Source organism: Jatrophihabitans lederbergiae (assembly GCF_031845305.1).
Lineage (GTDB): Bacteria > Actinomycetota > Actinomycetes > Mycobacteriales > Jatrophihabitantaceae > Jatrophihabitans_A > Jatrophihabitans_A lederbergiae.
On the sequence record NZ_JAVREH010000027.1, the window covers coordinates 1 to 48,301 of the forward strand.

The window sequence follows — 48,301 nt, forward strand, 5'->3', positions numbered from 1 at the left end:
TCCGCGGACGAGGCATCGACAGCCTCCCCAGCATCCGCACCACCACCGACCAAACCGAGACCTAGACTGCCCACAACCGCTCACTTTTCAAGCGCCGGAACCGACCAGCTTTGGAGCGCCGTCGACAGTGAGAGTCGTGCCGAGCGATCAAGCTCGCGACGGAGGTTCTGCGGTCGTGCCAGGCCAGCTAGGTGTGATGTCCCGTTCAGGCAAATCGTCGCCGCGGACCGCGCCGTCCCCCGATGAACCGCTCTGTCGAGGCCCCTACTTGGTCGAATTTCTAGCTCGGAAGTTGTAATTCAGTGATGGCAGGAGCTCTGCTCGGTAGAGGGGCTTGGGGTCACGAGAACATGCTGCTCGGCGCGCATCGATGAACTGGGACGAGCCGGAAACTGACGGACAAGCCGGGTCACCTGCGCCCGCAGTGCCCAATGCGTAGGACGTGCAACGGACTAGCCGGACTTGCTGGCAAGCAGGTAGGCCTGTGGCGTCTTTTCCCGTTCGCCGGGTTGTCGGACCAGGCGTGCCTGCACCGAGAAGCCGGCATCGTCAAGAAGGGACTCGATGCGCTCGGGCGCCAACCGGTAGGCGTGGAGTCGGACGTCGTGCCCGTACCCATGCTCGATGAGGACGCGCTCGTCGCCGACCTGGAACGCCAGCAGCAGATGCCCGCCGACCGACAGCACGCGGTGGAACTCGGTGAAGGCTGTGGGCAGCAGCGCGGGTGGCGTGTGAATGATCGAGTACCAGGCCACCACCCCGCCGAGACTGGCGTCCTCGGCATCGATCGCGTCCAGGGTGCCCTGTTCGAACCGGAGCCGCGGATGATCACGGCGGGCCACCGCGATCATGGCGGGGGACAGGTCGATGCCGAAGACATCGAGGCCGAGGCAAGTGAGGTAGGCGCTGATCCTGCCGGGGCCACAGCCGGCGTCCACCACCGTCGCGGGACTGGTGTCGCGCACCAGGTCGGCGAAGGCGCCAAGCATCGCCCGGTCGTAGGGCTTGTTCGTGAGCTCGTTGCGAAGCAGGTCGGCATAGGACTCGGCGACGGTGTCGTAAGCGGTGCGTGTGGAAGCCAGAAACTCCGGTGGGTAGCTCACGACGGGGACGCTAGTTGCCGGCACCGACAGATGGCACCACCTAGGAGATCGCCCCGCCGACTCGGTCGAGCAATGTGGCTGTAGCGTCGGAACGCCATCAGTCAGTCTGGAGCTTCTGCGGAGCGAGCATTGAACAGTCACGCCGGTACGCCACAGGACACCCTCGACTACTTCCAGAACTGGTTGTCCTACCGGCGATGGTTCCTGCGGATTCCTGGTGTACAGGCCGTGGCGGGTGAGCAGCGGATCTCGGCGGCGTTCGGGAAGGCCGACGCCAGCACTGGTGAGCTGTTGGGGACGCAGCATCTGTTCCGGATCGCCTCGCATTCCAAGACGTTCACCGCGGTGGCGGTGCTACAACTGCTCGAGCAGGGCAGGGTTCGCCTCGACGACACGGTCGCGACGCACCTGGCGGAACTGGCCGGCGGTCGGATCGGTGAGGTCACTGTGCGTGAGTTGCTGAGCCACGGTGGTGGTGTGATCCGGGACAGCGAGGACGGCGACTTCTGGCAGTTGCACCGCGACTTTCCGGACCGGGCCGAGCTGATTCGCGTTGCCGCCGCGCCGAGTGCGGCTGTGCTCGCGCGCAACGACCGGTTCAAGTACTCCAACATCGCCTACGGCTTGCTCGGCCTGATCATCGAAGCGGTGACCGGCAGCAGCTACGCCGACTCGGTCAATGAGACGATCGTGGACCGCCTGGGATTACGCGACACCGGCCCGGACCTGCCTGAGCAGCGGCGTGCCGATCTCGCCGCCGGGCACAGCTCGCTCTCCTACGCCCGGGACCGCACGGTGATCGACCACGTCCGCACGGGTGCGTTGGCCTCGGCTACCGGCTTCTACGCCACCGCGGCGGACCTGGTGGCGTTCTTCACCGCGTTGCTGCCAGGTGAGAACCGGCTGCTGACTGAGGACTCCCTACGCCAACTGCGCCACCGCGCCTGGCAGGTCAAGGACGCCGAGGTCGGCTATGGGCTGGGGGTGTTCCTCAACCGCATCGGGGACCGCGACCTTCTCGGTCACGGCGGTGGTTATCCCGGGCACATCACCCGAACGCTGGCCTGCCTTGAGAGCAGGGTGGTCGCGGCCGTGCTGACCAACGCCATCGACGGGGCGGCCGAGCCGTTGGCGACAGCGTTGTTCCGGTTGCTGGATCTGGGTGCGGGCGCCACGCACGAGCCGGCAGAGGACGCGGGTCGTTTCACCGGTCGGTTCTCGTGGCTGTGGGGCGTGCAAGATGTGGCGCTGATCGACGGTCACCTCTTCGCGGTGAACCCGACCGCACTCAATCCCGCCGATGACGCCGCTCCACTGGAGGTGGTCGACGGCTCGACGCTCAAAATTGTGGGGGGCCCGGGCGGTGGCGCGGTGGGCGAGCTGATGCACTACGACTTCGCCCCCGACGGCTCCATCCGTACCGTCCGGGGCGGCAGCGGCATGACCATGACCCCCTTCACCCACTCCGACCAGCGCACCGACTAGCAGGGCCGTGCGGGTAGGCCGCGATGACCTTGCCGTGGTTGTCGTAAAAGGTGACCGGGCTCTTGCTCGGCACGAAGCTCGAGGTCCAGACGCCGACGATCCGCAGGCTTGAGCCGGGGACGGCATAAAACTTCAGGGCCGTCTCAGGTGAGCCCGCGGTGGCCTGCGTGGTTACCTTCGCGACTTCGGGAGTCGCCCACCCGCCGAGGAACGTCTGCCCACCCAGGCTGCCCAGACCCAGCACCTCGTCGGCCAGACAGTCCTTCGGCCCTGGCGAGGCGATTCCACCGAACCCCCAAGGTTCGCCGGGGGCCGTGCGCGCCTCGAACTCCAGGCTCAGGTGCGAGCTTCCGTTGGACGGGCCTTTGACGGCGATGCGGTACTGGCCACCGGCACGGTTGCCGGCCAGGATCGTCCGCGCCCGAGGGTTGGGGTAGCTGGAGGACCGGACGCGGTAGACCAGGACATGACCGTCGGGATTCGTCAGGGTCAGGACGCGGTCGGTGATCGCCCAGGACACCGAACGCATCAAAGTCGCCTCGACCTGCCGGTCGAGCTGACCGGGTTCACCGCCGCAGCCCATGGCGGTCGAGGTCCTTCTCGAGAAGGAGATGCGGTCGCTGGTTATGGTCACGGCACCTCCGAAGAAGTTGCATGCGTGCGCACTGAAGTTGCCCTTGGCGCTGAAGTCTGCTGTCGAGTCCGTCGTCACGGTGACTCGCTGCGCGCTGCCTGGGTTGCCGTACGACGCGAGCTGCCAGTCGGTACCAACCAGAGGTGGCTCGGACGCACTGGCCGGTGACCCCGACGGGCGAGTCGACCGGTTGAGCGCGCCGGGCGCGGCCGACGCGCAACCAGCGGTAGTCAGCAGCACACCGACGGCTACGGCGAGGCTGAGTCGAATGCTCATGACAAGTGTGACGCGATGGCCAGTACAAATCATTGCACTCATCAAAAAAATGAGGCCCAGGAAGATTCCCCTGGGGCCCAGTCGGTGCGCAAGGGGGGAGTTGAACCCCCACGTCCTTACGGACACACGGACCTGAACCGTGCGCGTCTGCCATTCCGCCACTTGCGCGTGGGTCTCATGAAGAGACGGCCTAGATTAACACGACCGCTGGGCGTCTCATGCGGGGCTCATAGCCGGCCGCAGATACCATCATCGTCACGCCCCAGGACAACCTGAGGGTCGCCCGCGACACCGAAAGCAAGATCAACCGCCATGCCAGCGCGGCACGACTGCCGCCAGCACCGCCAGAGGAGGGACCGACGTTGAGCCTCGCCCAGCGCTTCGAACGACGCCTGGAGGGCATGGTCGGTTCCGCCTTCGCTCGGGTCTTCAAGGGCCAGGTCGAGCCGGTCGAGATCGGCAACGCCCTACAACGCGAGGCCATGGACAAGAAGGCCGTCATGGGCAACGGCCAGGTGCTGGCGCCCAACCGCTACCGGGTCACCCTCGGCCTGTCGGACTACGAGCGCCTCGCCCCTTGGGAACTCCAGCTCACCAACTCCCTCGCCGAACTGGTGCAGGAGTACCTCGACGACAACCAGCTGGCCACGATCGGTGACATCGAGGTCTACCTGGCCAAGGACGAGGCCCTGCACACCGGCGTCTTCGGTATCGCGTCCCGGATGGAGCCCCAAGCCCCACCGCGGCGCCGTCCGATGGACTCCATGTCAATGCCCGTCGTCGCCGGAAACCCCGACGAGTACGTCCAGCCGTACGGGTCCCAACCGTCCGCCCCGGTCCAGAGCCCGCCGCCTGCCGTGCGGCAGCCCCGTACCCAGGAGCAGCCGCCGCCCTTCCTCGGCGCTCCAGCCAAGCCCCGGTACCGCGCCAGCCTCTCCGTGGACGGCACGCCGCGAACCGTGGAGCTCAAGAACGGCAGCAATGTGATCGGACGGGGCAGCGCCACCGATCTGCAGTTGCTCGACCAGGGCGTCTCACGCCGGCACGCCGACGTCCATGTCGCCGACGGCCGCGCCGCGGTCTATGACCTCGGCTCGACGAACGGCACCTCGGTCAACGGGCACGGCGTGCAGACCCAGGAACTTCAGCACGGCGACGTCATCCGGGTGGGCCACACCCGACTGGTCTTCCACGAGGACAACTCTTGACCTCACCCCTGACGATCCAGCTTATGAGATTCGCGTTCCTGGCGCTGCTCTGGCTGTTCATCTACGGCATGGTGCGGGTCATCCGCCTCGAGCTTCGGACGTCCGGCGCGCCCCGCGTACCAGTTCCGGCGAAGCCGAAGAAGTCCAAGCGCGTCGCGACCGCCGAGCCACGTCCGAGCCGCGGCGGGCTGTCGCAGCTTCTCGTGACCGAGGGCAGCCTCGCCGGAACCCGCATCGCCCTCACCGGCAAGCCGATCCTGATCGGGCGCGCCAACGACTCGACCCTGGTCCTCACCGACGACTATGCCTCCACCCGGCACGCGCGCATCAGCGAGACCAACGGCGTCTGGTACCTGGAAGATCTCGGCTCCACCAACGGAACCTACGTCGGCCAGTCCAAGGTGGAAGGCCCCGTACCGCTGGAAGCGGGGGTAGCCATCCGGATCGGCAAGACCGTCCTGGAGCTCCGATGAGTTGGGCCGAGCGATGGCGCTGACGCTCAAGTACGCCGTCCGCTCCGACCGCGGCCTGGTCCGGGGAAACAACGAGGATTCCGTCTACGCCGGCCCCCGCCTGCTCGCCATCGCCGACGGCATGGGCGGCCACGCGGCCGGTGAGGAAGCGTCCAAGATCGTCATCGGCACCATCGAGGAGCTGGACGACGACCGTCCGATCGCCGACCTGATCGGCGCTCTGCGCAAGACCGTCTCCGACGCGACGGAGACGCTGGCCCATGCCGTCCGCGAGAACCCCGACCTCGAGGGCATGGGTACCACCCTCACGGCGATCCGTTTCGCTGGCAGTCGGATCGCCCTGGTGCACGTCGGTGACTCGCGTGCCTACCTCATGCGCGGCGGCCAGCTGACCCAGATCACGCACGACGACACCTACGTCCAGTCGCTGGTGGACTCCGGCAAGCTGACCGCCGAAGAGGCCGCGCATCACCCCCGCAAGTCGCTCATCCTGCGCGCTCTGAACGGCAACGACGTCGACCCGGACATCTCGATCCGCGAGGCTCGCAAGGGCGACCGCTACCTGCTGTGCAGTGACGGGCTCAGCGACGTCGTCACCGCCACCACGCTGCTCGAAGCGCTGTCCTCGGGCACCCCGCAGGGCTGCGCCGACCGCCTGATCGAGCTGGCGCTGCGTGGCGGCGGCCCGGACAACGTCACCTGCATCGTGGCCGACGTGGTCGACCTGAAGAACGGTGACGACGTACCGATCGTGGGCGGTGCGGTGACCGACCGGATCGACCGCCCCGAGTACAGCGACGACTCGCCGGCGTCGAGAGCGGCGCGGATGTCCCGTCCGGAGCAGGTAGAGCCGCCACCGTTGAAAGGTCATCGGACATACCGCCGGGCATTCGTCGGCACACTGGTGACCCTGCTTGTTCTCGCGGCCGCGATAAGTGGCTACCTGTGGACCCAGAAGCAGTACTTCGTCGGCAAGGACGGCGGTGAGGTGGCCGTGTTCCGGGGCGTCAACGCGCACTTCGGCCCGTTCAGCCTGTACTCCATCATCGAGAACGGCGAGATCCACGTCGATGACCTCACCCAGTCCGCGGCCGGCCAGGTCACCAACGGCATCACCGCGAGCAGCCGCAAGGACGCCGACGCGATTCTGGCCAGGCTCGCCGATGAGCTGAAACCGCCATGCCCGGTGGCCGCGAGCCAGGCGCCGGCACCCACCCGAACTACAGCGACGCCCACCAAGACGGCACCTCGAACCACAGCACCCCGAACCACGGCACCCCGAACCACGCCACCCAGAATCACCGCACCGAAGACAACCGCGCCCAGAACCACCGCACCGAAGACAACAGCGCCGAGGGTTTCGGCGACCTCCACCCCGAGCGCGCCGCTCAGCGCGTCGTCGTCCAACTCCCCCGTGCCGGGGGTGGACTGCCGATGAGCGCTCCCTACCGCACTCCCACCCGGCGCGGCATCGAGCTCGCGATGATCCTCGCCACCGCGGTGGTCGTCGCCTGCGCCGAGGCCGTCGTCGAGATCACCCGCAACAACAAGCTCTCCAGCCACGTCCTGACGTACGCGGTGGTGGTGCTCGTCATCGGCGGCGCCTGCCACCTGGCCATCCGCCGTACCGCCCGGTACGCCGACCCGATCCTGCTGCCCTGCGCGATGCTGCTGGTCGGCCTGGGGCTGGTGATGATCCACCGCCTCGACCTGGGTCTGGCGCAACAGGCCGCCGAGAACGGCACCACGTACACCGGTGTCGCCGCGGCCAGCCAGGTCGTGTGGGCGTTCCTGGGGCTGTTCGTCTTCCTGGTCGTCCTGTTCGTGGTTCGGGACCACCGGTTGCTCACCCGCTACGCCTACACCCTCGCGCTCATCGGGCTGTTCCTGTTGCTGCTGCCCGCGGTGCTGCCGGCCCAGTACAGCGAGGTCAACGGCGCCCGGATCTGGATCCGGATCGCGGGCTTCTCCATCCAGCCGGGTGAGATCGCCAAGATCGCGCTGACCATCTTCGCGGCGGCCTACCTGGTCGACAAGCGCGATGTGCTGTCACTCGCCGGGCGCCGGGTGATCGGCATCGACCTGCCCCGCGGCCGCGACCTCGGACCCGTCCTGGTGGCGTGGCTGGTGAGCATCGGGGTCCTCGTCCGTGATCACGACCTGGGCACGTCCCTGATGTTCTTCGGCCTGTTCGTCGTGCTGCTGTACGTGGCCACCGAGCGGGTCAGCTGGGTCATCATCGGCGTGCTGCTCTTCGCGGGCGGCTGCTTCGTGTCCTACGAGCTGTTCGGCACGGTCAAGCAGCGGGTGGACGTCTGGCTGCATGTGTTCAGCTACTTGCAAGATCAGGGTTACCAGATGAGCCAGTCACTGTTCGGTCTCGGCACCGGCGGGCTCTTCGGCGCGGGCCTCGGTGGCGGTCGTCCCGAGCTGGTCCCGGTCGCCAAGTCCGACTTCATCCTGTCCTCGTTCGGGGAGGAGCTCGGGCTGTTCGGCTTGGTCGCCATCCTGGCCGTGTATGTCGTGTTCATCTCGCGCGGTTTCGCGACCGCCCTGGCCGTGCGCGACTCGTTCGGCAAGCTGCTCGTCACCGGCCTGTCCTTCTCGTTCGGGCTCCAGCTGTTCGTGGTCGCAGGCGGCATTTCCCGGCTGCTGCCCGAGACCGGCCTCACCACGCCGTTCCTCTCGTACGGCGGGTCGTCCCTGATCGCCAACTTCGGGCTGCTCGCGCTGCTGCTGCGGGTCTCCGACGCCGCGCGCCGGCCCCCGACCACGCCCCCCTCGGCCGTCACCACCGACAGCGGGCCGATCCCGACGGCCGCGAAGGGGCGCCGATGAACCGCCCGATCCGCCGCGTCAGCATCTTCGTAGGCATTCTGCTGCTGGCCGTCGTCCTGAACCTGAACTGGGTGCAGGTCATCAAGGCCGACCAGTACAAGGACAACGCAGCGAACCGGCGGATGGTGCTGGACCAGTACAAGCGCCAGCGCGGGTCCATCGTGCTGCGCGGCTCCGGCACGCCGGTTGCCGAGTCGGTGCCGACGAAGGACGCGCTGATGTACCTGCGCAAGTACGCCAACGGCCCGCTGTACGCCCCGGTCACCGGCTTCAACTCCCTGTACTACGGAGACACCGAGATCGAGGACGCCGAGAGCAGCGTGTTGTCCGGCACTGACAACCGGCTGTTCGTGCAGCGGCTGACGAACCTGCTCACCGGACGGGACACCCGCGGCGGCAACGTCCTGCTCACCCTCAACAAGCAGGCTCAGACGGCCGCGTACCAGGCGATGGGCAACCGGCGGGGCGCGGTGGTGGCGCTCGATCCGGCCACCGGCGCCGTCCTCGCCGCGGTGAGCACGCCGTCCTATGACCCGAACGCGCTGAGCTCGCACTCCGCCGACGGCATTCAGGGGGCCTACAGCAAGTACAGCGCGGACAAGTCCCAGCCGCTGATGAACCGGGCCTTCGACGTCACCTATCCACCCGGATCGGTGTTCAAGGTCGTCGTGGCGGCGGCGGCCCTGAAGAACGGGCGTACCCCGCAGAGTGTGATCCCGGCCGTGAACTCGCTGACCCTGCCGCAGACGAACACCCAGCTGCGCAACTTCGCCGGCGAGCAGTGCGCGAACGGCAGGACCGACACGCTCGATCACGCGCTGGCGATCTCGTGCAACACCGCGTTCGCGCAGCTGGGGATGGACCTGGGCGTGGACACCATCAAGCAACAGGCGGCGCTGTTCGGGATCGACGCCAACGACAGCTCCATCCCGGTCGGGGTGGCGGGATCCTCGGTCGGCCGGATCGAGGACAAGGCGGCGCTGGCGCAGTCGAGCATCGGTCAGCGCGACGTCCGGGTCACGCCGCTGCAGGCCGCGATGATCTCCGCCGCGGTCGCCAACCACGGCACCCTGATGAAGCCGTTCCTGGTGTCCGAGGAGCAGGCCCCCAACTTCGCGACCCTGAACCGTCCCAATCCGCAGGTGCTCAACCAGGTGATGGACTCCACCCAGGCCGGCCAGCTGACCCAGATGATGGTGGACGTCGTCAACAAGGGCACCGGCACGGCGGCCCAGCTCCCGGGCATCCAGGTCGCCGGCAAGACCGGCACCGCCGACAACGGTCCGCAGCGCTCCGACGGCAGCTACGTCAACCCTCCGCACGCCTGGTTCTCGGGCTTCGCACCCGCCGACAACCCCAAGATCGCGGTCGCGGTGATCGTCGAGAACGGGGGCGTCAACGGCAGCGAGACCACCGGTGGCCTGGCCGCCGCGCCGGTCGCGCAGGCCGTGATCAAGGCCTATCTCGGCGCGATCGGGGTTAAATGATGAGCTTTGCACCGCAGCGGAACAGTGAGGACGCTCGATGACCGCACCACGCCTTGTCGGCGGACGCTACGAGATCGGGCCCCTTCTCGGCTACGGCGGCATGGCCGAGGTCCACAAGGGCAAGGACGTGCGGCTGGGACGCGACGTCGCCGTGAAAATCCTGCGCTCGGACCTGGCACGGGACCCGTCGTTCCAGCACCGGTTCCGGCGCGAGGCCCAGGCCGCAGCCGGCCTGAACCACCCGTCCATTGTCGCCGTTTACGACACCGGCGAGGACGGGTCAGCCGATGGCCAAGACGGCGTCACCCCCTACATCGTGATGGAGTTCGTCGAGGGCCAGACCCTGCGCGAGGTGCTCAAGACCGAGGGACGGCTGCCGGCCAAGCGTGCCATGGAAGTCACCGCGGAGGTCTGCGCGGCGCTGGACTTCTCACACCGCTCGGGCATCGTGCACCGCGACGTCAAGCCCGGAAACGTGATGATCACCAGTGCCGGCGCGGTCAAGGTGATGGACTTCGGCATCGCCCGGGCGCTGGCCGACAACGCCGCGACCATGACGGCGACCTCGGCCGTGATCGGCACCGCGCAGTACCTCTCGCCGGAACAGGCCCGCGGCGAGTCGGTGGACGCGCGCTCGGACGTGTACTCGACCGGCTGCCTGCTGTACGAACTGCTCACCGGCAACCCGCCGTTCATCGGGGACTCGCCGGTCGCGGTGGCCTACCAGCACGTCCGCGAGATCCCGCAGGTGCCATCCTCGGTGAACCCGGTCCTCCCACCGGCGCTGGACTCCATCGTGATGAAGGCGCTCGCGAAGAACCCGCTCAACCGCTATCAGACGGCCGCCGACATGCGCGCGGACCTGCTGCGGGCACTGAGCGGTCAGCCCGTCGAGGCCGAATCGGTGATGACCGACTCCGAACGTACCCAGTTCCTGTCGACCGCCACGGCGAAGCCGACCACCCGGGCGGCCGTGCTGACCCCGGCGTACGGCGACGAGGACGACACCGCCAACCATCGCGGCGCCCTGATCTGGACGTCGGTGGTGCTGGCGCTGCTGCTGGTGATCGGTGCGTCGGCCTACTACCTGCTGCGCAACAACGGCAAGCCGGCGCCGATCGCGACGTACCAGGTGCCGTCCCTGGTCGGGCTGTCACCGGGTGCGGCGAACGAGGCGATCCGCAACGTGCACCTGACCCCGGCGACCGCCAAACCGGACGGCAGCAACGGCCCGTGCACCTCGGGCGGCCCGAGCGCGGTGACAGTGAAGAGCCCGACGAAGGGCCGGGTCTGCACCCAGACCCCTGCCGCTGGGACGGAACAGAGCGAGAGCACCACGGTGTCCTACACGGTGTACTCCGGGCCGGCCAACGTCCTGGTGACCTCGGTGACCGGCAACTCCTACGACCAGGCGGCGACACTGTTGCGGGCGCAGGGGCTGGTGCCGAGCCGCGTCAACATCGACAGCTCGCAGGCAGCCGGTCAGGTCGTCAGCCAGGACCCGCCGCCGAACGCGTCCGTGCAGCCCGGCACGACCGTGAAGCTGAGCGTGGCCAACGGCAAGGTGAAGCTGCCCGACGTGACCAAGCTCAGCGAGCAGCAGGCGAAGATGAAGCTCAACCAGCTCGGATTCACCCAGTTCAACCAGGACGTCCAGGCTCCGGTGCAGCCGGGCTTCGAGGTGGGGCAGGTGATGGCGGTGGACCCGACACCGAACATCTTCTACGATCCGGCCACCACCACGATCACCCTGACGATGGCCGTGAAGCCGACGTGCACCACACCGCCGCCACCGTCCCCGTCGGTGACGCCGTCGGACAGTGGCTCGCCGTCCGGCAGCGGTTCAGCGTCTGGTTCGGCATCCGGTTCGGATTCGGGTTCGGTATCAGTCACGCCGACTCCCACCCCGACTCCCACGCCGACTCCCACCCCGACGCCGACGACCGATCCGAACTGCACCCCGGGCTGATCCGTGAAGGGTCAATAGGACTTCGGCACTTTGCTGAGCCGGCCTTCGGCGTCTGGTCTCCAGCGGGGCATTGCAGCTGAGCGTAGCTGATGACACCGGGTGCCGTGCGGGTGCTAACGTGATGACACCAGATGACATCCCATTCCAACTGGAGCTCTTCATGCGCGTACTTGTCACCGGCGCGTCCGGCCACATCGCCTCCGCCGTCATCCCCGAACTTGTCAACAACGCACATCAGGTCGTCGGTCTGGCCCGCTCTGACGCCTCGGCCGAGGCCGTCGCCGCCCTGGGTTCCGAGGTTCGCCGCGGCGATCTCGACGACCTCGACGGTCTCAAGGCCGCGGCCGCCGAGGCCGACGGCGTGATCCACCTCGCCTTCAAGCACGAGGCGATGCGCACCGGCGACTTCATGGGCGCAGTCGACTCAGACCTGGCTGCCATCCAGGCGATCGGTGAGACGCTGATCGGCACCGACAAGCCCTTCGTCACGACCGGCGGCACCCTGATGCTCGCCATGGCCGGGATCACCGGGCGCCCCGGCAACGAGGACGACCAGTCCGCCGGCGGTCCCCGCGTCGATGCGGCGAACTACACGATCGGACTGGCTCGCCACGGCGTGCGCTCGTCCGTCGTTCGGCTCGCGCCGATGGTCCACAGCGACCTCGACCATCACGGCTTCACCCATGCCCTGATCGGCTTCGCTCGGCAGAACGGGGTGGCGGCATACATCGGTAACGGCTCCAACCGCTGGCCGGCGGCCAACACCTACGACATCGGCGTGCTCTACCGCCTAGCGCTGGAGAAGGCCCCCGCCGGCTCGACGCTGCACGGCGTCGGTGACACAGGAATCCCGCGCAAGGTGATCGCCGAGACGATCGCCGGCAAGCTCGGGATCGAGACCAAGAGCATCACCGACGAGCAGGCGCCGCAGTATCTCGGCTTCCTCGCTGCCTTCGCCGGACTCGACAACCCGACGTCCAACGACAAGACCCGCCGACTGCTGGAATGGGAACCCACCCACCCCGGCTGGGTCGAGGACGTGCAGACGGGCCACTACTTCGCCTAACCCGGCTCAAGTCATGCGCCCGTGGCCCGGGGTGTGTCGGCCACGTCGTCGTCGCCTTCGCTATGTGCGCACACGAAGCATCAACCCGACCTACACGCACTTCGAAGGCAAGGCTTCGCGGACCGGCCGCCTTCGCCTGGTCGGCGACTGGCGGGACGGGTGCCCACAGGCCAGGTGCTCATGCCGCCTGTGCCCGCAAGCCGATCGGCAGCCGGTCACCAGGACGGCTGGGCGTGACTGGTGCGTTCTTCGGTGATGCTCATGGTCTTGGCTACCAGGGGACGGTGCCGTCGCGGCCGGTGAACGTACCTGTTGGGCCTTCCCGGCCGATCATGGCCATCGCCACCATGGCGTCCGTGCCCTCGGTGACGGTCTGCGTTCCGGAGTTTCCGTTCAGGTCGGTGGCGGTGTAGCCGGGGTCGACCACGTTGATGCGCAGCGCCGGCAGGGCCCTGGCGTACTGGGTCGTCAGCATCACCAGGGCGCTCTTGCTCGAGCAGTAGGCCGGGGCCAGGACGCTGGACTCGACGCGGTCGGGGTCGTGGGTCACCGCCTGCGAACCGAGACCGCTGGCCACGTTCACCACGACCCCGTTGTCGGACGCGAGCAGCAGCGGCAGGAAGGCGTGCAGAACCCGCACGGGCCCGAAGACGTTCGTCTCATAGACGTGGCGCAGGTCATCGGCGGTGACGTCGGGCACGTCCTTGTGGCTCCCGGCGATGCCGGCGTTGTTGACGAGCACGTCGAGGTGGCCGACGGTCGCGACGGCCGCGACGACGGAGGCGTCATCGGTCACGTCGAGCTGGACGAAGGAGGCTCCGAGGTCGGCGGCGGCCTTCGCCCCGGCTTCGGCGTCGCGAGCGGCGACCCAGACGTCGTGGCCCTCGGCGACCAGACGGCGGGCGGCCTCGAACCCGAGGCCCTTATTGGATCCGGTGATCAGCGTGGTGGTCATGGCTCCACCCTGACGCGCCGGCGCCATGCGCAACCAGGTACCCGCAGGGCCAGGCTGCCGGGGCGACAGCGGCGCACACTGACGGTCATGGATGGACTTGGGGGCGCCCTGCGCGCATGGCGTGAGCGGCTGACAACTGCCGATGTCGGCCTGCCCTCGTTCGGTCGCCGCCGGGCACCGGGCCTGCGGCGCGAGGAGGTGGCGGCCCTGGCCGGGGTGTCGGTTGACTACCTCGTGCGGCTCGAGCAGGGCCGCGCCCGTCACCCGTCCGCGCAGGTCGCCGAGGCGCTCGCCCGGGCACTGCGGCTCCACGACACCGAACGCGACCACCTGCTCCACCTCGCCGGTCTGGCCGACCCGCAGCCCGGGCTCGTACCCACGCGCATCACGCCGGGGGTGCAGCGGCTCCTCGACCGCTTCGGCGACGCACCGGTCTCGGTCCTGGACGCAGCCTGGAACCTGCTGGCGTGGAATCCCCTGTGGGCGGCGCTGATAGGCGACCCGTCCAACTGGCACGGGCGGGACCGGAACCTCGTGTGGCGCGCGTTCACCGACCGTCCGAGCCGTGTCGTGCTCACCGACGCCGAGCACGAGCAGTGGCGCTCCGGACTGGTCGCGGACCTGCGCCTCGTCCTAGCTCGCTACCCCGACGACCCGTCCCTCGCAGCGCTGGTCGGCGAGCTCAACCGCACGAGCGAGGCCTTCGCAGCCCTGTGGGCCACCGGCGGCGTCGGGGTGCAGGCCGCAGCACGCAAGACCTTCCTGCACCCGGACGTCGGCCACCTGACCCTCGACTGCGACGTTCTCGTCGTCCAGGGAACGGACCTCCGCGTCGTCGCATACACCGCCGTTCCGAGCAGCGCAGACGCCGAGGCCCTCGCCCTGATCGGGGTACTGGGACTGCAGACCGTCAGCTGAGCCCGCACCAACTCACAGAACCCCGATGGTCACAGCCGCTCAGCCGCTGACACCGCGCCTCAGACACCATCCCTCACCGGTCCTGTTTGGGGTAGGCCAGGGTGGGCGCCCAGCCCGCGTCGCCTATGACCAACGCCATCGATCAGACGAAGGCGCTGGGCATCAGCGCGAGGCACTGCCCGGCGAGGTCGGCGGTGATCAGCTCGTCGACGCGGGGCCAGTACGGAGCGATCAGCAGGTCCCAGGCGGTGCGCAGTTCGGCGAGGATCCGAGTTCGACCGGCCGCCGGGTCGGGCGATCAGCGGTGTCAGCACGGCGGGGTGTCGGGCGGGAGTCGAGCTGCGCTGCAAGTCGGAGGTCACCAGGACCGCAGGTGCTCAGCGCATCGCTGCGGAACTTCCCGCTGACGTGGTGGACGAGGTGTCGCGTCGTCTTCGCGTGCTCGGACACCCCCACACGCATCGCACTGGTCCTCAAGGTGCTGTTGATGGTGGCGCGGGCCGTGCACGCGGATGCGGCGCGCATGACGGCCGCGCTACGCGGTCGCGTCCTGACGACGCCAAGAGTCGTCCAGGCGAGGAGAGCCGCCGTGAGAAGCCACGGGGGTGGCCACGTCTGAGAGGAGCCTCAGGCCTGCGTCGTCTGCAGTCGAACCTCTACCATCAGGCCCGGCTCGTTGTCCCGAAGCACCACCCTGCCGCCGTGCGCCGTCACGATCTCGCGGACGATCGGCAGCCCCAGCCCGGTGCCGCCCTGGTCACGGGAGCGCGCGGTGTCGAGCCGGTAGAACCGGTCGAACACCCGCTCCCGCTTGTTCGCCGGCACTCCCGGTCCGTCGTCACAGACCCGGAGCAGCACCCCGTCCCGGTGGACGCGCACCGACACCGTCACCTCGCTGCGCGCGTACCGGACGGCGTTGTCGAGCAGGTTGACCAGCACCCGGTGCAGGCCGTCGCGGTCCCCGGCAACCGTCATCGGCTCCGGGACGTCGGTACGTACCTCCACCCGGGCGTCACGGTAGCCGGCCGCGACGGCACGGATCAGCTCGTCCAGCCGCACCGGGACGCGTGTTCGTACCAGCCCGCGCTCGTCCGAGCGCGCCAGGGTCAGCAGGTCATCGATCAGGTTCGACAGCCGGTTGACGTCGATCAGGGCATCCTCGGTGAGTTCCCGGACGCCGCCCGCGTTCCCGAGTCGGTGCGCCACCTCGAGTTGCAGCCGCAGCGAGGCGATCGGTGACCGCAGCTCGTGCGCGGCGTCGCCGATGAACTGCCGCTGCTTGGTGGTCGCGGTGTCCAGGCGGTCGAGCATGTTGTTCAGGGTGGTGGCCAGCTCGTGGATCTCGTCCTCGGCGTCCGGAACGGGCAGCCGCGATCGGGCCAATCCGCTCGCGCTGAGGGCTGCCGCGCCCCGCTGCAGGGCCGCTACCGGCCGCAGCGTCAGACCGACGAACCACCAGGTCAGCGCCGCCATCGCCGCCACGATGAGCGGGCCGCCGAACATCAGGCCGCGCTGCAACAACCGGGCGGAGTCGAGCACCCGGCCGAGGTCGGTCGCCACCAGCACGGTCCGCTGCCCCGTCCGCAGATCGGCCTGCACCCCGACTATCCGCAGCGGCTCGTCGCTGGAGGCACGCTCACCCGACACGGTGATCGGCCGTCCCTGTCGTACCCGGGCCAGCTCGTCGGCGGTCACCAGTGACACCGCGCTGTCAGCGCCGGGGGAGGCCGCGACCACCCGGTTGTTCGCGTCCACGACCTGGACGAGCGAGACTCCGCCGCTACCCGCGAGCACCTGCGCCGGCAACCGTCCGGACTGCACCAGCGCCCCCACCTCGGCACCGGAGCGCTCAGCCGAGGAGTCCAGGGTGTTCAGCAGCGACTTGCCCACCGTGAACACCAGGATCAAGCCCGCCAGCATCAACGCGACGGTGAACAGCGCGGTGGCCAGCAAAGTGATCCGGGCGCGCAGCGAACGGCGGCGCCACCACCGCAGCGGCAGCGGGCGACGGTTCGGACCGGCCGCTTCAGCCACCGTCGGTGGCCAGCCGGTACCCCGCCCCGCGCACCGTCTGCACCGCGTGGCGGCCGAAGGGAATGTCGATCTTGCGGCGCAGGTAGCCGACGTACACCTCGATGACATTGGCGTCGCCCTCGTAGTGGGCATCCCACACGTGGTGCAAAATGTCGGCCTTGCTCACGGCGTCACCGGCCCGGCGCATCAGGTACTCCAGCAACGAGAACTCCCGCGGCGTCAACTCGATCTCGGCGTCACCGCGCCGGACCGCGCGGGCGGCCGGGTCCAGCGTCAGGTCACCACACGCCAGGATCGCCGGACGGGGCCGTACACCGCGGCGCAGCACGGCCCGCAGCCGGGCGAGCAGCACCACGAACGAGAACGGCTTGATCAGGTAGTCGTCCGCGCCCAGGTCCAGGGCGTCGGCCTCGTCGTACTCGCCATCCTTGGCCGACAGGACGAGCACCGGCACCCAGTTCTGCTCGGCGCGCAAGGCTTCGATGATCCGGTAGCCGGACAGGCCCGGCAGCATGATGTCGCACACGATGGCGTCGTAGGTGTTCTCGCGCGCCAGATGCAGGCCGTCCGGCCCGTTCAGGGCTACCTCGACGGTGAACCCCTCCGCGACCAGACCTCGCTGCAGCGCGGTGGCCATTCGCGACTCGTCCTCGATGATCAGCAGGCGCATAACAATTCCGGTTCGCAGGCGGACATGACGGTAAGCATGCCGTGATCCTGAACGTTTGGCTCAGCGCCGGCTCAGGCCCCCTCAGGGTCCGCACAGCGCCCCAGCGGAATCCTATGGGTATGGAGCAGAATCCCGCAGCAGATCCCACCCACGCCACCTCCTCGACCGTACCCGCGCAACCTGCTCGCTCCGGGAGCCGTCGCGCGCTTCGCTGGCTGGTTCCGGTCGGCGCGGTCGGAGTCGTCGCGCTGCTGGCCAGCGGTGCGCTGTCCGCCGACGCGAAGGGCAACCTGCCGGCCCGGTCCGCGGCGCAACTGCTCGCCGAGGTGGGCAACTCCAAGGTCGCGGGCTTCTCCGGAACTGTGGTCGAGAAGGCCTCGCTCGGCTTGCCGGAGCTGCCCGATCTCAGCGGCGACTCGGCCAACACCGGACCGCTCGGCCTGCTGACCGGCTCGCACACCGCCCGGGTCTGGTACGCCGGCGAGACCAAGCAGCGGGTAGCGCTGCTGGATTCCCTCGGTGAGCAGGACATGTTCCGCGACGGCCGCCAGCTGTGGCAGTGGAACTCCGACACCCGCACCGCGACCCACACCACGCTGCCGGACGCCGCGGCCGCAAGCGCCACACCGGCACCGGCGCTCACCCCGGACGAGGCCGCCCACCGCGCCCTCGCCCTGATCGGGCCGTCGACGTCGGTCACCACGGACCCGGCCGGCACCGTGGCCGGCCGGGCGGCCTACGTCCTGGTGCTCACGCCCAAGGACGCTTCCTCCCGCGTCGGCTCCGTCCGGATCTCGGTGGACGGTAAGACCAAGGTTCCGCTGGCCGTCCAGGTCTATGCCCGCGGCTCGCAGAAGGCCGCTATCGACATCTCGTTCACCCGGTTCACCGAGGCGGTCCCGAGCAACGACAACTTCAACTGGACGCCGCCGGCCGGTGTGACGATCACCGAGCCCACCCCGCCCCGGCACCCGTCCGGATATCAGGCCCCCATCACCCGGGTGCCGGCCATGACCCGGACCGGCGAGGGGTGGACCACCGTGGCACAGGTGAAGAACGTCCCGTCACTGTCGGCGCTGGGCAAGCAGAGCAAAGAGGCAGGCGTGCTGCTCGGGTCGCTGCCACAGGTGCACGGCACGTGGGGCAGCGGCCGGTTGTTCCAGTCCACGCTGGTGACCGCGCTGTTCACCACCGACGGACGGGTGTTCGTCGGCGCGGTGGACCCGGAACTGCTGTACCAAGCCGCCGCTCGGTGACCGATACCGCGATCCAGACGGCCGGGCTGACCAAGGCGTTCCGGGGCGGCCAGGTCGCGGTGAACGGCATCGACCTCGCCGTTCCGGCTGGGGCCGTCTACGGATTCCTCGGCCCGAACGGCTCCGGCAAGACGACCACGATCCGGATGCTGCTGGGGCTGATCTTTCCCACCGGCGGCACCATGTCGGTGCTGGGCGCGCGGATTCCGGAGCAGGCCGGACGGGTGTTGCCCGACGTCGGCGCGCTGGTCGAGGGGCCGGCGTTCCACCTCTACCTGTCCGGCCGGGCGAACCTCGCCCGACTGGACGCCGCTGACCTGACCAACACCCGCAGGGGCTCAGCCGCCCGGATCGACAGTGCGCTGGAGCGGGTCGGGCTCTCGGCCGCGGCGGGCAAGCGCTATCGCAACTACTCCCTCGGCATGCGGCAGCGCCTCGGCATCGCGGCGGCGCTGCTGCGGCCCCGGCAGCTGCTCATCCTGGACGAGCCGACGAATGGCCTGGACCCGCAGGGCACCCGCGAGGTCAGGCACCTGATCGCCGACCTCGCCGCTGACGGGATCACCGTCTTCGTGTCCTCGCACCTGCTCAGCGAGGTGGAGCAGATCTGCACCGACGTCGGTTTCATGCGCACCGGCTCGCTGGTGTGGCAGGGATCGATGGCTCAGCTGAGCGCTCAGCAACGGGCGCGGGTGACCGTACAGACCCAGGATTCGTTGGCCGCGAAGGGCGTGCTGGCCGATTTGGGACTGGCCGAGATCACCGAGCAGGACGGTTCGGCCTCGGCGGTGCTGGCAGACCGGCCGCCGGAGCAGGTCGTCGCCGCGCTCGTGGCCGCCGGGGTCGGCGTGCGCGGGTTCACCGTTGCCAAGCCCAATCTCGAGGACGTGTTCGTCCAGCTCACCGGGGAGGGCTTCGATGTCAGCGGCTGAGCCCCGGACGGCGTCGGCGCTTCAGCCGGGACGGCGCTCGGAATTCGGTTCCGAGCGGCCGTCAACAGTCGGGGCACGGCGGTCCGCGTCGGGTGGCCGGCTGCTGCTCAGCGAGATCGGCATGCTGCTGCGCAGGCGCCGCAACCAGTTCATCCTGCTGGCCCTGATCGCCATCCCGATCATCATCGCGGTGGCGGTCAAGCTGACCACCAATTCGTCCTCCTCCAGCTCCGGATTGATCGGCGGCATCACCAACAACGGCATCTTCGTCTCGTTCACCGCCCTGGTGGTGGTGATCCCGATCTTCCTGCCGATGGCCGTCGCTGTGGTCGTGGGCGAGTCGGTGGCGGGTGAGGCCGGTTCCGGAACGCTGCGGTACCTGCTGACCGTGCCGGTGAGCCGAACCCGGTTGCTGGCGGTGAAGTTCGCGGCCCTCGCGGTGTGGTGCCTGATCATTGCCGGAATCGTGGCACTCGCCGGGCTGCTGATCGGGTTCGCGCTGTTCCCGGCGGGCCACGTGACGCTGCTGTCCGGCACCCAGACCAGTCTCGTCGGCGGGCTCGGCAGGCTCACCGTGGTGGTCGGTTACGCGGCGCTGATGATGCTCGCGATCGCCGCTATCGGGCTGTTCATCTCGACGCTCACCGAGGTGCCCATCGCCGCCATGGCAGCGACCCTGGCGGTGGCGATCATCATGCAGGTGCTGGTCGCCGTCCCGCAGCTGCACTCCATCCGTCCGCTGCTGCTCAGCAACTCACTGCTCGACTTCGCCGACGTGCTGCGCGACCCGCTGACGTTCGGCGGACTGCGGCACGGCGTCCTGCTCGCGCTCGGGTACATCGTGATCTTCTGGCCGCTGGCCTGGGCCCGGTTCACCACGAAGGACATCTCGAGCTGACGTCCCTTACCGCTCAGCTGAAACGCCGTTGGGTACGGTCGTGCGCGTGAGCGAACCACGATGAGCGAGTACGTCCGATTGGCCGTCGGCCTGGCAGTGCTGCTGGTCATCGCCGTCACGGTTTCCTATGTCGCCGGGCTGAACCGGCACCGGGACGTGCTCATCGCCTCAGCCCGGGCCGTCGTCCAACTGGCGATCGTCGCGGCGGCGTTGCGGGGAGTCTTCGCCGCACCTCTCGCCTCGATCGCGGTGGTGGCGGTGATGTTCTCGGTGGCGACCTGGACGGCGTCGCGGCGGTTGCGGGGCGCCGAGGGTGCACTGACCGCGGTCGTGCTGTCGTGCGGGGCAGGCGCGGCGGTGGTGATCGCCATCATCGTGGGGCTGCCCACCCTGGACCGCAACGTCCGCAACTTCGTGGCGGTTTCGGGCATCGTGCTGGGCGGCACCATGACCGCCGCGACGCTGGCCGGGCGGCACCTGAACGAGGGCCTGCGGCGGCGCCGGGACGAGGTGGAGGCGTGGCTGTCGCTGGGCGCGACGTCACGCCAGGCCGTCCGCGATGTGGCCAAGTCGGCGGCGTCGGAGTCACTCGTTCCGGCACTGGACCAGACCCGGACGGTCGGCCTGGTCACCCTTCCCGGTGCGTTCATCGGAGCGCTGCTCGGGGGTGCCAGCGCGACCGGCGCGGCCCGGTTCCAGATCGTCGTCCTGGTGGGGCTGCTGGCCGCCGAGACCATCACCGTGGCGCTGCTGACCTACCTGCTGGGCGCTCCGCGAACCCTGCCGGAGCTCTAGCCTTCGGGCCTCTGGTCCTGGGTGCCGAACTCCTCCGAGGCACGGCGCTGGCGCAGCAGGTCCCAGCACCGGTCGAGCTGGTGCTCCAGGGCCTCGAGCCGGGCACGCTCGGCGGAGTTCAACCCGACGCCCGTGTGGGTGGAGCGCAGGTGGTGCTCCTCGGCGACCAGGTCATGGATCTGGGTCAGAATCGGCTGCTCAGTGTCGTGCGACATCGCTGACGTCCTCCAAGGCTTGCCGGCTGTTCGGCACCGTCAACGTTACGACCACCGAACCCAGAATGAGAATGCCCACGCAGACCGCCGCGGCGATCCGGTAGCCGTGGGTCATGTCCGCTGGAATCCGATACCGGTCGCCGGTGAGCCCAGCCAGCGGCGGCAGCACCGCGATCGCGAGCAGGCCGGCCAGTCGGGACACCGCATTGTTGACACCCGAAGCGACCCCGACATCGTCCGGCGGGGCGGCGTTCATCACCGTGCTGGTCAGCGGAGCCACCAGGCAGGCCACGCCGAGTCCGAAGACCGCCATGCCGGGCAGCACGTCGAGCAGGTAGCCGTGGTGGCGTTCGTCGATGCGCGTGGTGAGCGTGACGCCGGCCGCCGCGATGAGCGGGCCGACCGCCATCGGCAGCCGCGGACCCAGCCGGGCGGCGAGCGCACCGGCCCGGGGCGAGACGAGCAGCAGGAGCACCGTGATCGGCAGGGTGGCCAACCCGGCGGCCAGCGCCCCGTAGTGGGCCGACACCTGCAGGTTCAGCACGAACAGGAAGAGAACCGCCGACATCGCCGCGTACGTCGTGAGCGTCATCAGGTTCGCGCCGGCGAACGTCCGGTCGGCGAACAGCCGAAGCGGCAGCAGGGGGTGGCGCAGCCGGGACTCCACCAGGACGAACAGCGCCAGCAGCACCACCCCGGCAGCGGTGACCCCGAGGCTGAGCGCTGCCCAGCCGCGGTCCCCCGCCACCGTCGTCCCGTACGTCAGGGCGCCCAGGCTGAGCGCGATCAGGCAGGTTCCGGCGAAGTCCGGCCGGCGCCCGGCCGCGGCGTTGCGTGACTCCGGCAGGTGCCGCAGCCCGAGCAGTATGGCCGCGACCGCGAACGGGACGTTGATGCCGAACGCCAGCCGCCAGCTCACGTGCTGCACCAGGTAGCCGCCGAGCAGCGGTCCGGCCGCGGTGGCGACTCCGGCCATACCCGACCAGATGCCGACCGCGCGACCCCGATCGGCGGGACGGAACGTCGACTGGATCAGGGCCAGCGATCCGGGCGTGAGCAGTGCCCCGCCGACGCCCTGCAGCACCCGGGCGGTGATGAGCAGGCCGGCACTCGGCGCGAAGGCGCAGCCCAGCGAGGCGATCGCGAACCAGGCGATGCCGATGAGGTAGACGCGGCGCCGGCCGAAGTGGTCCCCGAGCGAACCGCCGAGCAGCAGCAGGCTGGCCAGCGCCAGGGTGTAGCCGTTGAGCACCCACTGCAGGGTCGCGAAGCTGGACGAGAAATCGACACCGATCTGGCGGGCCGCGACGTTGGCGATGGTGCCGTCGAGAAACACCATGCCGCTGGCCAGCACGGTGGTCGCGAGGATGCCGCGTCCCTGGGTGCTGTCGACGGGAATCTCGCCGGGTGAATCGATGGCGTGCACCGGTTCAGCTTGCACCCTGCCGGATTAACGTTGCCTGGGACTCTTCCTGCCGCCGTTCGGAGCGATCAGGACGGTGCAATCAGCCTCTCGCTGGCGCGGGTCCTGCGTAGATGACGTAGGGCTCATCGTTGTTCGGGTCGGGATGCCAGAGGATTAGCCAGTCGGCGCCCGAGCCGTGGACCGGCACCGCCCACCGGGTGGGACTGAAGGTGCGATGACGTCGCGAGCGAGCATCCTTTCCACCGGCGTCGAGCAGGTCCAGGATTTCGTCTACTCGGTCAGCCAAGGTCGCTCTGCTTGGATCGTCGAACAAGGCCTGGATCGAACTCCAGGCCTCGTCGGCGTATTGGGTCATTCAGTTGGCCGCGTCGGTCGATCCCGCCGGCCTCCGGTGTATCCGGCAGCTTCGGCACGATTGACCGCGGCCATGATCTCGGAATTGGCGAGGATGCTCGCCTCCAACTTGCTCATGACCACTGCCGGCACCAGCGTGATTGTTCCATCCGGTTCGGCGTGGGCCAGATAACGACCAGGTTTGGCCATCGGCAGACTGACGCGTTTGCGGGCGTCCAGCTCAATGAGGGTGTCGTTGGGTTGATCATCAAGGACAGTCATATCGGTTCCTTCAGGGGTAAGTGTTTCGCTGAAGACCACAATACCATTCGCCCACCTACCCACTTCGGGATGACAGGCAGGCCACTCCCAGGAGCCGTGCCGTCGCACGTCTTCGCGCAGAACTGAAGCGAGTCCTCAGCTTTCGCCGGTGATGAGGTGCAGCAGCGCGCGTGCATAGGCCTCTTCGGCGTCCGGATGCCCGACCGTGGCCGGAACGCCGTTGACCACGAGATCCACCTGCCACAGCCCGTCGGCCTGGCGGAGGCCGCGGAAGGTGGCCGCCAGCGCCTCGCGCAGCTGAGTCTCGCGCGGCAGCCACACCGTCTCGTGGTCGTCGACCGAGTCCAGCGCCCACTCCGTCGTGCCGTTGAAGCCGATCACCTTGCGGTCGCCCTGCTGGTGCACCTCGACCGTCATGTCGCTGAGCACGAACACCTCGTCGTCCATGCCCTTGTCGGCCACCACGAACCGATCACCCGAGCCGGGCGACCAGCGCAGTCCCGCTGCCCGCAGCCTGCGGGCGGTATCCAGTGAGATCATCAGCTGGCCGATGTCGACCGCTCGCTGTCCAGCGACGCCAGTTGCGCCTCGGCGTACCGGGCGCCCGCGGCCGAACCAGCGGGGACGGCCGCCTCGATGGCGTCGAGGTCGTCCTGGCTGAGCGGAAGATCGAGCGCGCCGAGGGCCTCGGTCAGCCGGTCGCGGCGCCGGGCGCCGACCAGCCGTTGCAGCGAGTACGCCGCTGCGGTCTTCACCGCGGCGGGTCGCGCGTCGTAGCCCAGCCAGCTACCGTCCGGCCCGCGCTGGGCTCCGAACTTGACGCTGATCACGGTGGCGTCGCGGTCGCGGCCGGTCAGCGCCCTGCTCAGCAGCAGCTCGTTGTGCCCCATGCCGTAGAAGTCGCCGGTGTCCAGGAGCGTCATGCCCGCGTCCAGGGCGGCGTGCACGGTGGCAATGCTCTCGGCCTCGTCGGCCGGTCCGTACATGCCTGACATGCCCATCAAGCCCAGGCCGAGTGCTGATACCTGGGGGCCGTCCGTGCCGAGCGTTCGGATGTCCATCTCTTCAGTCAATACCGATGGCCTGAGACCTGCCACTGCGGACGACCTGCAGGTCGAAGAACTGCCAGGGCGGCCGCAGTCAGGACATCGCGAGGCGAGCCAGGAAGATATAGCGATCACCGCGGTACCAGCTGCGGACCCATTCCACCGGCACGCCCTCGGCATCGAAGCTGTGCCGCGCCAGCACCAGCATCGGGGCGCCCACATCGGTGTGCAGCAGCTCGGCTTCCCGCGGGGACGCCGGTGCCGTCTCGATGGTCTCCTCGGCTTCGGCGGGAGCCACCCCGTAGCTCTCGGCCAACACCCGGTACAGCGAGGACACCCCGCGCAGCGCCATGGTGAGGCCCGGAAAGCGCTGCGCGGACAGGTGTGAGGTTTCCAAGGCCATCGGGTGCCCGTCCGCCAGTCGCAGCCGCTCCAACCGGTACACCGGCGAGCCGGGGGTGACGGCCAGCCGCTTGGCGATGTCGAGGTTGGCGCGGACCCGCTCGGCCGACAGCAGTTGCGCCGAGGCGAGGAACCCGTTCGCCGCCGCCTGCTCGGTGAAGCTGGTCAGCTGCAGTGGCCAGGTGATCTTCGGCTCGGCGACGAAGGTGCCCGACCCCTGTCGGCGGACCAGCTTGCCCTCACCCACCAATTCGCCCAGAGCCTGTCGGACGGTGGTGCGCGACGTCTTGAGCTCCAGCGTCAACAGCCGCTCGGTCGGTACCGGGCTGCCCGGAGGCTGGGACTCGATCATGTCGAGGAGGTGACGTTTGACGGTATAGTACTTCGGCTCCCGCGGTACGCCCGCGGTTGCTGTGATCGTCACGAACTCTCCTCGAACTCACCGTCAGCGCGGGGCGATTTGTCTGGACATTGACGAGTCAACCCAAACACTGAAGGATAAATTTGTCTAGTCCAATGATCACCCGGGAGTCTTGCCTTGATCGACGATTCGGAAATCCGCCGGCTTGCCCTCGGGTGCTTTCTGCCCGGCTTTGTGGGAGAGACGCCTCCCGGGTGGCTGCTGCAGGGGCTGGCCGACGGCCTGGGCGGGGTGGTGCTGTTCGGCTCCAACCTCGGCGACGGATCAGACGTCGACCAGCTGACCAACAAGCTGCGCGCCTCGGCCGGGCGTGACCTGGTCCTGGCCCTGGACGAGGAAGGCGGTGATGTCACCCGACTCGACACCGTGCGGGGCAGCGCCGTGCCGGGCTCGGCGGCACTGGGGTGGCTCGACGATGCGGCGGCCACCGAAGAGGTCTACGCCTCGATCGGCGGCCGGCTGGCCGAGGCCGGCGTGACGCTCAACCTCGCCCCGGTGGCCGACGTCAACGTCGATCCTCGTAACCCCGTGATCGGTGTCCGCTCGTTCAGCGCCGACCCGCCCGTCGCCGCCAGGCAGGTCGCGGCCGCCATCCGCGGCCTGCAGCGCACCGGAGTCGCCGCCTGCGCCAAGCACTTTCCCGGGCACGGGGCGACGAGTGCTGATTCCCACCACGAGGTCGCGACCGTCGACCGGCCACTGGACCAGCTGCGGGAGGTCGAACTCGCCCCGTTCCGGGCGGCCATCGGCGCCGGTACGCGGGCCGTCATGACCGGTCACCTGCTCGTGCCGGCGCTGGACGACAAGATCGCCACCGTGAGCCACCCCATCACCACCGGGCTGCTCCGCGACACCCTCGGCTTCGAGGGCGCGGTGGTCACCGATGCCCTCGAGATGAAGGCCGTGTCCGGCACGATGGGCATGGTCGAGGGCTTCGTCCGGGCTCTGATCGCCGGCGCGGACGCGATCGAGACGGGTGCGCTGGACTACCCCGAGCTACTGGACGAGATCCCACAGGCAGTGCTGGCCGCGGTTCACAGCGGCTGGCTGAGCGTTGAGCGGTTAAGCGACGCGGCGGCCCGGACGAGCCGGCTGGCGCGGCCGGGCGATCCGCAGGCCGGCTACGACACGGCGGTGGTGTCGGGCATCGCCGCCCGCTGCGTCGAGGTCCGCGGTTCGCTGCCCCCGCTGCAGCGGCCGCTGGTGCTGGAGTGCCGCAGCCCCAACGGCATGGCAACCGGCGACCTGCCCTGGTCACTCGCCGACCGGATAGCCGGCCGGACGCCCGGAACCGACGTTCAGCTCGTGCAGGGGCCGGTGGACGCCGAGCAGTTCCGGTCCCGGGCCGAGGGCCGCCCACTGGTGGCGGTGATCCGCGATCCGGGGCGCAACCCGTGGCAGTCCGACGTAGTGGACGCCGCGGTGGGGCACGCGGCGGCCGGTCGACCAGCGGTGCTGGTGGACCTGGGCTGGCCGGCGGAGCTGTCCGGCGCCGCGGCCGAGCTGCCGGTGGTGCGCACCCGCGGCATCGCGCCGGGCCTGCTCGATGCCGCCGCGGAACTGCTTACCGGCGTCCGGTCGGCGGGGCGGCTGACGCAGCCGTGTCGACGTCCACCTCCTCGCGGTGCACCTGGCTGTTGACCCGTCCCGTGCGTGAGCCGATCGTCGTGGTCACCGTGACCTGCTCGTAGGGGCGCAGCCGAAGGGACAGCTCCGGCACCTCTTCTTGCAGCACGATGACCAGTGGCGCCGCGTCGGGCCTCGGTTCGTCGGTGACGCGGCCGTCCTTGGCGGTGCCGACCAGCGCGCCGTTGCGATCAGTGACGTCGACGTCCTCTATGACGAGTTCCTCGCGACGTGTCGTGACTTCGACCTGGCGGGTTTCGGTGATGATGCGGCGTCTGAACCGGACGCGTCCCGACTCGGCCCACTCGGTACCGAGCTTCACGATCTCACGCGAGAGCGTGATGGCGGGGACGGGATCCGGACTCGCACCGGAGGCGCCGGCGGTGGGGTACTGCTCAGAATCAGGCATGGTGCTCCTTCGTGAGGTGACAGCTCCCGCAGAGCTCTATTCGGTGAACGAGACGGCGTTCTTGGCCACCTCCACATGGGCTTGCTGGCCGGTGAGCCGCGCTCCTCCGGTAGCCGCGGTGAGCCCGGCTGTCGTGGCGAAATCGGCGGGGTTGTGGACGACGGTCCCGGTGAACGAAACGTGGTCGCCCTTGCGGACGGGGTGCGGTGAGACCAGCCCGGGCAGCAGCAGCCGCACCCACACCTCGTCGGCGGTCGAGGTACCGACCCAGAATCCATTGTTGGCCGGTGCGGACAGCACATGCACGCCTTCAGCGGTGCTCTGCTGGCCGACGTGGCTCGACAGGTCGTCGTTCGACGCGCCGTTGGCCGGCAGCAGCGCGTCTCCGCCGGCGGTCAGCGTGCCAGCGCTCGCTCCGCCCGCGGCTCCGCTGGATGAGGACGTCGCGGTGCCGCTCGTCGAGGCGGAAGCCGAACTGACCGCTGACCCTGACCCTGACGCTGACCCGGACGTGGCGTCCGCTGACGCCGACGTCGTCCCCGTCGCCGTTGATGACGGGTCGCTGCTCGCCGACGAGGTGTCGGACGCCGATCCGGTGGCGGTGACGGGTAGCCCCGAACCGCTGCTGGCATCGTTGTGGTGGCGGTTACGCAGGATCAGGCCGAGGGCGATAAGGGCGAGAATGGCCAGTGCCGCCACCAGCAGCCACAGCGGGCGCTTCTTGCGCCGGTCCCTCTCGGGGGCGATCGGGTGTGCTCCGCCGGGGGACATCGGATTGTTGGTCATCAGGAGTGGGTCCCTTCGACCATCTCGAGTCCGTCGATCTGCTCTTTGCGTACAGGCGTCGTGATGTCGATCTGCTCGGTCACTGTCTCGGTCTGGAGGCGCACCCGCTCGACCGGTACCGTCTCCTTGCTGACGACCGGACGTTCGGAGTGCAGGATCACCTCGTACTCCTGCTCGGTGAGGTTTCCGCGGTGCAGCGCCGCGTCCCGATTGGCCTCGGTGATCGGCTCACGCTCGATCCGGACCTCCTCGTGACGCAGCCCGACCGTCTGCGTGACGGTCTCGGTGACGACGTACTTGCGCAACCGCGCACGGGCCGCCGCCACCCGTTCCGTGCCGATGTGCAGCCGCTCCTCCGAGCGGATGATGGCCTCGCCCGCGGTCCAGCCGGCGTCGTCGCCGGCACCGGCGAACCCGGTCCCGCGAGCCCGGCCGGTTCCGAGGAATGCCGCGTAGTACTCGAACAGCGCGTCGTTGTCGTTCTCGGCCAGATGCCCCTCGGCGTCGAGGTCGGGTGCGCCTTTGACGACGTCCTTGGACACCGCCAGCACCAGCTCGTCACCATCCATGCGGCAACCGGCGAGCGGCGCGAAGTTTTCTCGCGAGCCGCCGAACATGCCGGTGCGGACGGTGATCCATTGTGGCTCGCCCGTCTCGTCATCGACGTAGATCTGCCCCACCTTGCCTACTTTGTTGCCGTCCGCATCGACGGCGTTCCGGCCTATGAGGTCTCGCAGTGGAATCGGCTCAGCCATGGTGTCGCTTCCTGTGACGTCGTGTGATGGATCTGCTCGGCCCGTTTGTTCGGACGCGAAACTGCCCCTCCAGGGCATCCGGGTGGTGCCACGGCAGCCAGTCGTGTCGGCTGGTCGCGTTGTGCTCGGACCGGGTGGAGAACCCACTGTCAGGGCATGCCTCGGACCCACCGTCAGAGGGTTAGACCCCGCTCGGGCACGAAGATCGCAGACGAAACTCTTGCGGTCGCCGCGACGAGGGGCGCCCGGTGCGACTGGTGGCCGGGAAGCGCGGGCCTGGAGGGGTTGGTCAGCGCCCGGTCGGCGAGGAGCTGGGCAAGGACGACATCCAGCCGCCATTGGAGTTGCCGCCGCCGTTGAAGCCGCCGGTTCCGCCGCCGTTCGAGGTACCGCCGCCGTTGAAGCCGCCACTGCCGTAACCGTCGGAGGGGTTGACGTAGCGGGGCTGGTAGCCGTTCGGGGCGATGCCGTTGCTCAGACACAGGGTGATCCTGGTGCCGGGAGCGGCCACCTGCGGCGCGTAGTAACCGACGTTACCGGGGGCCTCCGGGCTGCCGCAGACCACCGTGGACACCGCCGCGGTAAAGCCCTGCTGGGACAGCGTCGCGGTTGCCGCGGCTTCGGTCTGGCCGATGACATCCGGCACGGTCATGGCATTGGGGATGTCCGTGAGGCTGGGCCAGGTCCAGCTCTGTGCCTGCAGGGTGGGCCCGTAGGCGTCCAGCCAGTACGTGGAGGCGTAGGCGCCGAAGACGTCGCTGCCGTTGTTCGAGACGTTGTCCGGCAGGCCGGTGATGGTCGCCTTGGGGGACGTCGGGTTCACCAGCGCGGCGGCCGACGCCAGGTTCGGGGTCACGCCGACGTACCAGAGCGCCGAGTTGCCCTTACCACCGTCCGGCAGCTTGTCGTCGTCGTTGTCGGTACCCGTCTTGGAGGGGATCGGGCTGCCGCCCCGGGCGTACCAGTCCTGGAAGTAGCGGTAGGCCGTGCCCTTGTAGCTGGTGGTGTCGGTGGTCATCATGTTCAGCATCGTGCGGGCGATCTGCGGGCTGAACTGCCGGCTGCACGAGGGCTTCTTGTAGCTGACGGCCTTGCCGGTGGGTCCGGTGACGGACACGATCGGGTCGGCCGGGCAGAAGACGCCGTCATTGGCCATCGCTCCGTAGGCCGCGCTGAGTTCGAGAGCAGAGGTGCTGGAGAACCCGAGGGTGAAACCGGTCTGGTGCTGCGAGATCGTCGCCTCGGCCACGCTCTCGGTAGCGGAGTTCGGCGCGGGATCGTTGAGGTGGGTCATGCCCAGCCCGAGCGCCGTCTGCACGATCGGGGACAGGTCGCAGCCGAAGAACTGGTCCTCCATCCCGACGAAGTAGGTGTTGACCGACTCCGGTAGCGCGTCGGACAGCGGCAGGGTGGCGTTGTAGCTGCCGGCGTTGCTCACGTTGTACGGCGGGGTGTTGCTGTTGGGGTCGACCGGGCAGTTGTGCACCGTGTAGTTGTTTCCGGTGGTCAGCGTGAAGTCGGGCTGCGCCCCGAGCTTCAGAGCCGCCAGGGCGGTGAAGTACTTGTACGTCGAACCGGAGCCGGCGTAGGCCGAGGTGAAGAGCGGCACGGTCGTCTGGCCGGCGCCGACGCCGTAGTGCCGGCTGGTGATCATGGTCTGTACCCGGCCGGTCTTGGGATCGACCGACGGCATGACCAGCGCGGTGGGGGAGTTCGGGTCCAGCCCCGAGCCCCATACCGCCTGCTGGCCGCTGTTCTGCAGGTGTGCGTCCAGCGACGTGACGATCTTGAAGCCACCGGTCTGCACGGTCTGCGGCGAGAGGCCGCCCTGGCTCCGCAGCCAGTCGACGACGTAGTCGCAGAAGAATCCGGCATTGGCGATGGATTCGGTCGAGTTCGCGCAGCCCTCGCGCACCGGGGGCGCCTTGGTGCCCGACAGCCGAAGCGGCTGGGTCTTGTACTTCGCGGCCTGCGCGGCGGTCAGCGAGCCGGTGCCGACCATGTTGTCGAGCACCTGGTCACGCCGCTGGCGCGCGCCCTGCGGGTTCTCGAACGGGTCCAGCTGGGACGGGCTCTGCACCAGGCCGACCAGCATCGCGCCCTGCGGAACGGTCAGCTTGGACGCGGGCACCCCGAAGTAGGTCTGCGCGGCGGTCTGGATGCCATAGGAGTTCTCGCCGAAGAACGCGATGTTGAGGTAGTCGTCGAGGATCTGCTTCTTGCTGTAGCGCTTCTCCAGGTCGATGGCGCACTTGGCGTCCTGGATCTTGCGGTGCAGGTCCTGGTCGATGGCCGCCTGGCGCTGAGCGGGCGTCGCCGCCTGGTAATAACGCACCTGTTTGACGTACTGCATGGTCAGCGTGGAACCGCCCTGGGTTGCGCCGCCACCCCCACCGTTGTGCAGCGCCGCGCGGGCGATGCCGTGCACGTCCACCCCGTGGTGGGAGTAGAAGCGGCGGTCCTCCGTCGAGATGAGCGCGTCCTGCACCGACTGCGGGATCGCCGTCAGCGGCACGTCCTGTCGGTTCTGGGCGAACAGCCGGGCGATCACCGTCTTGCCGTCCGAGGCCAGCACCGTGGTGGTCTGCTGCGCGGGCGTGATCACCAGATCGCACGGGGTGCCGAGAAACTGGTCCGACACCTTGGTGGCAGCCAACCCGACGCCACCGATCACGGGCAGCAGCACGGCAGCCGCGAGCGCACCGCAGGCGACAGCGGCACCCAGCAGCTTCACGACACGGGAATGCAGGACAGGGTTCACGTGGGACTTCGAGGAAGGCGAGGAGGGCGTAGTCATCCCCTGCATTGTGCGGGGGTAAAGCTGTGGATCACGTAAGTTTCTGAGAAATCGCCGTTATGAGGTCCGGTACGTCGCGATGCGGGCTCGTCAAGCTCTCAGGTAAGCAGCGGGTGTCGGTCTGGTAACAGCACGCCGGGCTGGTCGTAACCCCTTGACACCCCGAATGGTCTAGGCCAATACTGTGCAAAATTCGTCTATACCAATCTCGAAGGAGACGGTCGTGAATCGCAGACTCAGCTGCGCAGCGGTCCTGGCGGCGTCCCTGGCCCTGGCGGTCAGCGCGTGCAGTTCCAGCAAGTCGTCGTCCACCACCAGCCAGAAGGACGACAGCGTCCTCAGCACAGACGGCAAGGGTAAGACGGTGACGGTCTGGCTTCAGAGCGACGCGCAGAAGGGCTGGCCGGCTGTCGTCAAGCAGGCCAACGACCGCTTCGAGGCCGCGACCGGGGCCAAGGTGAACGTGCAGTGGCAGCAGTGGTCGAACTACACCACCAAGCTGGACTCCACCTTCGCCGGCACCACCGCCATTCCGGACGTCGTCGAGCTCGGCAACACCCAGACGGCGTCCTACATCGCCGGCGGCGCGTTCGCCGACCTCACCTCGGCCAAGAGCAAGTTCGACAACTCCGGCAACTGGCTGCAGGGCCTGACCGACTCGGCGACCTCACCCGAGGGCAAGCTGCAGGCGGTGCCGTACTACGCCGGCAGCCGGGTCGTCATCTACCGCAAGGACCTCTTCAAGAAGGCCGGCATCACCGCGGCGCCGGCCACGCTGGACGAGCTGAACTCCGACCTGGACAAGGTCAAGGCCGCCAACGCCGGCGACCCGCACTTCTCCGCCTTCTACATGCCGGGCAAGTACTGGTACGCCGCGATGTCCTTCGTCTACGGCGCCGGCGGCAAGATCGCCGCCAAGGACGGCGGCAAGTGGGTCGGCGGCCTCGAGAGTTCTGAGGCGCAGCAGGGCCTCGCCGAGTGGCAGAAACTGGCAACCACGTACTCCGTGGGCGGCACCACCAAGGACGAGGCCGACCAGGACGCGATCATGGCCCAGGGCCACACCGGCGCGATCCTCGGCAACGGCTGGGAGGTCGGCTCCATCACCGACCCGAAGACCGGCAAGCCGGCACTGGCCCCGGACCTCGGCACCTTCCCGGTCCCGAGCGCCACGGCCGGTAAGTACACGCCGTCCTTCCTGGGCGGTTCGGACCTCGCCGTGCCGCAGAAAGCCTCGAACGCCGGGCTCGGCGCGACCTGGATCAAGTACTACACCGACAGCACCAGCCAGACCGCGCTCGCGAAGTTCGCGATTCCGAACGCCACCTCGCTGCTGAACGTCTACGAGGCCGCAGGTGCCGCCAACAAGTCGACCGGCGAGGCCGCCAAAGACACCTGGTTCGTGCCGAACACGCCGAACTGGGCGAACGTGGAGTCCGGCAACGTGCTGCAGAACATGCTCGAGTCGATCGCCTCGGGCAAGGCCACCATCGCCGATGCCACGAAGGCAGCGGACGCTCAGATCGCGACCACGCTGAACGCCGGTAGCTGATCCCTCGGCGGCTCCGGCGCGCGGACTCTCCCGCATTCCGCGCGCCGGCCGCCCGAGCTGCGTTCGGCGGCTGACCGCACGCTCCCGCTCCACCTGCGCCGAAGACAGGAGTCAGCCAGATGACCGAGACCCCGGTTCCGGCGCCACTGATCGGTCGCCGGTCGCGCCGGCGCAGCGGTGGCCACCGTTCGGGCGGCCTGCCGTACCTGCTGATCCTGCCGGCGTCGCTGGTGCTGGCCGCGGTCGCCGCCTGGCCACTGGTCAAGATCATCCAGCTGTCGCTGCAGAAGCAGCAGTCCGGAAAGTTCGCGCTCTTCCACAGCGGCGGCGCGACCCCGTTCGTGGGGCTGAAGAACTTCACCGGCGTGCTGTCGGACTCGACCTTCTGGACGGTGCTGACCCGGACGGTGGTCTTCACCGCGATCAACGTGGTGCTGAGCCTGCTGGTCGGACTGGCGATGGCAATCCTGCTGAACCGGGTGTCGACCTGGGCCAGGCTCGTCCTGACCGGGGTGCTGCTGTTCGTCTGGGCGGTGCCCTCGACCGTGTCCACGCAGGTTTTCTACTGGATGTTCAGCAGCCAGTACGGCGCCGCCAACTACGTTCTGAACGCCATCCCGGGTGTGCACATGCAGGGCCACGACTGGTTCGCCGACCCACACCAGGGCCTGGCGGTGGTGACCGCGGTGGTGATCTGGGGCGCGATCCCACTGCTCGCCATCTCGCTGCACGCGGGCATCACCCAGGTGCCGAAAGAGATCCTGGAGGCCGCCCGCGTCGACGGCGCCGGCGCCTGGCAGGCCTTCCGCAGCGTGACGTTGCCGTTTCTCACCCCGCTGCTGGTCATCCTCACCACGCTGTCGGTGATCTGGGACTTCGGCGTGTTCAACCAGATCTGGTTCATGCGCGACGGCCATCCGGAACCCGGCTACCAGACACTGGGCATCTATATGTACTCCCAGGGCGTCGGCAGCAGCCACTACAACCTCGGCGCGACCGTCGGCGTGCTGATGATGCTGTGCCTGCTCGTGGTGATGGTCTTCTACATCAAGCAACTCTTCCGGATCGGAGATGCGGAATGACCACCGTGACGAGCTCGTCCGACATCTCTCCGGTGAGCACCGGTCCGGTGGCCGGGCGCGGCGCCACGGTGGCCACCACGCCGCGGATTCCGGCCCGGCGCAGGCGCTCCCGCCGGACGTACGCGACCTGGGGCTGGAACACCCTGGCGATGGTGCTCGCGGCCGTCCTGGGCTTTCCGATCTACTGGATGCTGGTCACCTCGTTCAAGACCAGCTCCGACATCAACGCGCTCACGCCGCAGTTCTGGCCGAAGCACCCGACCCTGCGGGCGTTCAGCGAGGTCGTGCACGACCCGACGTTCCGTGCCGACCTGCGTAACAGCGTGGTGATCACCCTGGCCGCGGTGCTGATCAGCATTGTCATCGGCTTCTTCGGAGCGCTGGCCATCGCGCGGTTCCGGTTCGCCGGCCGCAAGGTGTTCATCTTCGTGGTGCTGATCGTGCAGATGATCCCGCTGCTGGCGCTGACCATTCCGATGTCGCTGCTGCTGGACAGGCTCCAGCTCAAGAACACCCTGATCGGTGTGATCATCGCGTACCTGATGTTCACCATGCCCTACACCGTCTGGACATTGCGGACGTTCATCGCCAACATCCCGAGGGAGCTGGACGAGGCCGCGCTGGTGGACGGCTGCAGCCGCTGGCAGACATTCTACAAGATCATTCTGCCGCTGGTCAGCCCTGGCCTGATCGCGACCGGCGTGTACGGCTGGATCCTGGCGTGGAACGAGTTCGTGCTGGCCAACACCCTGCTGGTCGACAACAACAAGCAGACTTCCATGATCTACCTGCTGGTGTTCCAGTCCAGCCCGGTGCACGGCGCGGACTGGGGCGGGCTGATGGCGGCCGCGACGCTGACCTCATTACCCGTGGTGGTGCTCTTCGTGATCTTCCAGAGCCGGATCTCGGCCGGTCTGACGTCGGGTGCGGTGAAGGGATGACCGTTCTCACCGGCGCCCGCGTCGTCACGGCGGACGGGGTGCACGACGGCGGCTGGGTGGGGGTCGACGGAGCGCTGATCACCGAGGTCGGTACCGGACCGGTGCCGTCCGGAGCTCGCGAGGACCTTGGCGGCGGCTGGCTGGTGCCCGGCTTCATCGACCTGCACGTGCACGGTGGCGGCGGGTACGACTTCACCTCATCCGCCGACGACCTGCTGGCAGGCGTTTGCTACCACCAGAGCCGGGGGACCACCCGGACCCTGGCCTCGCTGATGGCCGGGTCGCTGGAAGCGATGTCGGAGCAGCTGAGCTGGATCGCCGACCTCGCCCGCAAGCCGGACGAGCACGGGGTACGGGTCGTCGGCGCACACCTGGAAGGGCCATTCCTGTCCTCGAACCGGTGCGGGGCGCAGAACGGCGAGCACGTGATCAGCCCGGACCGGCAGGCGATGGCCACCCTGCTCGAAGCCGGCCAGGGTTTCGTGCGCACGGTCACTCTCGCGCCCGAGCTGCCCGGCGCGCTGGACGTCATCGCCGACCTCGTCCAGGCCGGTGTGGTGGCCGCTGTCGGGCACACCGACGCCGACTACGATCAGGCCGCGGCGGGCTTCGCGGCCGGCGCCAGCCTGACCACGCACCTGTTCAACGCCATGAGGCCGGTCAACCACCGCAAGCCGGGGGCCGCCGTCGCCGCCCTGGAATCCGGGGCGGCGTTCGAGCTGATCAACGACGGGATGCACGTGCACGAGGCCGTGATCAGCCTCGCCGTCCGGTCCGGGTGTGGCAGCCTGGTGCTGGTCACGGACGCGATCAGCGCGACGGGCGTGGGCGATGGCGAGTACTCGCTCGGCGGCCTGCCGGTGACCGTGGTCGACGGCAAGGCGGTCGGCACCGTCAGCGGCTCGCTGGCGGGCAGCACCCTGACGATGGACGAGGCGTTCCGGCGGGCCGTGGTCGAGGTCGGGCTGTCCATCGAGCAGGCGGCGGAGTCGTCGTCGGGCAACCCCGCCCGGGTGCTCGGGCTGGCCGACCGCTGTGGCCGTATCGCGGCAGGACTCGACGCGGATCTGGTGCACCTGGACGAGGAGTTCCGGTTGCGGCGGGTGATGGTCGGCGGTCGCTGGCTCTAGCGGCTACGACGCGCGCATCGATCCGTACGCGCTGTCCCGCAGGGACGCCGACGCTGATGTGCACTACCGGTGACCTGGGTAAACAAGCAGCTCCCGCCTGACCGAGAACCAGTGGGCGATGCGCTCTGTTGTGCACCGCGGCGCTGGAACGTTCAGGCGGGAGCCGTCATACCGCAAAACCTACTCGCAGCTATCGACCGAACACACTCAGGCCCTTGGTCAGGGCGCCGGTGAGCTCGTTGTTCGAGTCGGCGGAGAGGTCCCACACCGACGCGCCGGCCAATCCCCGGACGCCGATGTACAGCGCCTTCTCGTACACCTCGCGCGGATTCTGCATCGACCAGAACGTCTTGGTGGTGGGGTTGTACAGCCAGCTCGCCTGCGTGATCGGGTCGGTGTGCCAGGTGTAGCCCGGCTGGTTCACGATCTCGTAGTAGTCGGTGGTGCCCGCCGGGTCGGTGCCGTCCAGGCCTGCCAGCTCGGTGCCCTGCTTGGTGATGTCGGGGGACTGCGCCGGCCCGGTCGCCGGTTGGTACAGGCCGGCGGTGTGGCCGGCGGGTACGCCCGTCCAGCCGTGGCCGTAGTACGGAATGCCGAGAACGAGCTTGCTCGCCGGGGCGCCGTGGCTTTCGAAGTACCGAACGGAGGACTCCACGCTGATCCGTGGCTCGGCGGTGGTGTTGGGCGAGAACGGCGAGCTGAACAGGTTCGACTCGAAGTTCGTCGCGCCCTGCGGTGTCCACGGGCCTTGGAAGTCGTAGTCCATCAGCACCTCGTCGTCGACGTAGCGGGCCAGGCCGGCGACGTCGAGATCCTTGGCGTTGGGCAGGCCGACCGGCATCTCGGTGGTCAGCCGGTACGTCGCGCCGTTCTGGTGGCCCAGGGCGTCCAGCTGCCGGCGGAATTCAGCGGCGAGCAGGGTGTAGTTGCGGGTGTCGTCCGGGCTGTAGTGATTGCCGGCCGCACCGTTGTTGTTCGCCGGGTACTCCCAGTCGAGGTCGAAGCCGTCGAAGATGCCGGCTGCCGCGCCGGGCGTGAGGCCGGGCAGGTTGCCCTTGACGAAGGTGTCGATGCACGAGGCCACGAACGCCTGCCGGGACTCCCGCGTGGCCGCGGCGTCGGAGAAGAACTTCGAGCCGGTGTAGCCGCCGAGCGACATGATCGGCCGCAGACCCGGGTACTTCGCCTTGAGCTCCCGGAGCTGCTGGAAGTTGCCGGCCAGGCCGTTGTTCCCGACCGGGTTGCCGCCGTTGACGTCAGCCAGGTAGGGGGTCTGGTAGTCGGCCCAGGCATCGACGCTCTGGCAGGTCACCGGGTTGCTCGCCGCGTCGGGAGTGGTCGTCGCGCCCTGGGCGGGCAGCACGCCGCCGAAGGCGTAGACGAGGTCGGTGAGGTTCTTGACCTCGCCTTCCTGATCGGCCTGGGCCAGGCTGAAGCCCCGGCCGTAGATGCTCCACTGCTCGAAGAAGCCCATCGCGATCTTGCGGCTGTGGGCGGGTGCGGATTTCTTCGCGGCTGGAGCCGCCGTGCTGGCTTTAGCGGTGCTGGCCTTCGCGGCGGCAGCCGCCGTGCCGGCTCTCGTCGTCGGGCTCGCTGTCGCGGCGGGTGCCACGAGAGCGAGCGGGATCAGGCTGGCGGCGCCGAGCACCACCGCGTTGCGCAATCGAAAGCGTTGCACGAGTTGCCGTCCGTCCTCGTCACAGGGCCGGGCAGAGCGGCCGGGTGCGATACGCAGGTATGGGAGGTCCGCCTCAGCGCGGGAACGACGCCACCCTAATTGGACTAGACCACTCGGTCAATAGGCGCGGGTCGGCGGTTCTGGCTCGCAACCTCTGGGGATCGCCGACACGGCGGAAGCGCGAGCGCTTAATGTGAGGGCATGAGCACTGATACCCCGAACCAATCCGGTACCTCAGACCAGCCGACCGGCGAGACCATCGGCGCCGACAGCCCCGGCAACGCCAGCACCACCGAGAAGGACCCGAGTGAGTGGGTGACCGGCGACGAGCCGATGACCGGAGCCCAGCGCAGCTACCTCGACACCCTGGCGCGTGAAGCGGGCGAGCAGCTTCCGGCCGACCTCACCAAGGCTCAGGCGTCCGAGCACATCGACCGGCTGCAGGACAAGACCGGACGCGGCGCCAGCAACAGCTGACCGGCTCCCGACGGGAGCCGCCACCGGGCCACTCGTCCCGATCTGCCCTCCCCAGCCCTGCTGAGGCGATACATTCCGGAGTCGGTGGACAACGGGAGAGGCAACGGTGGGCGTGCGAGGGCACAGCGAGGCGCAGCGGTGGGAGGCCGCGTCCCGAATGGCCGCGGGGCAGGACGACGGCAGCAACGCCGGACGGCGAAAGCGGCTGATCATCGTGGCTGTCGGGTGCGTCACCGTGTTGGCGGTACTCGGCGGCCTGGTCGGGGCTCTCCTGGCCGGCCATCATTCCCACCAGGCGGCCAGGTATCACGCGGTGCCGTTGTGGCGAGAGATTGTCGGCTCCGTGCTGATGCTCGGCGGTGCCGTTCTGGTCGTCCGTGGCTTTCGGGTAATGTGGAAGTCCGGCAACGGGCTGTTTCCTTACTTCAGCTCCCCGCTGTTCGCCTTGACCGGGGCCGAGCGGCGGCGGGTGAACAAGCAAGTAAGGGGCAAGGCCGCCGCCGACACCGAGCACCTGCCGGTGCTTCGTGAGGTCGCCGTGCGGATCTCACGGCAGCGCCGGATAACCACTATGTACGACGGCATCGTGCTGTTTGCTGCCGGTCAGGCGCTGGCGAGTTCTTCGTGGCTCAGAGTGGGGATTGCCGTGCTCTACCTCGCGTTGATGACCTTCTCGGCGGTGTGGATACGGTACGACGCGAAGCGGGCAGAGGATTTTCTGAGACGGCACCCCGCCTGAGGATGAGTCATCCCGTGCCGCCGACCTTGTCCGCCTCGATGGTGAGGATCAGCCGCGTCTGGTCGCGGCCGCCGTACCAGGGATAGGCCGTGCCGAGGTAGCGCTGGGCGAGCTGCTCGATGTGCTCGGCTCCGCCCTCGGCGCTGATGCTGGTGACCCTGCCCCGGACCTCGAAGTACCGGAACGGGCTCTCGGGATCGGACACGGTGAGGGCAACCCGGGGATCGCGCTCGATGTTGCGGATCTTCTGAAAGCCCTGAACGGTGTTGATCAGCACGTGCTCACCGTCGGTGTCCACCCAGGTCTGGGTGAGCTGCGGAGACCCGTCGGGCATGGTGGTCGCGATATAGCAGGGACTCGGCCGCTTGAGCAGTGCAAGCAACGGTTCGGGCAGCTCCATCAGAGAACTCCTGGCTTCGGCTCGGGGTAAGGCGTGTCCCCTGAATCGTGCCCGACCCGGCGGCTGGCGCTTCTTGAGGCCCACGTGCAGCGGTTTCAGGCCAGGATCATCGCCAGGCGACCCTTTCCGTAACCGGAGATGTCGATGACCAGGTCCAGCCGGTTGCCGATCGACGCCGTCAGGGCACTGACGTCGGCCGGCAGCGCCGCGCGGAGCGAGTGCATCCTGGTGATGCGCAGGTGCGGGGAGTTCGGCACGTTGAGCGTGCTCGTCAGGACGTTGAGCACCTCGTACAGGTTCTCCATCACCGCCGGGGTCGGATCGACCTCGTCGATCATGTCCTCCGCGCCGCCCTTGGGAAGCAGGCCCATCGCCGCCCCGATGAAGATGGACAGCTTGAGGTCGGTCATCGCCAGCGCGCCGAGCACGGTCTTGTCGGTGACGTACTCCGCGACGGCGGCGGGCTCGCGGGCGCCCGGATTCCACGGCTTGCCCTCGCTGATCTCGACGGTCCGTCCCAGCAAGCCGTCGAACAAGTCCTTGACGTCCTTGATGGGCGGCAGCTTCAGAGCGTTCATGGTCGTCATCGCTGGGTCGCTCCGAGCGAGGACTCGATGTGCTCGCGGAGCACGTCGGCGTTGAAGGGCTTGGCCACCAGAAAGTCCGCCCCGGACGCGCTGGCCAGTTCGCGCATCTGCGGCGAACCCTCGGACGTCACGAAGCCGAACGGGCCGGTGTAGCCCGAGGCCCGCAGTGACCGCAGCATGTCGATGCCGTTCAGCTCCGGCATGTTCCAGTTGGACAGCACCAGGTCGGGACCGAAGTCGCTGAACTGGATGAGCCCGTGGGCCCCATCGGTCGCCTCGCAGATCTCGGCGTCGCCGTATCCGGCCTGACGCAGGGTGCGAATCACGATCTGACGCATCACCCGGCTGTCATCAGCCACCAGAATTTTCATTTCTCTCTTCCCTTTTCTCGTTGTGGTTCTCTTGCTCCGACCAGACCGACACGATCAGTGGCTGGTTCTGCCAGCTCAGCTCCACCCGGGTCGTCTCCACGCAGCCCGGCAGCTGGGTGGCGTGCCCTTCGGCCCTTCCCAGAGCCACCAGGGGCAGTGACAATGCGCTCGGTCCGGGCAGCGCCGACTTGATGTTCCCGCCGACGATGTTGACGAACTCCCCTAGCGCATCGGCGACATCGGAGTCCGACAGCTCATTCGATTCCATCAGCATCAGCCTGGCGGCGACGTCGGCGGCGGCCGTCCGCGAGCACCCGATGCGGACGTGGCCGGCCCAGGCCCCGGTGATGGACACCATCGCCTCGGCGTCGGGCAACTCCGCACCCGCAGCATGTGGCGACGGCGGTTCACTGAACTCACCGAAGAGTCCGGCGCAGGTGTCGGCGACGATGGCGGCCACCGTCTGATGGCTGATCGGCGAGCGGTCGGTGCTGGTCGGCATCAGCCCACCGTCCCTTCCGGCGCGCCAGCCAGCCCCAGGATGGCGAACTTGTCCTCGAGTGCGTCCGGCGTGAAGGGCTTGATGAGGTATTCGTGCGCACCGGCGGCCAGCGCCCGGACGATCTGGCTCTGCTCGCTCTCGGTGGTGACCATCGTCAGGGTGATGTCGCGGAACGAGGCGCGGTCGCGGACTGCGGTCACGAACTCCAGTCCGTTCATCACCGGCATGTTCCAGTCGATCAGGGCCACCACCGGCAGCTCGTCGGCACCGCACCGATCGAGTTCATTCAGTGCCGCTCGGCCATCCCCCGCTTCCAGGACGTCGTAGCCCATCTTCGAGACGATCCGGGACAGCACCATGCGCATGACCCGGGAGTCGTCGACTATCAACGCCTTCATACCTCGTCCTTTCGATACGTGACGGTGTTGCCGAGCCGGACAGCGGTGAAGCCCGCGGGTGGGTTGGAGCTGGTTTCGGCCGCGCCGAGAAAGAGATAGCCACCCGGTGCGAGGTCGCGCCGCAGCCGCTCCAGGATCGCCATCCGCACGTCGATCTCGAAATAGATCAGGACGTTGCGGCAGAAGATGACATCGAACTGGCGCTGAGCCGGCCATGCGGTCGCCAGGTTCATCGTCTCGAACGTGCACCGCCTCACGATCTCGGAACTGAGCAGGTAGTCGGCCCCGTCCCGTGTGAGGTAGCGGATCAACATCGCCGCCGGCAGACCGCGATTCACCTCCAGTGGGCTGAACCGCCCGGCGCGAGCCCGATCGATCACTCCGCGCGAGAGATCAGTTCCGTGCAACTGGAGGTTCCAGCTCTTGAGCGCCGGAAACTCCGCGTCGAGCATCATCGCGATGGAGTACAGCTCCTGCCCGGTTGAGCTGGCCGCACTCCAGATCCGCAATGCCTGGCTGGTCTTTCGCCGTTCCACCAGTTCGGGAAGTACCTGCTTCTTCAGGGTGTCGAACGGGTGGATGTCGCGGAAGAACGACGTCTCGTTGGTCGTCATGGCCTCGACCACGCGATCCTTCACCATCGGCGCGCAACTCGGCCGGCGCAACTCCCGGGCCAGGCTCTCCAGGTCCGGTATGCCGATGGAGCGGGCCAGCGGTACCAGCCGGGATTCCACCAGGTATTCCTTGCCCGGCCCGATCGAGATTGCCGAGCGGTCGCGCAGGAAATCGGCGATGAAGGTGAAGTCCTCGGTGGACAGGCTCATCGGGTACCCACCGTGGACCGGACCGGCGCCTGTACGGCCGCGGCGATCGCCTGCGGGATCTCGTCCAGCGGCAGCACCGCGCGCGCCAGCCCGGCTCGCGCGACGAAGCCCGGCATGCCCCACACCACCGAACTCTGCTCGTCCTGGGCCAGTACCGAACCGCCGGCCCGGGTGACATGCTCCGCGCCGATCAGCCCGTCCTGCCCCATGCCGGTCAGCACGACCGCGAGCAGGTTGGCTCCGACGGTGGCCGCCGCGGAGCGGAACAGCACGTCCACGGCGGGACGGCACGAGTTCTCCGGTGGCCCGTCGTCCGGAACGAGCATCCGGCCTGCCGGCGTGGCTGTAACCCGCAGGTGACGGCCACCCGCGGCGAGGTAGATCCGGCCTGCCGCCAGCTCGGTCTGCTCCGTCACCTCGGAGACGGGTATAGCGCTGATGCCGTTCAGCCGCTTGGCGAACATGGTCGTGAAGATGGGTGGCATGTGCTGCACCATCACCACCGGAACCCCCAGGTCGGCTGGCAGCATCGGCAGAATCCGGGCCAGCGCATCCGGGCCGCCGGTCGACACCCCGACCACCACGAGCTGGACGACCGATCGGGACGAGCCGCGCACCGGGGGGACGACTACCGCCCGCGAAACCGGATGGGTCGGTACCGGAGGAACCGGAACCGAAGAGACCGGCGGTGCCGAACCACTGTCGCGCGCAGACGCGTGCCGGCCGCCCCACAGCTTGATGAGCGGCACCAGCGTGTCGTGCACCTGCTGGCATGCCGCCGTCCGGCTCAGCGCTTCGGTCGGTTTGGTGGCGTAGTCGACGGCGCCCAGCGAGAGCGCCGTCAACGTCGTCTCCGCACCGGTCGCCGTCAGCGCGCTGTACATGATGACCGGCAGCAGTGGCCAGCGCTCCCGGATGACGGCCAGGGTGAGCAGGCCGTCCATGTCGGGCATCTCGACGTCGAGGGTGACGACATCGGGGTTGAGCCGTTCGATCTGCTCGATGCCGACCCGGCCATCCCGCGCCGTGCCGACGACATCGACGCAACCCGATGCCTCCAGAACGGCCGTGACGGTGCGGCGGACGACGACCGAATCGTCGACCACCAGTGTTCGAATGCTCACAGGTATTGCCTTCCGGATAAACGATGGTGAAGCCAGCGTGCGACTAGTACACGAACTGGCCGACGAGGCCCTTCAGCGCGTTCGCCATTGTGGTGAGGGACGCCGCCGACTCCTGGGTGTTCTCGGCTCCGGTGTGGGTCTCCCTCGCGGCGTCGTTCACCTCGGCAATGTCGGCCGCGATGCCGTTGGCGCCGGTGGCGGCTCCGGTGACGCTGCGGGCGATCTCGTTGGTCGTCGCGGTCTGTTCTTCGACGGCCGCCGCGATGGTGGTCTGGATGTCGTTGATCTTGTCGATGATCTCGCCGATCTGGCTGATCGCGCCGACCGCGCCCTGGGTATCGGACTGGATGGCCTCGATCTTCTGGCCGATGTCCTCGGTCGCCCGGGCGGTTTCCTTGGCCAGTTCCTTGACCTCGTTCGCGACGACCGCGAAGCCCTTGCCCGCTTCGCCGGCGCGGGCCGCCTCGATGGTGGCGTTGAGGGCGAGCAGGTTGGTCTGCTGGGCGATCGAGGTGATCACCTTGATGACCTTGCCGATCTCGGCACTGGACTCACCGAGGCTGGCCACCGTGCCCCGGGCCTCACTGGCGACCCGGACCGCGGTGGTGGCGACGGTCGCCGCGGACGCCGCGTTCTTGGCGATCTCGCTGATGCTCGCGGTCATCTCTTCAGCGGCCGTGGCGACGGTCTGGATGTTCGCCGATACCTCGACGGAGGCCGACGAGGCCGAGGCCGCGCGATCCGAGGTCTGCGAGGCGCCGCTGCCCATGGTGACGCTGACCTCCGTCAGCTGCGAGGCGGATACGGCGAGGTCTTCGGCGTTCTTGCCGATCTTTCCCATGCTGTCGCGCAGATTGCCGAAGAACGAGTCGAGCCCCTCGGCGAGCTGGCCGATGGCGTCGGTTCCCGACACGGTGATCTCACGGGTCAGGTCGCCGGCAGCGGCGGCGTTGATGACGGTGAGCAGCTGGTCGACCTTGAACCCGAGCTCCGTCGTGGAGTGCTCGGCGGCGATGCGCTCGAAGGCCTGCGAGACGAGCCGGCCCACGTTGCGAAGTGCCTCCAGCCGCGCCTCGGACGGGTTCAGGACGTCGGTGGCGAAGAAATCCATCGTGCCCGTCACCTCACCGCGGATGGTGATCGGGAAGCAGACGCCGGACTTGACGCCGATGCGAGCCGCGACAGGCGCGCGGACGCAGTCGGCCATCTCACCGATGTCGGCCGTGAAGAACAGGTCCCGGGCGCGCCAGGCGCGACCGGACAGGCCAACACCCTCGCGGAAGGAGGCGGCCATGGTGACCTCGCGGAACTCAGCTCCGACATCGCCGGACTCCAGCCCGAACTTCAAGGTCTGCGACTCCCGGTCCAGCGGCCAGTACGAGCCGTAGGCCCAGCCGAAGGCGTCCCGGACGGAGGTCAGCGCGCTGCGGACGACCTCGTCCTCGCTCTGGGCCGACTGCAACTGCTTGACCAGGTTGCTCACCGCGCCGGTGTCCGCCGCCGCCTCACCGGAGACGGCGGCGGCCCGCAGCTCGGCGGTGATGACGTTCCAGGTCGCCATGGTGCCGACTCGGGCGCCTGCCTTGTCGCGGATCGCCGACAGGGTCAGGTCGAGGGTCTCGTCGCCGAGCGTGGAGCGCACCTGCCGCGGGTGTGACGAGGCGTCGTCGTCAGCTTGCGGGCCGGTGAGCAGGTCCAGCCGGCTTCCGATCGCCTGGTCCATCCGGAACGGCAGCGACGCCTCGATCAGCCGGAGGCTCGTCAGCGCGGCAGGGTTGAGGTAAGAGATCATCTCGTCGGCGTCAGCGAAAAGCATGTTGGTCGGGGTGCCGTCCATCATCGCCTCGGTGCGATCAGCCTTCTCATCGCGTGCGACTTGATCGGTCACGTCCTCAGCGGCGGCCATGGCGCCACACCAGCGGCCCTGCTCGTCGTGCACGGCGCTCACCGTCACCTCGAGAACGCCGTCGGTGGAGTTGAGGCGGAACTTCGTCGGCAGCTGTCGCACGCTGGTCAGCTCGATGCCACCCTCACTGCGCAGCAGGTTGAGGTTCATGCCGATGATCGCCTCGGGTGCGAGGTTCAGCTCGGCGAGCGCGTCCTCGAGACTGTTCAGGGTCGCCTCGTTGGCGTAGGTGATGGTGAAGTCGCAGTCGGTCAGCAGGACTCGCAGCGGCAGGTCGTCGAGCGCGGCGGTCGGTGTGGGGCCGCTGCGCCGGACCGGCTTGGCCGGCGTGCGGGCGGGTGTTTTGGCTCCGGCGCGGACGGCGGGGGTGACGATTTCGGTCATGATCTTCCTCCGGGAGTGCGGTTGGTTGAGGACACGTCTGCGGCCAGATCCGCGCCCAGGACAAGCAGGATTTCGTCGGGTAGAGCGAGTACGCCTTCGATGACGTCGCGGATGTGCGCGGGCAGCGTGGCGGGCGTCGGTTCGATGGTCGCGTTCCCGGTGTCGATGACGTCGCCGATGTCGTCGACGAGCAGGCTGACCACCTCGTTGCGGCTGGACACGATGACGTTGAGCAGTTGGTCCTCGGGACTGGACACCGGCAGGTCGAGGCGGTGGCGAAGATCGATCGCGGTGACGATCTGTCCCCGCAGGTTGATCAGCCCGCTCACCGCCTTGGGTGCTCGTGGCACCGAGGACATCAACTGGTAGCGCAGCACCTCCTGCACGCTGCGCACATCGATGCCGAAGTACAGGCCGCCGGCCCAGAACGTGCAGTATTGCCGGGACGCCGCCGAAGCGTCGGCGGGTGCGGCTGTTGCCACGGACTCACTCATCTGCGGGCTCCTAGCGCGGTGGCGACCACCGCGTCGATGTCGACCAAGTCGGTCACCCGGTCACGGACCACGGACGAGCCGAGGACGCCCGCCCGGTGCCCGACGGTGCTGTGTGACCGGGTGGTGTCCACGACGTCCACGACCCGGTCGACCACGATGCCGACCCGGTCCGCGCCGTCGCCGTGCACCACGACGGACAGGTAGTCGTTCTTGGTGGGAGCGCTGGAGAGTCCGATCGCCTCGGCCAACCTGATCAGCGGCAGGATGCCGCCGCGATACTGGGCAACCTCGATGCGGCCGGACCACTCGATACGGGCCGGGTCGAACTCCTCCAGCCGCGAGATCTCAGCCAGCGGCAACGCGGCTCGGCGGCCACCGCCCACCTCCAGGACCAGCAGCGAGACCAGGTCACTGTCGACCTTCGGCTCAGGAGCCTGTTGGACGCTGCTGGCGGTGATGCCCGAGGCGTGCGCGAGCCCGGCGATGTCGAGGATCAGCGCCACCCGGCCGTCGCCCATGATCGTGGCGCCGGCGTAGATCCGGAGGCCCTTGAGCTGGCGGCCGAGCGGCTTGACCACGATCTCCTGGGTGTCGTGCACCGCGGCGACCCGCAGACCGAAGCGCAGGTCGTCGGCCTGCACCACGACGATGGTGACGATGTCGGACGCGCTCTCCTCGTGGCCCAGCGCGCCGCCGAGCGAGATGAGCGGAACGAGGTGGCCGCGAAGCCGCAGGACCGGCGCGCCGGCCAGGGTCTTGATCTGGGACTCGATCTCGGCGCCCTCGAGCCGCACCAGTTCCACCAGGTTCGCCTGCGGAATGGCGTAGCGCTCGTCCTGCTCGCCCACGACGAGTGCCGGGATGATGGCCAACGTCAGCGGGATCCGTACCCTGAAGGTGGTGCCCAGCCCGCGCTGGCTGGTCAGGTCGACCGAGCCGCCGATGCGCTCGATGTTGGTCCGGACGACGTCCATGCCGACGCCCCTGCCGGAGACGTTGGTGACCGCCGAGGCGGTGGAGAAGCCGGGCCGGAAGATCAGGTCGAGGATCTCCCGCGGCTCCATCCGATCGAGGGCATCGGTCGAGATCACCCCGTGTTTCACGGCCACTTCGCCGATCAGGTCAGGATCGATGCCCTTGCCGTCGTCGGAGATCTCGACGACGACCTGGCCGCTCTCGTGGAACGCGCGCAACAGCAGCACGCCCTCGGGGTCCTTACCTTCCTGGCGCCGGGCGTCGGGCGTCTCGATGCCGTGGTCCAGGGCGTTGCGGACGAGGTGGGTGAGCGGGTCCTTGACGGCCTCGAGCAGGGTCCGGTCCAGCTCCGTGTCGTGGCCTTCGAGCACCAGTCGGACGTTGCGACCGAGCTGGCTGGACAGGTCCCGCACCATCCGGGGCAGCTTGGCCCATACCTGCCCGATGGGCTGCATGCGGGTGCGCATCACGTTCTCCTGCAGCTCGCTGGCTATCAGGTCGAGTCGCTGGCTCGCGCGCACCAGGTCCGCGTTGGCGTTGACGTCGGTCTGCTGCAGGATCTGGTTGCGGGTCAGCACAAGTTCCCCGACGAGTCGGACCAAGGTGTCCAGCAGTTCGACGTCCACGCGGACGGTCGTATCCACCGTGCCCCGGCGGGTGTCCTGGGGCTCCGCCGCCTCCCCGGCTGGTGACGTCGCCGGCTGGTGGGTCGGTGCTGCCGGAGTGACGGGGGCGGGTGACTGCTGTACCTCCGCCGGGCATGCTTCCGGCGCCGCTGCCGGCGCCGCAGCGGCGGCTCGCTCGTCGAGGCACTCCCTCAGCTCGGCCGTCACCGCCGTGACATCCACCGAGTCAGCCACGTCGGTGCCGGTCCTTTGGAGTACGTCCAGCAGTGCCCGGACGGCGTCGACCATATGCAGCAACGCCTCGATCCGCGCCGGAGTCAGCTGCAGTTCGTCGTCGCGCAACCGAGAGAGAAGGTTCTCGCCGACGTGGGTCAGGCTCTCGAGTCGCTGGAGCGCGAGGAAGCCGCTGGTGCCCTTGATCGTGTGAATGGTGCGGAAAATGCTGGACAGCAGTTCGCGGGAGCCAGGGTTCTGCTCCATAGAGATTAGCCCGGGGCTTTCATGGTGGCGGCGTGCCGGTGAACTGAAAAGTGCTCCAGGTCAACGATGATCGAGGTTCTTGAGGCCAGATCGTCGTCAACAAGGAGCACCTTCAGGGTGAAGAATATCGGTTTGT

At 68.5% G+C, this 48,301-nt stretch carries 47 protein-coding genes and 1 tRNA gene; 20 read left to right on the top strand and 28 right to left on the bottom strand.

The window, feature by feature from the left end:
• Positions 1-452 precede the first annotated feature (452 nt).
• Positions 453-1,103, bottom strand: a complete 651-nt coding sequence (locus tag RM423_RS16640) for a class I SAM-dependent DNA methyltransferase (RefSeq protein WP_311424168.1) — start codon at positions 1,101-1,103, stop codon at positions 453-455.
• A gap of 129 nt (positions 1,104-1,232) precedes the next feature.
• Here RM423_RS16640 and RM423_RS16645 point away from each other — a divergent pair, with 129 nt between their 5' ends.
• Positions 1,233-2,588, top strand: coding sequence for a serine hydrolase domain-containing protein (locus RM423_RS16645; RefSeq protein ID WP_311424169.1), 1,356 nt, complete (start codon positions 1,233-1,235; stop codon positions 2,586-2,588).
• Here RM423_RS16645 and RM423_RS16650 read toward each other — a convergent pair.
• Together RM423_RS16650 and RM423_RS16655 are read right to left on the bottom strand one after the other, a co-directional pair.
• On the bottom strand, positions 2,560-3,498 hold the full coding sequence (locus RM423_RS16650) for an META domain-containing protein (protein WP_311424170.1): 939 nt from the start codon (positions 3,496-3,498) through the stop codon (positions 2,560-2,562). The two genes, RM423_RS16645 and RM423_RS16650, sit on opposite strands and share 29 nt — an antisense overlap.
• A gap of 85 nt (positions 3,499-3,583) precedes the next feature.
• Positions 3,584-3,666, bottom strand: a tRNA-Leu gene (locus tag RM423_RS16655).
• A gap of 194 nt (positions 3,667-3,860) precedes the next feature.
• On the opposite strand from RM423_RS16655, the gene RM423_RS16660 reads away from it, so the two are divergent.
• The 7 genes from RM423_RS16660 to RM423_RS16690 all read left to right on the top strand — a co-directional run bounded on the left by RM423_RS16660 (position 3,861) and on the right by RM423_RS16690 (position 12,539).
• A complete protein-coding gene (locus tag RM423_RS16660) occupies positions 3,861-4,706 on the top strand; it encodes an FhaA domain-containing protein (protein WP_311424171.1) in 846 nt (281 codons plus the stop codon).
• Positions 4,703-5,179: an FHA domain-containing protein FhaB/FipA gene (locus tag RM423_RS16665; RefSeq protein WP_449555811.1), complete on the top strand. Its 477-nt coding sequence runs from the start codon at positions 4,703-4,705 to the stop codon at positions 5,177-5,179. Before RM423_RS16660 ends, RM423_RS16665 begins: the two co-directional genes overlap by 4 nt.
• Before the next feature lie 13 nt (positions 5,180-5,192).
• The gene (locus RM423_RS16670; protein WP_311424173.1) at positions 5,193-6,617 is read left to right on the top strand and encodes a PP2C family protein-serine/threonine phosphatase; all 1,425 of its coding nucleotides are present in this window, start codon (positions 5,193-5,195) and stop codon (positions 6,615-6,617) included.
• A complete protein-coding gene (locus RM423_RS16675) occupies positions 6,614-8,017 on the top strand; it encodes an FtsW/RodA/SpoVE family cell cycle protein (RefSeq protein ID WP_311424174.1) in 1,404 nt (467 codons plus the stop codon). Before RM423_RS16670 ends, RM423_RS16675 begins: the two co-directional genes overlap by 4 nt.
• Complete coding sequence (locus tag RM423_RS16680) at positions 8,014-9,504, top strand: peptidoglycan D,D-transpeptidase FtsI family protein (RefSeq protein WP_311424175.1); 1,491 nt, start codon at positions 8,014-8,016, stop codon at positions 9,502-9,504. Before RM423_RS16675 ends, RM423_RS16680 begins: the two co-directional genes overlap by 4 nt.
• Before the next feature lie 37 nt (positions 9,505-9,541).
• A complete protein-coding gene (pknB, locus tag RM423_RS16685) occupies positions 9,542-11,473 on the top strand; it encodes a Stk1 family PASTA domain-containing Ser/Thr kinase (protein ID WP_311424176.1) in 1,932 nt (643 codons plus the stop codon).
• A 160-nt stretch (positions 11,474-11,633) separates the two neighbouring features.
• On the top strand, positions 11,634-12,539 hold the full coding sequence (locus RM423_RS16690; RefSeq protein ID WP_396327755.1) for an SDR family oxidoreductase: 906 nt from the start codon (positions 11,634-11,636) through the stop codon (positions 12,537-12,539).
• Positions 12,540-12,810: 271 nt separating this feature from the next.
• On the opposite strand, the gene RM423_RS16695 is transcribed toward RM423_RS16690, so the two are convergent.
• Complete coding sequence (locus RM423_RS16695) at positions 12,811-13,494, bottom strand: SDR family NAD(P)-dependent oxidoreductase (protein ID WP_311424177.1); 684 nt, start codon at positions 13,492-13,494, stop codon at positions 12,811-12,813.
• Positions 13,495-13,581: 87 nt separating this feature from the next.
• On the opposite strand from RM423_RS16695, the gene RM423_RS16700 reads away from it, so the two are divergent.
• Positions 13,582-14,412: a helix-turn-helix transcriptional regulator gene (locus tag RM423_RS16700; protein WP_311424178.1), complete on the top strand. Its 831-nt coding sequence runs from the start codon at positions 13,582-13,584 to the stop codon at positions 14,410-14,412.
• A 627-nt stretch (positions 14,413-15,039) separates the two neighbouring features.
• Here the strand turns inward: RM423_RS16700 and RM423_RS16705 are convergent.
• On the bottom strand, positions 15,040-16,446 hold the full coding sequence (locus tag RM423_RS16705; protein WP_311424179.1) for a sensor histidine kinase: 1,407 nt from the start codon (positions 16,444-16,446) through the stop codon (positions 15,040-15,042).
• A complete protein-coding gene (locus RM423_RS16710; protein ID WP_311424180.1) occupies positions 16,439-17,116 on the bottom strand; it encodes a response regulator transcription factor in 678 nt (225 codons plus the stop codon). The genes RM423_RS16705 and RM423_RS16710 overlap by 8 nt, the downstream gene beginning before the upstream one ends.
• A gap of 119 nt (positions 17,117-17,235) precedes the next feature.
• On the opposite strand from RM423_RS16710, the gene RM423_RS16715 reads away from it, so the two are divergent.
• From RM423_RS16715 to RM423_RS16730, 4 genes are read left to right on the top strand one after another with little or no spacing between them, the layout of a single operon-like run.
• Positions 17,236-18,372, top strand: coding sequence for a LolA family protein (locus tag RM423_RS16715; RefSeq protein ID WP_311424181.1), 1,137 nt, complete (start codon positions 17,236-17,238; stop codon positions 18,370-18,372).
• Complete coding sequence (locus RM423_RS16720) at positions 18,369-19,304, top strand: ABC transporter ATP-binding protein (RefSeq protein WP_311424182.1); 936 nt, start codon at positions 18,369-18,371, stop codon at positions 19,302-19,304. Before RM423_RS16715 ends, RM423_RS16720 begins: the two co-directional genes overlap by 4 nt.
• Positions 19,291-20,202 (top strand): ABC transporter permease, encoded by a 912-nt coding sequence (locus RM423_RS16725; RefSeq protein ID WP_311424183.1) that lies wholly within the window; start codon positions 19,291-19,293, stop codon positions 20,200-20,202. Before RM423_RS16720 ends, RM423_RS16725 begins: the two co-directional genes overlap by 14 nt.
• A gap of 60 nt (positions 20,203-20,262) precedes the next feature.
• Positions 20,263-20,997: an ABC transporter permease gene (locus tag RM423_RS16730; protein ID WP_311424184.1), complete on the top strand. Its 735-nt coding sequence runs from the start codon at positions 20,263-20,265 to the stop codon at positions 20,995-20,997.
• On the opposite strand, the gene RM423_RS16735 is transcribed toward RM423_RS16730, so the two are convergent.
• The 7 genes from RM423_RS16735 to RM423_RS16765 form a co-directional block, all read right to left on the bottom strand.
• Entirely contained in the window at positions 20,994-21,212 is a 219-nt protein-coding gene (locus RM423_RS16735; protein WP_311424185.1) for a DUF2630 family protein, read from the bottom strand. The genes RM423_RS16730 and RM423_RS16735 overlap by 4 nt on opposite strands.
• Positions 21,196-22,638 (bottom strand): MFS transporter, encoded by a 1,443-nt coding sequence (locus RM423_RS16740; protein WP_311424186.1) that lies wholly within the window; start codon positions 22,636-22,638, stop codon positions 21,196-21,198. The genes RM423_RS16735 and RM423_RS16740 overlap by 17 nt, the downstream gene beginning before the upstream one ends.
• Before the next feature lie 79 nt (positions 22,639-22,717).
• Positions 22,718-22,924 carry a hypothetical protein gene (locus tag RM423_RS16745; protein ID WP_311424187.1) on the bottom strand — a complete coding sequence of 69 codons (207 nt, stop codon included), beginning with the start codon at positions 22,922-22,924 and terminating at the stop codon, positions 22,718-22,720.
• 65 nt (positions 22,925-22,989) lie between these two features.
• Positions 22,990-23,253, bottom strand: a complete 264-nt coding sequence (locus RM423_RS16750) for a hypothetical protein (RefSeq protein WP_311424188.1) — start codon at positions 23,251-23,253, stop codon at positions 22,990-22,992.
• 135 nt (positions 23,254-23,388) lie between these two features.
• The gene (locus RM423_RS16755) at positions 23,389-23,793 is read right to left on the bottom strand and encodes a hypothetical protein (protein ID WP_311424189.1); all 405 of its coding nucleotides are present in this window, start codon (positions 23,791-23,793) and stop codon (positions 23,389-23,391) included.
• Positions 23,793-24,314, bottom strand: a complete 522-nt coding sequence (locus RM423_RS16760) for an aldo/keto reductase (RefSeq protein WP_311424190.1) — start codon at positions 24,312-24,314, stop codon at positions 23,793-23,795. Before RM423_RS16760 ends, RM423_RS16755 begins: the two co-directional genes overlap by 1 nt.
• A gap of 79 nt (positions 24,315-24,393) precedes the next feature.
• Positions 24,394-25,125, bottom strand: coding sequence for a GntR family transcriptional regulator (locus RM423_RS16765; RefSeq protein WP_311424191.1), 732 nt, complete (start codon positions 25,123-25,125; stop codon positions 24,394-24,396).
• Between the two features lie 114 nt (positions 25,126-25,239).
• On the opposite strand from RM423_RS16765, the gene RM423_RS16770 reads away from it, so the two are divergent.
• Positions 25,240-26,763 (top strand): glycoside hydrolase family 3 protein, encoded by a 1,524-nt coding sequence (locus RM423_RS16770; RefSeq protein ID WP_311424192.1) that lies wholly within the window; start codon positions 25,240-25,242, stop codon positions 26,761-26,763.
• Here RM423_RS16770 and RM423_RS16775 read toward each other — a convergent pair.
• The 4 genes from RM423_RS16775 to RM423_RS16790 all read right to left on the bottom strand — a co-directional run bounded on the left by RM423_RS16775 (position 26,687) and on the right by RM423_RS16790 (position 31,495).
• Positions 26,687-27,157: a YsnF/AvaK domain-containing protein gene (locus RM423_RS16775; RefSeq protein WP_311424193.1), complete on the bottom strand. Its 471-nt coding sequence runs from the start codon at positions 27,155-27,157 to the stop codon at positions 26,687-26,689. The genes RM423_RS16770 and RM423_RS16775 overlap by 77 nt on opposite strands.
• Before the next feature lie 36 nt (positions 27,158-27,193).
• Entirely contained in the window at positions 27,194-27,943 is a 750-nt protein-coding gene (locus RM423_RS16780) for a hypothetical protein (protein ID WP_311424194.1), read from the bottom strand.
• A complete protein-coding gene (locus RM423_RS16785; RefSeq protein ID WP_311424195.1) occupies positions 27,943-28,698 on the bottom strand; it encodes a PRC and DUF2382 domain-containing protein in 756 nt (251 codons plus the stop codon). The genes RM423_RS16780 and RM423_RS16785 overlap by 1 nt, the downstream gene beginning before the upstream one ends.
• 289 nt (positions 28,699-28,987) lie before the next feature.
• Positions 28,988-31,495 (bottom strand): penicillin-binding protein, encoded by a 2,508-nt coding sequence (locus RM423_RS16790; RefSeq protein ID WP_311424196.1) that lies wholly within the window; start codon positions 31,493-31,495, stop codon positions 28,988-28,990.
• A gap of 223 nt (positions 31,496-31,718) precedes the next feature.
• Between RM423_RS16790 and RM423_RS16795 the strand changes: the two genes are divergently transcribed.
• From RM423_RS16795 to nagA, 4 genes are all read left to right on the top strand, one after another.
• Complete coding sequence (locus RM423_RS16795) at positions 31,719-33,047, top strand: extracellular solute-binding protein (RefSeq protein WP_311424197.1); 1,329 nt, start codon at positions 31,719-31,721, stop codon at positions 33,045-33,047.
• Between the two features lie 119 nt (positions 33,048-33,166).
• Complete coding sequence (locus tag RM423_RS16800; protein WP_311424198.1) at positions 33,167-34,129, top strand: carbohydrate ABC transporter permease; 963 nt, start codon at positions 33,167-33,169, stop codon at positions 34,127-34,129.
• Positions 34,126-35,070 carry a carbohydrate ABC transporter permease gene (locus RM423_RS16805; protein WP_311424199.1) on the top strand — a complete coding sequence of 315 codons (945 nt, stop codon included), beginning with the start codon at positions 34,126-34,128 and terminating at the stop codon, positions 35,068-35,070. The genes RM423_RS16800 and RM423_RS16805 overlap by 4 nt, the downstream gene beginning before the upstream one ends.
• Complete coding sequence (gene nagA, locus RM423_RS16810; protein ID WP_311424200.1) at positions 35,067-36,200, top strand: N-acetylglucosamine-6-phosphate deacetylase; 1,134 nt, start codon at positions 35,067-35,069, stop codon at positions 36,198-36,200. Before RM423_RS16805 ends, nagA begins: the two co-directional genes overlap by 4 nt.
• Before the next feature lie 190 nt (positions 36,201-36,390).
• Here the strand turns inward: nagA and RM423_RS16815 are convergent, their stop codons facing one another.
• Positions 36,391-37,878 carry a glycoside hydrolase family 18 protein gene (locus RM423_RS16815; protein ID WP_311424201.1) on the bottom strand — a complete coding sequence of 496 codons (1,488 nt, stop codon included), beginning with the start codon at positions 37,876-37,878 and terminating at the stop codon, positions 36,391-36,393.
• A 201-nt stretch (positions 37,879-38,079) separates the two neighbouring features.
• Here RM423_RS16815 and RM423_RS16820 point away from each other — a divergent pair, with 201 nt between their 5' ends.
• A complete protein-coding gene (locus RM423_RS16820) occupies positions 38,080-38,355 on the top strand; it encodes a DUF3072 domain-containing protein (protein WP_311424202.1) in 276 nt (91 codons plus the stop codon).
• A gap of 106 nt (positions 38,356-38,461) precedes the next feature.
• Positions 38,462-39,094, top strand: coding sequence for a hypothetical protein (locus tag RM423_RS16825; protein WP_311424203.1), 633 nt, complete (start codon positions 38,462-38,464; stop codon positions 39,092-39,094).
• A 7-nt stretch (positions 39,095-39,101) separates the two neighbouring features.
• Here the strand turns inward: RM423_RS16825 and RM423_RS16830 are convergent, their stop codons facing one another.
• The 10 genes from RM423_RS16830 to RM423_RS16875 all read right to left on the bottom strand — a co-directional run bounded on the left by RM423_RS16830 (position 39,102) and on the right by RM423_RS16875 (position 48,165).
• Complete coding sequence (locus tag RM423_RS16830) at positions 39,102-39,494, bottom strand: PPOX class F420-dependent oxidoreductase (RefSeq protein WP_311424204.1); 393 nt, start codon at positions 39,492-39,494, stop codon at positions 39,102-39,104.
• A gap of 95 nt (positions 39,495-39,589) precedes the next feature.
• A complete protein-coding gene (locus tag RM423_RS16835; protein WP_311424205.1) occupies positions 39,590-40,081 on the bottom strand; it encodes a hypothetical protein in 492 nt (163 codons plus the stop codon).
• On the bottom strand, positions 40,078-40,452 hold the full coding sequence (locus tag RM423_RS16840) for a response regulator (protein WP_311424206.1): 375 nt from the start codon (positions 40,450-40,452) through the stop codon (positions 40,078-40,080). The genes RM423_RS16835 and RM423_RS16840 overlap by 4 nt, the downstream gene beginning before the upstream one ends.
• Positions 40,433-40,954 carry a chemotaxis protein CheX gene (locus RM423_RS16845; protein WP_311424207.1) on the bottom strand — a complete coding sequence of 174 codons (522 nt, stop codon included), beginning with the start codon at positions 40,952-40,954 and terminating at the stop codon, positions 40,433-40,435. Before RM423_RS16845 ends, RM423_RS16840 begins: the two co-directional genes overlap by 20 nt.
• Positions 40,954-41,352 (bottom strand): response regulator, encoded by a 399-nt coding sequence (locus RM423_RS16850; RefSeq protein ID WP_311424208.1) that lies wholly within the window; start codon positions 41,350-41,352, stop codon positions 40,954-40,956. The genes RM423_RS16845 and RM423_RS16850 overlap by 1 nt, the downstream gene beginning before the upstream one ends.
• Positions 41,349-42,176 (bottom strand): CheR family methyltransferase, encoded by an 828-nt coding sequence (locus RM423_RS16855; RefSeq protein ID WP_311424209.1) that lies wholly within the window; start codon positions 42,174-42,176, stop codon positions 41,349-41,351. Before RM423_RS16855 ends, RM423_RS16850 begins: the two co-directional genes overlap by 4 nt.
• Positions 42,173-43,300, bottom strand: a complete 1,128-nt coding sequence (cheB, locus tag RM423_RS16860) for a chemotaxis-specific protein-glutamate methyltransferase CheB (protein WP_311424210.1) — start codon at positions 43,298-43,300, stop codon at positions 42,173-42,175. The genes RM423_RS16855 and cheB overlap by 4 nt, the downstream gene beginning before the upstream one ends.
• Positions 43,301-43,343: 43 nt before the next feature.
• Positions 43,344-45,590 (bottom strand): methyl-accepting chemotaxis protein, encoded by a 2,247-nt coding sequence (locus tag RM423_RS16865; protein WP_311424211.1) that lies wholly within the window; start codon positions 45,588-45,590, stop codon positions 43,344-43,346.
• Positions 45,587-46,084, bottom strand: a complete 498-nt coding sequence (locus RM423_RS16870) for a chemotaxis protein CheW (protein WP_311424212.1) — start codon at positions 46,082-46,084, stop codon at positions 45,587-45,589. Before RM423_RS16870 ends, RM423_RS16865 begins: the two co-directional genes overlap by 4 nt.
• Positions 46,081-48,165, bottom strand: a complete 2,085-nt coding sequence (locus RM423_RS16875) for a chemotaxis protein CheA (protein ID WP_311424213.1) — start codon at positions 48,163-48,165, stop codon at positions 46,081-46,083. The genes RM423_RS16870 and RM423_RS16875 overlap by 4 nt, the downstream gene beginning before the upstream one ends.
• Between the last annotated feature and the right edge of the window lie 136 nt (positions 48,166-48,301).

Bases quoted from the DNA above. Each gene is read 5' to 3' on its own strand.
- RM423_RS16700 (WP_311424178.1), top strand. From the start codon at position 13,582: ATGGATGGACTTGGGGGCGCCCTGCGCGCATGGCGTGAGCGGCTGACA.
- RM423_RS16865 (WP_311424211.1), bottom strand. From the start codon at position 45,590: ATGACCGAAATCGTCACCCCCGCCGTCCGCGCCGGAGCCAAAACACCC.
- RM423_RS16840 (WP_311424206.1), bottom strand. From the start codon at position 40,452: ATGAAAATTCTGGTGGCTGATGACAGCCGGGTGATGCGTCAGATCGTG.
- RM423_RS16735 (WP_311424185.1), bottom strand. From the start codon at position 21,212: ATGTCGCACGACACTGAGCAGCCGATTCTGACCCAGATCCATGACCTG.
- pknB (WP_311424176.1), top strand. From the start codon at position 9,542: ATGACCGCACCACGCCTTGTCGGCGGACGCTACGAGATCGGGCCCCTT.
- RM423_RS16790 (WP_311424196.1), bottom strand. From the start codon at position 31,495: ATGACTACGCCCTCCTCGCCTTCCTCGAAGTCCCACGTGAACCCTGTC.
- RM423_RS16870 (WP_311424212.1), bottom strand. From the start codon at position 46,084: ATGAGTGAGTCCGTGGCAACAGCCGCACCCGCCGACGCTTCGGCGGCG.
- RM423_RS16835 (WP_311424205.1), bottom strand. From the start codon at position 40,081: ATGACGACCATGAACGCTCTGAAGCTGCCGCCCATCAAGGACGTCAAG.
- RM423_RS16690 (WP_396327755.1), top strand. From the start codon at position 11,634: ATGCGCGTACTTGTCACCGGCGCGTCCGGCCACATCGCCTCCGCCGTC.
- RM423_RS16850 (WP_311424208.1), bottom strand. From the start codon at position 41,352: ATGAAGGCGTTGATAGTCGACGACTCCCGGGTCATGCGCATGGTGCTG.
- RM423_RS16670 (WP_311424173.1), top strand. From the start codon at position 5,193: ATGGCGCTGACGCTCAAGTACGCCGTCCGCTCCGACCGCGGCCTGGTC.
- RM423_RS16755 (WP_311424189.1), bottom strand. From the start codon at position 23,793: ATGATCTCACTGGATACCGCCCGCAGGCTGCGGGCAGCGGGACTGCGC.
- RM423_RS16780 (WP_311424194.1), bottom strand. From the start codon at position 27,943: ATGACCAACAATCCGATGTCCCCCGGCGGAGCACACCCGATCGCCCCC.
- RM423_RS16650 (WP_311424170.1), bottom strand. From the start codon at position 3,498: ATGAGCATTCGACTCAGCCTCGCCGTAGCCGTCGGTGTGCTGCTGACT.
- RM423_RS16715 (WP_311424181.1), top strand. From the start codon at position 17,236: ATGGAGCAGAATCCCGCAGCAGATCCCACCCACGCCACCTCCTCGACC.
- RM423_RS16675 (WP_311424174.1), top strand. From the start codon at position 6,614: ATGAGCGCTCCCTACCGCACTCCCACCCGGCGCGGCATCGAGCTCGCG.
- RM423_RS16820 (WP_311424202.1), top strand. From the start codon at position 38,080: ATGAGCACTGATACCCCGAACCAATCCGGTACCTCAGACCAGCCGACC.
- RM423_RS16805 (WP_311424199.1), top strand. From the start codon at position 34,126: ATGACCACCGTGACGAGCTCGTCCGACATCTCTCCGGTGAGCACCGGT.
- RM423_RS16750 (WP_311424188.1), bottom strand. From the start codon at position 23,253: ATGACTGTCCTTGATGATCAACCCAACGACACCCTCATTGAGCTGGAC.
- RM423_RS16845 (WP_311424207.1), bottom strand. From the start codon at position 40,954: ATGCCGACCAGCACCGACCGCTCGCCGATCAGCCATCAGACGGTGGCC.
- RM423_RS16875 (WP_311424213.1), bottom strand. From the start codon at position 48,165: ATGGAGCAGAACCCTGGCTCCCGCGAACTGCTGTCCAGCATTTTCCGC.
- RM423_RS16855 (WP_311424209.1), bottom strand. From the start codon at position 42,176: ATGAGCCTGTCCACCGAGGACTTCACCTTCATCGCCGATTTCCTGCGC.
- RM423_RS16830 (WP_311424204.1), bottom strand. From the start codon at position 39,494: ATGGAGCTGCCCGAACCGTTGCTTGCACTGCTCAAGCGGCCGAGTCCC.
- RM423_RS16725 (WP_311424183.1), top strand. From the start codon at position 19,291: ATGTCAGCGGCTGAGCCCCGGACGGCGTCGGCGCTTCAGCCGGGACGG.
- RM423_RS16730 (WP_311424184.1), top strand. From the start codon at position 20,263: ATGAGCGAGTACGTCCGATTGGCCGTCGGCCTGGCAGTGCTGCTGGTC.
- RM423_RS16710 (WP_311424180.1), bottom strand. From the start codon at position 17,116: ATGCGCCTGCTGATCATCGAGGACGAGTCGCGAATGGCCACCGCGCTG.
- RM423_RS16800 (WP_311424198.1), top strand. From the start codon at position 33,167: ATGACCGAGACCCCGGTTCCGGCGCCACTGATCGGTCGCCGGTCGCGC.
- RM423_RS16695 (WP_311424177.1), bottom strand. From the start codon at position 13,494: ATGACCACCACGCTGATCACCGGATCCAATAAGGGCCTCGGGTTCGAG.
- nagA (WP_311424200.1), top strand. From the start codon at position 35,067: ATGACCGTTCTCACCGGCGCCCGCGTCGTCACGGCGGACGGGGTGCAC.
- RM423_RS16775 (WP_311424193.1), bottom strand. From the start codon at position 27,157: ATGCCTGATTCTGAGCAGTACCCCACCGCCGGCGCCTCCGGTGCGAGT.
- RM423_RS16760 (WP_311424190.1), bottom strand. From the start codon at position 24,314: ATGGACATCCGAACGCTCGGCACGGACGGCCCCCAGGTATCAGCACTC.
- RM423_RS16785 (WP_311424195.1), bottom strand. From the start codon at position 28,698: ATGGCTGAGCCGATTCCACTGCGAGACCTCATAGGCCGGAACGCCGTC.
- RM423_RS16680 (WP_311424175.1), top strand. From the start codon at position 8,014: ATGAACCGCCCGATCCGCCGCGTCAGCATCTTCGTAGGCATTCTGCTG.